The following is a 57,671-nucleotide window of genomic DNA, read 5'->3' on the forward strand; positions in this document are numbered from 1 at the left end:
AGCCCAGCATCGCCACCAGCGGAAACAGTAAGACCACCATCGCCAGGCCCACCGTCGATCCCACCAGCACGTTGCGGTAGCCAAACAGGTTAACGATACGGACTACGATGCGTTTCATGCCCATATTTCCCAGCACCATCGCAATCATCATCAAACCGGCATGAAACGGGCTGAAACCCATGCCGATCTGTAAAAAAAGCGGCGTCATAAACGGCAACATTCCGCTGCCGATGCGGCCCGCCAGGCTACCGAGTAAGCCAATAGAGAACACCCGATTATCAAACAGCTTCAGGCTAAACAGCGCATCGTCGTTATGGCGCGCATGTAACAGGTAAAACAGCAGTGACCCCATTCCTGTCAGAATCATCGCCGCCAGCAACAACGCAGAGCCGCCGCTGCTGCGCTGACCATCAAGGGCCAGCGTCAGGGTTGCCATACCGACTGCCAGCAGGATAAAACCCAGAAAATCGAAGCGTCGTGGCGGCATGGCGTAGTTGGGTAACAGCTTTAAGGTGGCGATGGCGCCGATCACACCAACCGGGATGTTAATCAGGAAAATCCAGTGCCAGCTGGCATATTCCACCAGCACTCCGCCAAGCGCCGGACCCAGTAGCGGACCCACCTGGCCGGGCAGGGTGACGAATGTCATTGCAGACATATATTGATCGCGCGGCACAATGCGCATCACCGTCAGGCGACCCACCGGCACCATCATGGCGCCGCCGATGCCCTGCAGTACCCGCGCGACGAGCAGCTGATCCAGCGTGTTCGATAACCCACACATCAGCGACCCCAGGCTAAACAGAACGATGGCGCTAAAGAAGATATTTCTGACGCCAAACCGATCGGCCAGCCAGCCGCTCAGCGGCAGCGTCACCGCCACCGTTAACACATACGCGACAATGACCGAATGCATATGCAGCGGGCTCACGCCCAGATCCTGAGCCATTGACGGGATCGCCGTGTTGACGATCGTGGTATCCAGCGCCTGCATAAAGAAGCCAAAGGCGACAATCCATAACTGCCAACGGACAGTTACGCTCTGCATGATAGTGACCCCTTAATGCTGAGTGGCATTGATCGTCTGGGTGCGCTTTTTACGACGCAGTTTATCCATCATTAAGTACACCACCGGCGTGGTATACAGGGTGAGCAACTGACTCATGATCAGGCCACCCGCAATGGTAATGCCTAACGGCTGGCGCAGTTCCGCGCCATCTCCGCTGGTCAGCACCAGCGGGAGTGCGCCAAACAACGCTGCCAGGGTGGTCATTAAAATAGGGCGAAAACGCAGCAGGCAGGCCTGAAAAATGGCATCGCGCGGACTCAGGTTACCGTTGCGCTCTGCCTCAAGAGCAAAGTCCACCATCATGATGGCGTTCTTTTTCACGATCCCGATTAATAACAGAATACCGATTAGGGCAATCAGGCTGAACGGCGTATCAAACAGCGCCAGCGCCAGCAGCGCACCGACGCCCGCCGAAGGCAGCGTGGAAAGAATGGTTAACGGGTGCACATAGCTTTCATAAAGAATGCCCAGCACAATGTAGACCGCCGCAATGGCGGCCAGCATCAGCCACAGCTGGCTGCTCTGTGACTGCTGGAAAGCCTGCGCGGTACCGGCGAAGCTGCCACGCACGCTGGAGGGTACGCCCAGCGCGGTCATGGTGCGCTCAATGGCCTCCGACGCCTGCGACAGCGAAACGCCTTCTGGCAGGTTAAAGGAAATGGTTGATGCGGCAGACAGCCCCTCGTGGTTGACTGACAAGGGTGCGTTAGCCGGTTGCCATTTGGCGAACCAGGCGAGCGGAATCGGTTTGCCCTCGCTGTTGATCACAAACATCTGATTCAGGGCGCTAATGTCCTGGGTGTAACGGGGATCCACTTCCATGACGACCTTGTACTGATTCAGCGGCTGATAAATAGTGGAAATCTGCCGCTGCCCAAAGGCATCATTTAACAGGGCGTTGGCTTCTGAAACGTTGATCCCCAGCCGGGCCATGCTGGTGCGGTCATAGGTCAGGGCCATTTCACTGCCCTTATCCTGTTGGTCGGAGTTGACGTCAGCCAGTTCCGGCAGGGCAGTAAAGGCCTGACGGATTTTAGGTTCCCAGGTGCGCAGCGCAGCAAGGTCGTCTGACAGCAGCGAGTACTGATAGCTGGCATTGGCTTCGCGACCGCCCACCCGGATATCCTGCACCGCATTAAGATACAGATTGGCACCGGGTTCGTTCGCCAGTTTGGCACGCAGGCGGGCAATCACCGCCTGCGCCGTGTCTTTCCGTTCAGACAGGGGTTTCAGAGAAATAAACATCAACCCCATGTTGGTGCGCATGCCGCCGGTAAAGCCTACCACGCTGGAAACGTCCGGATCGGCGCCAACAATTTTCATGAAATCTTCCAGCTTGCCGCGCATCGCCTGGAACGAAATACTTTGGTCAGCCGAAATAAAGCCAGACAGGCGGCCGGTGTCCTGCTCGGGCAGGAAGGTTTTGGGAATACTGATAAACAGCCATACCGTCAGAGCCACGGTGCCCACCAGCAGGAGCAGCACCCAGCGGGCATGATTGAGCACAACGGTCAGCGAGCGGGCATAACCGCGCTGAACCGCCAGCAGCAGCCGTCCAACGCCCCGTCGCTGAGGTTGACTGCGCGGCGCGTGGGGTTTGAGCAGATAAGCACACATCATTGGCGTGAGCGTGACCGAGACAAACAGGGAAATCAGAATGGCGACCGACAGGGTGATTGAGAATTCGGCAAAAAAGCGACCAATCAATCCGCCTGTCATAAGCAGCGGCAGGAAGACCGCGATTAAGGAGAGGCTCATCGACAGCACGGTAAAGCCGACTTCACGCACCCCTTTCAGTGCGGCCGCCATCGGTTTCATCCCGGCTTCCACATGGCGGGCGATGTTTTCCAGCACCACAATCGCATCATCCACCACAAAACCCGTGGCGATCGTCAGGGCCATCAGCGACAGGTTATTCAGGCTAAAGCCGCACAAATACATTGCGGCGAAGGTGCCGATCAGGGATACCGGCACGGCAACGGCGGGGATCAGCGTGGCGCGGCCGGAGCGTAAAAACACGAACACCACCAGAATGACCAACGCAACGGCAATCATCAGCGACTGCTCCACTTCCTCAAGAGAGGCGCGGATGGTAGGGGAGCGGTCCTGAGCCACCTCAAGGTTGATGGCAGCCGGAATGATCTCGTGCAGTTCGGGCAGTTCGGCACGAATGCGATCCACCGTTTCAATCACGTTCGCATCGGCGGTTTTTCGTATCACCAGTAACACTGCCGGTTTACCGCGCGACATCCCGGCGTTGCGCACGTCCTGGACTGAATCCTGCACCGTGGCAACATCCGACAGGCGCACCGCCGCGCCGTTGTTGTAGTGCACCACCAGCGGCTGATATTCACTGGCAGTTTGTAGCGCATCGTTAGTGCGCAGCTGCCAGCGCTGCTGGCCGTCTTCCACCGCGCCCTGTGGGCGGCGCTGGTTGGCGTTGGAAATCGTCTGCCGTACTGCATCCAGCGAAACGCCCTGGTTAAACAGCGCCTGCGGATTCAACGCCACGCGCACCGCGGGCAAAGAGCTGCCGCCCACGGTCACATCGCCCACGCCGTTAATCTGCGACAGCTTCTGCGCCAGCTGTGTGGACGCGTAATCGTAAAGCTGAGCCGGGCTGTACAGGTCTGAGGTCAGCGTCATGATCATGATCGGTGCATCAGACGGGTTCGCTTTGCGGTAGGTCGGGCGCGAAGGCATTCCCGTGGGAAGCAGACTCTGCGCGGCATTGATCGCCGCCTGCACATCCCGCGCCGCGCCATTGATGTCACGATCGAAATCGAAAACCATAATGATGCGGGTCGATCCCAGGGAGCTGGTGGAGGTCATCTCACTCACGCCCGCGATGCGGCCCAGCGAGCGCTCCAGCGGCGTGGCAACCGAGGAGGCCATGGTTTCCGGCGAGGCTCCGGGCAGAGAAGCCGACACCATTATGACCGGAAAATCCACCTGCGGCAGCGGCGCGACCGGCAGCAGGCGGAACCCCAGTATCCCCGCCAGCGCAATCGCCAGCGTGAGCAGCGTGGTGGCTACCGGCCGATGGATGAACAGCGCAAAGAACTTCACGACGGTTCCTCCGTGTGACCGATGCGGCGACGCAGATTGTGCGCCAGACGGTCAAACAGCAGATAAATCACTGGTGTGGTAAACAGGGTCAGAACCTGGCTCAGTATCAGGCCGCCGACCATGGCAATCCCCAGCGGTTGCCGTAATTCTGCGCCAACGCCGGTGCTGAGCATCAGCGGTAACGCCCCCAGCAGCGCCGCCAGGGTGGTCATCAGAATGGGGCGGAAGCGCAGCAAACAGGCCTGGTAAATGGCGTCATAGGGCTTCATGCCCTGTTCCCGCTCGGCGGCAAGGGCGAAGTCAATCATCATGATGGCGTTCTTTTTCACGATACCAATCAGCAAAATGATGCCGATGATCGCCACAATATCCAGCTCGTTACCGCTTATCATCAGGGCCAGCAGCGCACCTACGCCCGCAGTAGGTAGCGTTGAAAGAATGGTAATGGGATGGATAAAACTCTCATACAGGACGCCCAGGACGATGTACATCGCCACGACCGCCGCCACAATCAGCCACACCGTGCTGGTCAATGCGGCCTCAAAGGCCAGCGTGCTGCCCTGGAACTGGGTCATCACCTCTGACGGCATGCCAAGCTGTTCCTCGGCCTGGATGATGGCTTTTGTTGCGTCTTCCAGAGAGTAGCCTTTTGCCACATCAAACGAGAAAGTGGCAGACGGAAACTGGCTCAGGTGGTTGATCGTTAAGGGCGCATGGCGCTGCTCAATACTGGCGATAGCATTAAGGGGAACGCTGCCGCCATCGGTACTGGTCAGGCGAATGCCATCCAGACTTGGCAGGCCCTGGATCGCGCTGTTGTCCTGTTCCAGCACCACGCGGTACTGATTTGCCTGGGTATAAATGGTGGAGATCAGCCGCTGACCAAAGGCGTCGTAGAGCGCATTGTCCACATCTGCCATGCTGATGCCCAACCGGCTGGCGCTGTCGCGATCGACCTTGATATAGGCTTCCAGGCCCTGATCCTGCCAGTCGCTGCTGACATCACGCAGCGCGGGCAATTTCTGCAAGGCACTTACCAGGGCGGGCACCCAGGTGCTGAGTGAGTCCAGCGACCCGGACTGCAGCGTGAACTGATAGGGCGTTCGGCTGGCCTGGGTATCGATTGTCAAATCCTGAACCGCCTGCAGCCATAACGTCACGCCGGGGATCTTGCTGACTTGCTGTTGCAGGCGTTGCTGAATCTCAGGAATACGTTCGCTGCGCGCATCCAGCGGTTTAAGGTTTATCTGCAACCGGGCACTGTTAAGGGATGGATTGGTGCCGTCCACGCCCACAAACGAGGTGAGACTTTGCACCGGCGGATCTTTCATAATCACCGAGGCGACGTCGCGGGTGCGTTCCGCCATACTGGCATAGGACACCGACTGCGGGGCCTGCAGGGTGCCCTGAATAATGCCGTTGTCCTGCTGCGGGAAAAACCCTTTGGGAATGGCGATCCATAACAGCACGGTAAGCAGCAGGGTCCCCAGCGCCACGGACAGCGTCAGCCAGGGATGATTGAGCACCCGGCTCAGCCCCCGGCCGTAAACCGCGATGATACGATCAAACATCGCTTCGCTGGCGCGGGAAAAGCGGTTCTGCCTGCGCAGTGATTCGGCGCTGAGCATGCGTGCACACATCATCGGCGTCAGGGTGAGCGACACCACGGCCGAAATCAGAATCGCCACCGCCAGCGTGACCGCAAACTCCCGGAACAGACGACCAATCACATCGCCCATAAACAGTAACGGGATCAATACCGCAATCAGTGAAAAGGTCAGCGAGATAATGGTAAAGCCGATTTCGCCGGCGCCCTTCAGGGCGGCGGTCATGGGTTTTTCGCCTTTCTCGATATAGCGTGAGATGTTCTCGATCACGACGATGGCATCATCCACCACAAAGCCCGTGGCGATGGTGAGCGCCATCAGCGTCAGGTTGTTGATCGAAAACCCCAGGAAGTACATCGCGGCGAAGGTGCCGATCAGCGACAGCGGCACCGCCACGGCCGGAATAATGGTTGCAGGGACGTTGCGAAGAAACAGGTAGATAATCATCACCACCAGCCCCATCGCCAGCATCAGTTCATGCTGTGTGTCAGTGACCGACGCGCGAATATTAGTGGTGCGGTCTGTCACCAGCTTCACGTCTACGGATTTAGGCAGGCTGGCAATCAGCGACGGCAGCATGGCACGAATGTTATCGGCCGTGGCGATAATGTTGGCACCGGGTTGGCGCTGCACATTCAGCACGATAGCCGGTTCACGATTAGACCAGGCCCCCAGCCAGCTGTTTTCTGCGCCCTGATCGATGGTCGCCACGTCGGCCAGCCGCACCGGAGCGCCATTTTTATAACTGACGATCAGCTGGCGATAATCCTCCACGGATTTCATCTGATCATTGGCGGAAAGGGTGACCGAGCGGGTAGGGCCATCCAGGCTGCCTTTCGCGGAGTTAACGTTAGCATTCGTGATGGCCGTACGTACCGCTTCACTGGTCAGCCCCATAGCGGCCAGCGCCTGGGTGTTCATTTTCACGCGCACGGCGGGACGTTGACCGCCCGTCAGCGTGACCAGACCAACGCCCGTGACCTGGGATATTTTCTGTGCCACGCGCGTTTCCACCATATCCTGCACCTGGGTTAATGGCATGCTGGTGGTGGTGACGGCCAGGGTCATGATCGGCGGATCGGCCGGGTTCACTTTGCTGTAAACCGGCGGGTTAGGCAGATCGTTGGGCAGCAGGTTGCTGGCGGAGTTGATCGCCGCCTGCACTTCCTGCTCTGCCACGTCGAGCGGCAGGGTCAGCTGAAACTGCAGAGTAACGATGGAGGCGCCGCCAGAACTTTGTGATGCCATCTGCTTGAGTCCGGACATCTGGCCGAACTGACGTTCAAGGGGCGCGGTAATCGAAGAGGTCACCACATCCGGGCTGGCCCCGGGATAGAGGGTAACGACCTGAATGGTGGGATAGTCCACTTCCGGCAGGGCGGAGACCGGCAAAAAGCGGTAACCCAAAATCCCAGCCAGAAGAATGGCGATCATCAGTAAGGTCGTTGCGACCGGACGCAGGATAAACTGGCGTGACGGCCCTCCGCTGTGGTCAGGAGGCATAACCTGCATTACTCAGATTCCCCTTTTGACGGCAAGCTGGCACGGGTCTCTTTTGTGGCGCGACTCTGTGCGGCAACCACTTCGACTTTTGCCCCTTCCGTCAGGCGGTCCAGCCCGTCGGTAACGACGCGGTCGCCTGCGTTGAGTCCGGCGCTGATCACTACTTTTTGGCTGTCCTGCAGTCCGGCGGTTACGCTTTTCTTACTGACCTTGTCTTCATTGTTGATCACCCAGACAAAGTGGCCTTCATTGCCCATTTGCAGCGCGGCGGCAGGAATAACCACTGCATCCTGCAAGGTATTCACCTTCAGCCGGGCGTTGACGAACTGGTTCGGGAAGAGCAGGTCATCCTGATTATCAAAGCGCGCTTTGATTTTGATCGTACCGGTCGTGGCGTCGATCTGGTTATCCAGACTGAGCAGCTTACCGCGGGTGATTAAATGTTGATTGCTGCGATCCCAGGCTTCTACCAGCAAGGGTTCACCACTTTTCTGCGCCTGCATGATCTGACTAATATTATTCTCAGCGACGCTGAACACCACGTCCACCGGATGCGTTTGCGTAATCACCACTAAGCCATTGGTATCGCCGCTGGTAATGTAGTTGCCAATATCAACCTGCTTCAGGCCTACACGGCCATCAATCGGCGAGGTGATGCGGCTGTAAGTCAGATTCAGTTGGGCGCTGGCAACACTGCCTTCGTCGGCTTTAATGGTGCCCATGGTTTCACTGACCAGGGCGTTCTGTGTGTCCAGATCCTGCTGAGACACCAGCGACGTTTTCGCCAGTTTTTGATAACGGGCTAAATCGCGGCGTGCGTTAGCCAGAGTTGCCTGATCGCGTGCCAACTGGCCCTGCGCCTGCATGAGCGCAACCTGATAGGGGCGCGGGTCAATCTCCGCTAACAACTGCCCGGCTTTGACCTGCTGACCTTCCGTGAAGTGGATGGACATCAGGTTTCCATCAACCCTGCTGCGGACCGTCACGGTATTGGCGGCCGTCACGGTGCCTAACCCATTAAGGTATTGCGGCACACTTTCTGTCACCGCGCTGGCCGCCTGAACGGGAGCCAGCGGTTTGTGCGCGCCATTGCCTCTTTTGCCATGTGCTGACTGACCAGACAGGTCACCGTCGCTGCTGGGCTGTGCCGGATGTTTCCACCAGTAATAGCCGCCTGCGGCTACGGCAATGACCACCAGCACAATCAGACCTTTTTTCATAACAGGGTATCGGTTGTTCATTGTTGTTGTCGCTCTCCAGCCATGTCTTTCCAGGGCGCGGGCTTAAACGGTAGCCTGCAAACCACGAATTGTAGTCGTCCCTGACGGTAAAAATTTGAAGGAATTAAGGATATCTGTCAGCACAGCGTAATTATGTTCTTTTTCTGAACAGACGTGGCCGTTTAATTGCCGTCCGTCAACAGAATGCGTTTCATAAAGTTTGCCACAGGATAACGGGTGATGAGCCGCTGTTGTCAGGAAATAACATGTTGAAATTTGATGAAGGGCAACACGGGTAAACGTCAGAGAGGCAATGTTCGCCAGGCGATAGTGATGCGCGGGGGCATCCGCTGGCAGTTGCCCGCAGGGAGGCGGGCAAAAGGCATGGCTGGCACAGGACGGTTCCGCCTGTGCCGGTAGGTCAGGCAAACATAACCTCTGCCCAGCGCGCCAGGCCGGCGGTCACTGAGGCAAAGTCGTCTCCTCCCGCTATCGGTGTGTCTGGCAGGGCCTGCTGGAGCGCCGCGCGCAAAAGTGGGGAACGGGCACTGCCGCCGGTGAGATAAATCACCTCGGGTTTGATATGGCTGGTCGCCAGCGCCAGATGAACCTGCTCCAGAATCTTCTCCAGCGGCTGGCCGATCGCCTCCTGCAGGGTCGCGACGCTGATCTCGGCCTGTAAGCCGGAGGTAACAAAATCCAGTGACGCCGCAAACGCAGGGCGCTCAGACAGCGCGATCTTGCTCTCTTCCGCCGTACGGACCAGGCGATAACTCAGCTTCTGTTGCCAGACTTTAAGCAGGTGAGCCACGGCGGCAGGATTTTCTGCATCGCGCACTAAATCACGCAGCAGCTTGCCGCAGGCGGCGCTGTAGAAATCGCTTTGTGCCGGCACGTCGTTCACCGCCACCGCATTCCACCAGGGCAGGGCAGGCAGGGCGGTGCCTTTTTGGGTGTTGCCGCCCGCGCCGAGCAGGGGCATCAGGGCTTTAAACGCCAGCATAATATCTAAATCGTTACCGCCAACGCGGCAGCCGCTGTGACCCAGCAGGCTTTCACGCCGGTCTGACAGGTTGCGCCATTGCGGGCCCATCAGCAGCATTGAGCAGTCGGTGGTGCCCCCGCCAATATCGACAACCAGTACGCGGGTCTCTTTTTCCAGTGTCGCTTCAAAATCCAGGCCCGCCGCGACCGGCTCGAACTGAAATTCGACATCCCGAAAGCCGGCGCGTTTGGCCGCACGAAGCAGAATGCCCTGTGCCTGTTGATTCGCGTCTTCGCTGCCTAATCCCTGAAAGTTGACCGGGCGGCCGATGACCGCCTGGTCGATAGGCTGCTGGGTCTGCGCTTCACCCTGCTGGCGAATGTGCAGCATCATGGCGCACACCAGATCCTCAAAAAAGGCAATTTGCTGCGGTTTCAGGCCGGTTGCGCCCAGAAAGGATTTGGGGGATTTAACAAACCAGACATCTTCTGGATCGACCATGTAATGCTGAAGTGCGGTCAGGCCGAACTGCACGCTGTCAGGTAAGACATCAATATCTTCTTCACGATTGTAGCGCAGGGCCCGCTGCAGCAGCGCGGTGCTTTCTTGTTCCGGTGTTGCAACCTGATGATGGCGGTGAAGCCATTCCGTCACCGCTTCACGCGTTGGGGAGCAAATCATGGACGGCAGCAGGCGTTGGCCATTCTCCAGCGCTAACAAACGCGGCGCGCCTTTTTCACTGACTGCAATTGAGCAGTTAGCCGTACCGTAATCAAATCCAATGAACATTTTTCGCCCCCAGGCCGGAAAAAAGGGGGCGACTTTAGCGCAGCTGATCGGTCGTGGCAAGCGGTGAGCGGCAGAATTAGCGAATAGCGAAAAGGGGGGCTTCCGCAAGTCTGCTCATTGGTTGGCGTTCCGCAACGGCACTGCCCCAAACGCCGTCCACTTCAAGGCTGGTCAGCGTGGTGAGCACCGCGGGAACGGACACCGGGCCGGCAAGCAGGGTGATATCACGCTGGCTGGTCTGGCTCTGAATAATGGAGATTAGCATCTCATCCATCAAATTGTTGTGCAGGTTAGCCACCAGTTCCGGGGACAGGATCAGGCAGTCCACCACTTTACCGGTCAACTGGTTAAAGGCATCGAGATTGCGGCCGAAATGCTGCAACACGATGCGGCAGCCTGCCTGGCGCAGTTTCATCAATGCACCGATCAGGCCATCGCCGCTGGAAAGCACGCTGGAGGCGTTAAGCGCGATCCCGCTATGGCTGCGGGCAAGACCGGATTCGGCGAAGCGCAGGCAGAGATTGTCAACGAAAGCCGGATCGTACAGTGCGTGCACATCGAGAGGCAAAATCAGTGCGATACCTTTTTGGCTCATCGTTGCAATCTGCTGGCGGAAGAAGGCATTAACAATATTGTCTTCAAGCCGGCGTTTCAGCATATCGTCAGTCAGGTTATTACGTAGCAGATGCTCATCAATGAGTAACCCTTCTGGCGAAAATAGCTGAACCTCAACCAGCCAGACGCTGGCGGAATGCGGCTTGCCAGGCGGCGCAACGGCCCATACCTGCATGTCCACTTGTAAGGCATCCAGGGTCGCGAGATCCACGGAGTGATGGCTTCCCATGAGCGCCAGCGCATGCTGCTCATACACCTTATACCGACCCCGCCCACTCCGCTTGGCGTTGTAACAGGCAATATCTGCCTGAGACAGCACATCGCTACTCTGACAGTTCTGCGCGGTGATTTGGGTTATGCCTGCGCTGGCACCGACCTGATAGGCGCGCCCCAGCCATTCAAAACAGTAGTCACCGACCGCGCGAACGATGTCCTGCACCACGTCGCGAGCCTGATCCAACGAACATTCGGGCATCAACACGGCAAATTCATCCCCGCCCAGGCGGGCCAGGAAATCGCTCCCGCGCAGGCGATGGCGCATTAAATCCGACAGTTCGCTCAACAGGGCGTCCCCGGCTGCGTGGCCAGCGCTGTCGTTCACCGCCTTAAATTTATCCAGATCGATAAAGACCAGAACGTGCTGACTCTGATGCTCGACGGCGTCGGACAGTAACCGCTTAAGCTGCAGTTCAAAGCTGGCACGATTAGGTAACCGGGTCAGCGTATCGTGCAGTGCGCTGTAGCTCAGACGCTTCATCACTTTACGTGACTCACTGACGTCCTGAATCACCATCACCGCTCCACGCTCGGTACCTGATTCAGATTTCAGCGGCGTTATACTGTAATGAATATCAATATGCTCGCCATTGAGCGTGTGCAGCACCCACTCCTCAGAGAGATAGGGCGCGGTTTTTTCAGACGGCACATGGCACAGCAGCAGATTATCGACTTCAGGGCCATGACGACCGTGCGTGATATGCAGCAGTTCGTTTACCGGTTTGCCCGCCGCCGCCTCTTGTGACCAGCCTGTCATTTTTTCCGCGACCGGGTTCATAAAGGTCACGCACATGTCCTGATCGGTACTGATAACGGCCTCTCCGATCGAGTCGAGCGTGATCATCATGCGCTCTTTTTCCTGAAACAGCGCCTCATTCAGGTTTCGTAATGAGGTGATGTCCTGAGAGATCCCCAAAATGCGTTCGATACGGCCTTCTTTACTGAGCAGGCGGTTTGCCTGAGAACGGATCCAGTGCTGCCCGTCCTCCCGTACCACCCGGTACTCCATCTGGAAGGAACTGCTTTTCTCAATGGCACCCTGAATGGTGAGCACACAACGTTCGCGATCGTCGGGATGAACCAGCGTGACCCACAGATCGTAGCTGGGCAGTTCATGGGGCTTCATGCCAAACAGCGCATACATGCGTTTATCCCACAGAACTTCGCCGCTGGTCAGATTCCATTCCCATACGCCGATGCCGCCCGCCTCATTCGCAAGGGTAATGCGTTCCATCAGGCGTTTGTTCACCTGCTCACTCTGTTTCAGCTCAGAAATATCAATAATCTGCGCGATAAAATAGAGCGGTTGCTGCGCCTGATCGCGCACCAGGGAAACCGTTAGCCGTACCCAGACGATTTCGCCGTCTTTGCGGAAATAGCGTTTTTCCAGCGTATAAGAGTAAATCTCGCCCTGCAGCAGCTTTTCCAGTCGGCCCTGGACGTCGTAAAGATCATCCGGATGAGTGATTTGCTGGAACGTCAGTTGAGTCAGTTCATGTTCCGGATAGCCCAGCGTGTCACACAGGGATTTATTAACCTGAAGCCATCGGCCTTCAGCAGAAACCAGCGCCATGCCAATCGCGGAATACTCCATGGCATGACGGAAACGGGTTTCGCTCTCACTGATATGGCGCTTCTCATGCCGAAAGGCATCCATCACTAATGCCATGATATGACAAGGAATTAAGACCATCAAAAACGGAAGCCAGCTGCTTATCACCGCATAGGCGCTGGCGGCCGTTGGCGTGACGTTAATCCAGCCCAGTGACAGCAGCAGTGCCATAAAGCTGGCGTTAACAAAAAACAGCACAAAGGCTTCCACCTTCGGCAACCGCACGGCACACCAGAACAGCACTACTAAAATAAAAGTAAAAGGCCAGGGTAAAAACCGCAGCGACAGGTAGCTGGCGGTAAGCGTCAGGGCCAGCGTGATGAGCGTCTCCACCAGAGACGCGCGTTTCAGGCCATTCTGCGTTAGCGGCCAGGTCATCAACAGTAAAACCGGCCCGAGCGCTAACATGCCGATAATTTCCGAAATGACCCAGGTGTAAAAGAAGGCAAATGAGGCCTGCTCTCCAACCTGCAGTATCCACAGCGCGAGTACGCCGCCAACCAGGGGCGAAATCAGGCCGGTAGCGATAACAAAGCGGATCCAGTCATTGAGCGAAACCAGCGGCGCCTCACGGTCAAGCAACGCGCGCAATAACAGCCCGCCCAGTATGGCCTGCAGCAGATTAAGCAGGGCAAATTTCAAATTAGAGGGGGCGGGACCGATAATGAAGGCATTTGCCAGTGCCGTACCGATAAGGCAGGCGATGAGTAACAGGGGGAGCTGGCGAGACGTGCTGCGAAACACCACGATGGTCATCAGTGCCGTCGAGAACCAGAGCGGTGAAATTTTACCGCTAACCACAATCAGCTCAAGGCAAAATAGCGTCAGGACGAAGGAAGCCAGGCCAAGCCAGCAGGCGTTTAGCCACTTTTTAGGTGATTTATCTGACGAGGCCAGTGTCTCAACGATCATTAATCGATCCAGCAGAGGGCAAAATAGTGCAATGGCATGCGCTGCATCGCCATTGTCATTCGAAGAATGCTAGCACATTTGATAGAAAAAACAGGGGGGAAATCATTAAATTGCGTTATTCGTTGGATTGAATGGCTCGCGGAAGCACGAGCCACCATGTGCATTATTCCCGGAAAAGATCGGCCCGGGTATAAGGTTTTTCCATGCCAGCCAGACGGGCAGAAAACTGCGCCAGGAACTGTTGTGTGGTGGCAATCCGACCGTGACCCAGCAGCAGAACCGGCACCAGCAGCGCAGCGGCGATTTGCGGCAAGCTGAACCCTTTAAGTGCCGTCTCGCGCTGGGAAAGTAAAAACGCGGTACTCAGCGTAAAGCCCAGCAGCAGACCGGTAATGACCTCGCTGACGGAATGCGCATGGATAACCAGGCGCGAAACGCCAACCATTAAGGGAATCACATAGCCCACGCCAATCGCCAGGCCGCGCCACAGGCTTGAGCAGCGCCCTGAAATTAACCAAAGCATAACCGGCCACAGGGTTGCTGACATCGCGCTGTGGCCGCTAAATCCCGTGAAGTTAAAGCGTGCGCTGCCAATACCAAAGCCAAGAAACAGTATTTTTGACACGCTGACCACCAGCCCGGCCAGGCCAAAGGCCAGAAGCCAGTACCACAGGGCGCGACGGTTATCGCTTTTCCACGGTAAAATCAGGGCAATAATCACCGCCGTGGGAATCAATAACATGCTGTCACCAAAATAGGTGAGGGTCTTCCAGAGCATAATCTTCCTTTCTTCTTCTTGGGCAAAATGCCCTTATTCATCGGCCATACCGAGCCCGACAGGTGCTGTGCGGCGTTGTTCTGTGTGAAGCGGCTAGTTTATCGGTGAAACCATTCAGGTTAAAAGGGGAAAGTCTGAAAAGGGGGGCGGTGCCATTTCTCTGGCATCAAAAGGCCGAAATCCCTATACTGAGCGCCAACTCACCCTCTCCGTTCAGCCCCATTAACTGGGTGCGCAGTTTGCGTACAGTTTCTGGCTCCAGTATCAGGTTTTTAAAAGTATGACTGACAAGTCCCATCAGTGCGTGATCGTTGGCATTGCAGGTGCATCTGCATCCGGTAAAAGTTTAATCGCCAGTACGCTCTATCGTGAAATTCGCGACCAGGTCGGCGATGAGCACATCGGCGTTATCCCTGAAGATGCCTATTACAAAGATCAAAGTCACCTCACCATGGAAGAGAGGGTTAAAACCAATTATGACCATCCCAGCGCGATGGATCATGATTTGTTATTGCAGCACTTACGTGCGGTAAAGGCAGGGCAGGACATTGAGTTGCCCGTTTACAGCTATGTTGAGCACACGCGTACTCAGGAAACGCTGCAAATTAAGCCTAAAAAAGTCATTATTCTTGAAGGCATTCTCCTGTTAACCGATGCGCGTCTGCGCCAGGAACTGAACTTCTCCATCTTCGTGGACACGCCGCTCGACATTTGCCTGATGCGACGTATGAAACGTGATGTCAATGAACGGGGGCGTTCAATGGATTCCGTCATGAGTCAGTATCAGAAAACGGTCCGCCCCATGTTTTTGCAGTTCATTGAACCCTCTAAACAGTACGCAGATATCATTGTGCCGCGCGGTGGTAAAAACCGTATTGCTATTGATATTCTTAAAGCCAAAATTAACCAGTTCTTCGAGTAGTTTACGTCTCAAAGGACGTGACGCGAGCAGGTTAAAAGCACAGATGCCGCCTGTTCGCTACACTTACTTCATGGAGTTACCGTAATGAGATTATGCGACCGCGATATTGAAGCCTGGCTGGATAGCGGGAAACTGGCGATCACGCCACGGCCACCGGTGGAACGGATCAACGGTGCAACGGTCGACGTACGTTTAGGCAATCAGTTCCGGACATTCAGCGGACATACCGCCGCGTTTATTGATCTGAGCGGGCCGAAGCACGAAGTGAGCGCGGCCCTGGATCGCGTGATGAGTGATGAGATCGTTCTCCCCGAGGGCGAGGCATTCTTTCTGCATCCCGGCGAGCTGGCCCTGGCGGTAACGCTGGAATCTGTGACCATTCCCGACGATCTGGTTGGCTGGCTGGACGGGCGCTCCTCGCTTGCCCGCCTGGGCCTGATGGTCCACGTGACCGCGCATCGTATCGATCCGGGCTGGCAGGGCCGTATCGTGCTGGAGTTCTATAATTCTGGCAAACTGCCTCTGGCACTGCGCCCGGGAATGCTGATTGGTGCGCTAAGCTTTGAACCGCTTTCGGGACCTGCCGCGCGTCCTTATAATCGCCGTGAAAATGCTAAATATCGTGGCCAGCAGGGTGCTGATGCCAGTCGTATCGACAAAGATTAATTCATGAGGATGTGATGAGAAGAGTGATAACCACGCTGGCCATCTTACTGGTGGTGGTCGTAGCGGGATTAACAGCCCTGGTTATGCTGGTCAACCCCAACGACTTTCGCAGCTATATGGTGCAACAGGTCGAACAGCGCAGCGGTTATCAACTCACTATCAATGGCGATTTGCGTTGGCACGTCTGGCCTAAACTCAGCATTCTGGCCGGGCGCATGAGCCTGACCGCGCCCGGTGCAGCCCAGCCCGTGGTCTCTGCAGACAATATGCGGCTGGATGTGAATCTTCTGCCCTTGCTATCACATCAGCTGAGCGTGAGCCAGGTGATGCTGAAAAACGCGGTGGTGCAGGTCACGCCAGACAGTGCGGCGCAAGTACCGCAAAATGCCCCGCGCGGTCCGCACAACAGCGAGCCTGCGTCTTCAGACCGATGGTCTTTCGATATCGGCAAACTCCAGCTGTTGGACAGCCTGTTTATCTGGCAACAGCCCGGCGGCGATGCGTTCACCTTCCGTAATCTCAACCTGAATATGGAGCAGGATCAGTCGAGCCTGGCAACAATCAATCTCAGCACCAGCCTGACGCGCAACCAGCGCACGGCGATGATCAATCTGAAGGGGCAATTTGATAAATCGCAGTATCCTCATCAGCTCAGTGGTCAGCTCGAACAACTGGATTACGCGTTGTCCGGGGCCAGCCTGCCACCGCAGGGCATTAAAGGTACGCTGAGCTTCCAGGGAAACTGGAATGGCGACAGAAATACCGTTGCCCTGTCCGATCTTAAGCTTAACGCCAACGACAGTGTTCTCAGCGGCAGCGCGCAGGGCGATCTTACGGCTCCGCAAAAGCTGTCTCTGGATCTTCATGCGACCTCACTGGATATGGATAACCTGCTTTTTATCTCTTCGTTAACTCAGCAGGTAAGTGGACAAAGCAGCCAGATTGCCCCTGCGCCGGTGATTGCAGACCAGCGCGAACCCACCAATGCGGACTCGCCGCTCAACGATATCGATCTGGACATAAAACTGCAGGCGGACAGCGCGGTCTGGCGAGGTCTTACGCTCTCGAAACTGGCTGTGGATGCGGTTAACCAACAGGGACTGATGACATTTAATACCTTGTCAGGAACGGTGGGGCAGGGGCGTTTCTCCGTTCCCGGCAGCATTGATATTCGTCAGCCCGTTACGCACGTCAGTTTCAAACCCGTGTTGAGTCAGGTTGATCTTCAGCCATTACTGAAGGCATTGGCCCTGCCTCAGTCGCTGCAGGGAACCCTTGATCTTAACGGCGAGTTGGCCGGTGATAACCTCACCCTTGAGGACGCGAAACAGAGCTGGCAGGGCAAGGCGGATGTCCGTGTGAGCCATCTGAAACTGGCGCAAATTGACTTACAGCAGATGGTCCGTCGCGCGGTGGCGCGCGTGAGCGATCGCGTTAGCAGCGACGATCAGGTATTGGGACAGGGAATCGATCACATCAGCGGTCAGCTTGCGCTGAAGAACGGCCTCCTGTCCTTTAACCATCTCAGCGGCGAAAGCAAGCAGCTGACGTTACGTGGCGATGGGAGCGTCAACATGGTGCAGCAGCAATTAGACGTTACATTGGGCCTGACGCTGAGCGGCTGGCACGGGGATGAAAAACTGGTTGCGGCCTTATCCGATCAGGTGATCCCGTTTCGCCTTTACGGCAGTTGGGAGAATCCGCAATATACGCTGCCGGTTGACGATATGCTGCGCGAGAAGCTGCAGAATGAGGCGAAATCGCGCCTGAATCAGTGGCTTGATCGTCAGCAATTAAAAGGAAATAACGCCACGCAGCCAGACTCGGCGCGCCCTTAAGGCGCGGCATGCTGTTGCATGTCAGGCTGCGGCAGAATTTCAACCTTCTGAACCCGGTGCTGTTCAACCTGCAGAGTACGTAAGCGGTAATCCCCCAGGAGGATCTCTTCACCTTCCTGGGGAATATTTTGCAGGCGATCCATCACTAGTCCGGCCAGCGTATGATAATTACGCTTCTCATCCAGCGGTAACGTCACGTACATCGCCAGATCCTCCAGCGGCATTTGGCCATTGGCAATCCAGCCACCCGACCCGTTAGGCTGGATATCATAGCGGGCATCGGTTTCGCCTGCCTCATTCGGCAGATTTCCCGCAATGGTTTCCATTAAGTCGCTCAACGTGACCACGCCCTCTACCGAACCAAACTCATCGACCACAAATGCAAAATGTGTGTGACCCTGACGAAACAGCTCCAGCGCTTGTAACAAGGTGATGTGCTCGTGGAACACCAGGGGCTGACGAATCAGGCTGCGTAAATCAAGCGAGTGGTGATGCAGTGACTGATGGAGCAGATCGTTAACATGCACAATGCCGAGCGGCTCTTTGCTGTTGTCCGTAATAACGATGCGCGTATGCTGATTACGATCAAGGTTAGCCATGATCTCCGCCGGATCGTCGCTTAAATCAATGTGCTGAACATCGTGACGCGTCGTCATGATGGTGTTGACATGACGCTGCCCAAGCCCCATCACTCTGGCGATCATCACGCGCTCCTGGCGATTAAACAGCGCGACAGCCTCTCCATCGGCAATCATTGACGAGGTTTTTGCATCCAGTTCCGCCTGTTCGGCTTCGCCGCGTAACAGACGTAATACCGCTTCGGCAGTGCGCTGGCGTAACGGACGACCCGCCGACAGCACCTTGCGCCGGTTAAACTGTGCCAGCTGGTTCAGGGCTTCGATTAGCACGGAGAAACCGATCGCCGCATAGAGATAGCCTTTAGGAATAACAAAGCCAAAGCCTTCAGCCACCAGACTAAAGCCAATCATCAGTAAAAAGCTCAGGCACAGAATAACGATGGTCGGGTGACTGTTGACGAAACGGGTAAGGGGTTTACTGGCGAGCAGCATCAATAAAATCGCCACGGTAACCGCCACCATCATGACCGGCAGGTCGTTGACCATACCCACGGCAGTAATCACCGCATCCAGCGAAAAAATTGCGTCCAGCACCACGATCTGCGCCACGACAGGCCAGAATTTAGCGCCGCCTTTTTGTTGAGCGTTCTCCTCGTCCTGGCCTTCGAGCCGTTCGTTCAATTCGGTTGTCGCTTTGAACAGCAAAAACAGTCCGCCAAACAGCAGCAGCAGGTCGCGCGCGCTGAAGGCGTGATTAGCCAGCGTAATCAATGGCTGCGTCAGCGTGACCAACCAGGACAGGGAGGCTAACAGCAGCAGTCGGCACACCAGCGCCATCAGCAGGCCAATCACCCGCGCGCGGTCGCGTGCGGCTGCCGGCAGCTTCTCGACCAGAATAGCGATAAAGACCAGGTTATCGATACCCAGTACCAGTTCAAGAACGATTAGCGTTACTAATCCTGCCCATAGCGAGGGATCGGCCAATACCTCCAGCATGCTTTATTCACCTGAATGTCTAAAAATAAGCTTTGTCTGATGATAGTGGAGAGATGGCCTTGGGACAAATAGCGAGCTTACAGGGTCTTTACGATTTAATTGAATAGCCCATACATTAATTACAGGATAATTCTTCAGCAGATTGATTAATGCGGCGGTGAAGGTAGCGCATAAAGGTTGCAGATTAATGTCACCGTATTTCTCATTCAGAGGAATTTCTTATGCGATTATTCCTGGTGCGAACATGGAATAAATCTGATTTTTCCCTACCTGAAAGCTGAAAATGAGCGGCTTCAATACTTATTACTGGTAGTCTTTTTCCTAAAATAGTCCGGGGATGGCGGGGTCTACTTGTAAACATGCCAGTAATAACTAGTATAGCAACGAGTTAGACAACGCCTGCGCCCGAATCTGTAATTTGCGCAATCAACCGCCTCGGTACGTAGCAGAATGTCAACGCATTCTGCACAAGAACGCTTTGTGCGCAATCGCGCGCGGCGCAGGGAGAAACAGAGGTTATCAGGGCGGTATTGGCAGCGACAGCCAAGGGCGGTAGCGTGTCTGCGTAACCGCTTCGGTTTGATATTTAATCAGCACATTGCTGATAAAGTCAGAGTAATCTGTTGGTATTGTGCACGGTATTATTGGTTTCATAGTCAATGACAATGGCGTAAATGCCGCAGGAGCTCCCCTCAGAAACGCTCGGGCTTAAGAGACAATGCTGGTCACTTAAGCGTCTGGTGTGGTGGGTTAAGGAAATAAAATAAAGAGTTAAATATGCGCGATAATGAATTTACGTTTAAAAGTCTTATCACCAAATTATTATTGGCTTGTTCTGATTTAATATGTTTCAACGCGGCATTATTTATCGCGATGATGCTAATTAATATGACATCTCCTTCACTGTTATCGGATATGTCTGATCGGGAATTTAATTTAAAAGTTGCTACACACATCTGTCTGTCAGTAATTTGCGTGGGCTGGTTTTGGGTCAGACTGCGCCATTACACCTACCGCAAACCGTTTTGGTTCGAATTAAAAGAAATTTTTCGTACCATTCTCATTTTTTCCGTCATTGAACTGTCGATCACGGCCCTGTCTCAATGGCAGATGTCGCGCTTTGTCTGGCTGTTAACGTGGCTTATCGCCCTGGTGGCAATGCCGGTGTGCCGCGCACTGTCCAAACGCCTGCTGAATAAATACGGCCTGTGGAAGAAGCAGACCATCATTATTGGCAGCAATAAAAATGCCCAGGAAGCGTGGGAGGCTCTGCAAAGCGAAGAGGTTATGGGCTTTGAGGTTATTGCCTTCTATGACGTGGACGGATCCTGCCCACAAGAGCTGATTTCGGGTATTCCGGTGCTGCGCGACGAGCAGGCGCTGTGGAGGCTCACTAACAGTGAAACCCAGTTCATTGTGGCGGTTGAGTTTGAGCAAAGTCAGTATCGTGACATGTGGCTGAAATCGCTGGCGATGCATAACTGCCGCTCTGTTTCAGTGATTCCTACCTTACGTGGGGTGCCGCTGTACGGCACTGACATGGCTTATATCTTCAGCCATGAAGTCATGATCCTGCGTGTTCAGAATAACCTGGCCAAACGTACCTCACGCTTCCTGAAGCGCACGTTCGATATCTTCGGGGCACTCTCCATCATTTTGATGCTGTTACCGGCGCTGCTAGTGCTGGGATTCCTGGTGGGACGTGATGGCGGGCCGCCTATTTATGGTCACGAACGCGTCGGCCTGAACGGGCGTAAATTTAAATGCCTTAAGTTCCGTTCAATGGTGATCAACTCGAAAGAAGTGCTTGAGGAAGTCTTGCGAACCGATCCGGTTGCCCGTGCTGAATGGGATAAAGATTTTAAACTCAAAAACGATCCCCGTATTACTAAAGTCGGTCACTTTATTCGTAAAACCAGCCTTGATGAGCTGCCGCAGTTGTGGAACGTCGTACGCGGCGACATGAGCCTGGTCGGGCCGCGCCCGGTTATTGAAGACGAACTGGCGCGTTATGCGGGCGATGTCGATTACTACCTGATGGCAAAACCGGGTATGACCGGATTGTGGCAGGTGAGCGGCCGTAACGATGTGGATTATGAAACGCGCGTCTACTTCGACTCATGGTATGTAAAAAACTGGTCGCTGTGGAACGACATTGCAATTTTGTTCAAAACCGTGGGTGTGGTTTTGAAACGTGATGGTGCTTACTAGCCGCAAAAGAGCCTCTGTCAGCCGCGCGCCGAAGTGCCACTTCAGGTTCCGGCGGGCAGATTTCTCTAAAAAAAAGCGGTACGGCATTGATAAACCGAAATGTTCTGCTTTGCTTTATTCCGTTCCGGGTAAAGCGCGTGATGGGTACAAGACAGGAGCTAAGAATAATGAACGACATGTTCAGGGCCTGAGTCAGGATAGCCTACTTTTTTTTGAGCGCTTACACAGCGGCGTATTCGCCTCTATCAAACATTAACTGATAGCGAAGATCTAAATGATTACAATGAAAATGAAGATGATACCTGTTCTGGTATCTGCAACTTTTATGGCCGGGTGTACTGTCGTGCCGGGGCAAAATTTATCCACTTCGGGAAAAGATGTCATTGAGCAGCAGGACAGCAATTTTGACATCGACAAGTACGTTAACGTTTATCCGTTAACGCCAGGCCTGGTGGAGAAAATGCGTCCTAAGCCACTTGTGGCACAGGCTAATCCGTCGTTACAAACCGAAATTCAGAACTACGAATACCGCATCGGCATTGGTGATGTTCTCACCGTCACCGTGTGGGATCACCCCGAACTCACCACGCCTGCCGGTCAGTACCGTAGCGCCAGTGACACCGGTAACTGGGTCCATTCCGACGGCACGATTTTCTATCCTTACATCGGCCGCGTCCGTGTTGCCGGCCGTACCGTAGGTGACGTGCGTAATGAAGTGGCGCGTCGTCTGGCGCAGTACATCGAAAGCCCCCAGGTTGACGTCAGCATTGCCTCGTTTAAGTCACAGAAGACTTACGTGACCGGTGCCGTGACGACCTCAGGCCAGCAGCCTATCACCAACGTACCGCTGACCATCCTGGATGCGATTAACGCAGCGGGCGGCTTAGCGGCGGACGCAGACTGGCGCAACGTTATCCTGACCCACAACGGCCGTGAGCAGCGCGTGTCACTGCAGGCCCTGATGCAGAACGGCGATCTGAGCCAGAACCACCTGCTTTATCCGGGTGACATCCTGTATGTGCCGCGTAACGACGACCTGAAAGTGTTTGTCATGGGCGAAGTGAAACAGCAGGCCACCCTGAAAATGGACCGCAGCGGTATGACCCTGGCTGAAGCGCTGGGTAATGCGGCAGGCATGGATCAAACCACGTCCGACGCGACCGGGGTCTTTGTTATCCGACCGACGCGCGGCTCCGATCGCAGCAAAATCGCCAATATCTACCAGCTGAATACCAAAGATGCGGCATCCATGGTGATGGGTACCGAATTCCAACTTGAACCTTACGATATCGTCTACGTGACATCGACGCCGCTGACGCGTTGGAACCGCGTGATATCGCAGTTGATACCAACCATAGCCGGTGTTAACGATGCGACGCAGGCTGCACAGCGCATCCGCAACTGGTCGAACTAAGGTTTCGCCATGATTAAGTCCGTGTTAGTCGTCTGCGTAGGCAACATCTGCCGCTCTCCTACGGGAGAGCGCCTGTTCAAACGCGCGCTGCCGCACCTGCCTGTGGCCTCCGCCGGACTCGGCGCCCTGGTTGGGCACGCGGCGGATAAAACGGCGACGGAGGTGGCAGCCGAAAAAGGCTTATCGCTGGAAGGTCATGAGGCTCAGCAGCTAACGGCCAGCCTGTGCCGGGAGTATGACCTGATTCTGGTGATGGAAAAGCGCCACATTGAACAGGTAAACCGCATCGATCCGGCTGCACGTGGCAAAACGATGCTGCTTGGGCACTGGCTCAATCAGAAGGAAATTGCGGATCCGTACAGAAAAAGCCGTGAGGCCTTTGAAGAGGTTTACGGGTTACTGGAACACGCCACTCAGAAATGGGTCAGCGTACTAAGCCGATAGTTGGGATTATCCATGAATATAAAAAACAAAGTCATGACCGCGCCGCGCGAGGAATCGAATGGGTGGGATCTGGCGCATCTTGTGGGACAGCTTATTGATCACCGCTGGGTTATCGTCGCTGTCACCGCTTTTTTCATGCTGGTAGCAACGCTCTACACACTGTTTGCGACGCCTATTTACAGCGCCGATGCCATGGTTCAGGTGGAGCAGAAGAATACCAGCACCGTCCTGAATGAATTACAGACGCTGATGCCCACGACGCCAGCATCGGATACCGAAATCCAGATTCTTGAATCACGCATGGTGCTGGGAAAAACCGTTCAGGATCTTGGCCTGGATGCAGTGGTTTCACAGAACTATTTCCCGGTTATCGGCAAAGGTCTGTCGCGCCTGATGGGCAACAAGCCTGGCAATGTTGCGATCTCCCGTCTGGAGATTCCGCGTACGATCGAGAAGCGCAGTGTTGAGCTCGAGGTTACGGGTAAAGACAGCTATACCGTTTCTGCCGATGGCGATGAGCTGTTCAAAGGCAAAGTGGGGCAGTTCGAAAAACACGGCGATGTGAGCATGCTGGTCAGCGATATCAATGCGGAGCCGGGCACCACGTTTACCGTCACCAAACTCAACGATCTGCAGGCAATTAACAGCATCCTGTCTAACCTGACCGTTGCAGACAAAGGGAAAGACACCGGCGTACTGGGACTGCAGTATGTGGGTGAAGATCAGGAGCAGATCAGCAAAGTTCTGAACCAGATCGTGAATAACTACCTGTTGCAGAACGTGCAGCGTAAATCCGAACAGGCCGAGAAAAGCCTGGAGTTCCTGAAACAGCAACTGCCGGAAGTGCGTGGCAAACTGGATCAGGCGGAAGACAAACTTAACGCCTTCCGCCGTGAGAACGAGTCCGTTGACCTGTCGCTTGAAGCTAAGTCTGCGTTGGATTCATCCGTTAGCGTGCAGAGCCAGCTTAACGAGCTGACGTTCCGCGAAGCCGAAGTTTCGCAGCTGTTCACCAAAGATCACCCTACCTATCGGGCCCTGTTAGAAAAGCGTAAAACGCTGGAAGATGAGCAGGCGCAGCTGAACAAGAAAATTGCGCAGATGCCGAAAACTCAGCAGGAGATTCTGCGTCTGACCCGCGATGTGCAGTCAGGTCAGGAAATCTACATGCAGTTACTGAACCGCCAGCAAGAGCTGAGCATCAGTAAGGCCAGCACCGTGGGTGATGTTCGCATCATCGATCAGGCCGCCACGGCAAACTCGCCGGTTGCGCCGAAAAAGCTGCTGATCATCGCAGCCAGCCTGATTCTGGGGCTGATGGTGTCCGTCGGTGTGGTTCTGCTTAAAGCGCTGTTGCATCACGGAATCGAGAACCCGGAACAGCTGGAAGAGCTGGGCATGAACGTCTATGCCAGCGTACCGCTCTCTGAGTGGCAGCGTAAGAAGGATACCGAAGCACTGGCGCGTCGCGGTCACAAAGGCAAAACCGATCCGCATGAGACGCTGTTGGCACTGGGTAATCCAACCGACCTCTCTATTGAAGCGATTCGTAGCCTGCGTACCAGCCTGCACTTCGCCATGATGGAAGCGAAAAACAACATTCTGATGATCACCGGCGCCAGCCCGGGTATTGGTAAAACCTTTATCTGCGTTAACCTCGCTACCCTGGTGGCCAAGGCCGGTCAGAAGGTGTTGTTTATCGATGGTGACATGCGCCGCGGTTACACCCACGAACTGCTGGGGGCGGACAATAAATCCGGTCTGTCTAACGTCCTGTCTGGCAAAACCGAGTTTACGCCGACCATGATTCAGCAAGGGCCATACGGTTTTGATTTCCTGCCGCGCGGACAGGTTCCACCGAACCCGTCAGAGCTGTTGATGCACCGCCGCATGGGCGAGCTGCTGGAGTGGGCAAGCAAAAACTATGATTTAGTCCTGATTGATACACCACCGATTCTGGCCGTAACGGATGCGTCCATCATCGGTAAGTTGGCCGGTACCTCGCTGATGGTGGCGCGTTTTGAAACCAACACCACAAAAGAAGTGGATGTCAGCTTCAAACGCTTCGCGCAGAACGGTATCGAAATCAAAGGGGTTATCCTGAACGCCGTGGTACGTAAAGCGGCTAACTCGTACGGTTATGGTTATGACTACTACGACTACGAGTACGGTAAACCAACGAAAAGCTAAGAGCTGAAAGAAAAGGGGCGGGTTTGACCGCCCCTTTTGATCCCTGGCTCAAGATAACGACACGTAACGATTTGCACAGGTGATTCTGGATACAACGCACAATAAGCGACGATCTAACGTCAATCATCAGAATTCATCATCAACACGCTTTTGTCTGTCGCGATGTCGGCGCAGACCTGCTGAGAGATCAACCCGGAAGGTAATCAGCACTGGCCACTGTTGGCATGAGAACTTGTGGATTTAAGGAATCACACCATGGCTCCATATTGGTATATATCAGGGTTTTTGCTGCTGATTTCGCTGTTCGAAATCCTGGTGAAAAAAGACGAACGCACAAATTATATTTTGACCTGGCTGCTGTGCTTTGCGGCTATTATTCTGATCGTATTCGGGGGGATTCGTGGCCTCGGCACCGGCATGGATGACTTCCAGTACCGCAGTTTCTTTGAGGACTTTGTACGGCGCATTCAGATCAACGGTTTTTTCAATACCGTCGCGTTTTTCCGCTACGAACCGCTGATTTTTGCGATGGCGTGGATAACGAGTCTGTTTTCGCATAACGCCAGCGTGTTTCTGTTCGTCTTCTGTGCGATTGCGGTATCCATTAACGCCTTCTTTTTCAGAAAGATGTCGCCTTATCCGGTACTGGCGCTGGCGCTGTATTCGGCGCACATCTTTATTAACAAAGACATCAATCAGATACGTTTTGGCTTAAGCTCCGCCCTGTTCCTCGGCGTGCTGTGGACGATCTACCTGAAGCGTTACTGGTGGGCCTTTACCTTTTTTATCCTGTCGTTCATGAGTCACAACACCGCCGTTATGGTGATAACGCTGGTGCCTTTCCTGTTTATTCGTGACTGGCGCTGGTGGCCGGTGGTGATCATCGTTGTCAGCCTGCCGCTCTCGGTCGTCGGGGGTTCAAGCTTCATCGCCCTGATTGCCGGACACCTCGGATCGCTGGGGGAAAGGGCATCGGGCTATAACAACGATCCCTCCTATGCAATGGATGGCAGCATCCTGTCAGTCTCGAACCTGAAGAACATCATGCTGGTGTTTATTTTCTTCTATTTCATGCTGACTGAAGAACTGAAGCGCGAAAACTATGCCCAGTATCGTCTGAACTACTTGCTGATTTTAAGTTTTGCTATCGGCGGGGCGATCCGCATCTTCCTGTATAACTTCCCGTCAGGTTCGCGTCTTTCCAACTATTTGCAACAGGTTGAACCCATCATTCTGACCTCGCTTATCTATCAGGCCAGACGCGTCTGGAAGCCGGCGCTGTTTGGCATGCTGTTTTTCTTCCTGCTCTATTACCTCTACTACAACACCATCTCAACCAAGCAGGCGGTTGTAGGGTACGAAGTGGCCCAGGAGTTCTGGCTGATTCGGTAACGGACCCGGCGGCGCGCCCCCAGTGAACGGCTTCACTTCGCGGGGCGGTCGCCTGTAACAACACAGGTTTTTCTTCGGCGTTTGTCGATTGAATTGTTTATTTTTGAATACTTTAATGAGGTGCTGGCAATGAAGGACATTCGTTTCTCCATCGTAATTCCGGCTTATAACGCGTCAGAATCGATTGTCACGACGCTGGATTGCGTTAAAGCACAAACGTATCGCCATTTCGAAGTCATCATCGTGGATGACAAATCTGCCGATGCCGCCGCGCTGGCGGAAGTGGTGCGCAGTGAGCGCTATCAGGACCTGGACATCAATCTTGTCTTGTCTGAGGTTAAACTCAACGGTGCCGGCGCGCGTAACAAAGGCATTGAGCTGGCAACGGGCGACTATGTCAGTTTTCTGGATGCCGATGACGAGTGGCATGCCGACAAGCTTCTGCAGGTCAGTGAAAAGATTGCGGAGCTAGAGGCGCAGGGTCAGCACAATACCATTATCTTCAGCCAGGTAAATATCTATCAGGACGGTGCGTTCCTGAAGGTTATGCCGATGCAGCCTCCGGCAAAAAACGAAACTGTCGCAGAGTATCTGTTTGGCTGTTATGGCTTTATTCAAACCAGCACCATCGTGCTGAAGCGTGAAGATGCCGCTAAAATTCAGTTCGATGCGCGTTTTATCCGCCATCAGGACTATGACTTCTGCATCCGTGCCGACCGCATGGGTTACCGGTTTGAAATGATCGCCGCCCCGCTGGCCAACTACCACCTGGTGACGAAGTTTGGCTCCAAACACAAAGGTGAATCGGTCAAGTACTCCCTGTTCTGGCTGGATACGATGAAACCGCACCTTACCCCACGAGATATTCACACCTACAAAGCATTCAAGCTGCCCCTGCGCTACAAAATGGACGGTAACTCGCTGATGGCGAGCGTCAGCTTCGCGCGCTACTTCCTGCTCACCAATAAAGATAATCGCACCTACTTCCTGAACCGCGTGAAAGACAAACTGAAAGCGCGGTTGGGTGGCGAAAAGGCACTCTCCTGATTCTATTGAATGTCGTGACGTTTTAACGCTACCGGAAGGTTATCTGGTGGCCCCGTCTATTTTATTTATTCAGGTATGAAAATGAATAATCACTCTGGTACCGTCGGCATTGTCATGCCTATGTATAATGCCCGCGAGACGGTATTGCGCGCTGTACAGTCCGTCATCAATCAAACCTATCAGGACTGGCACCTGTATCTGATCAACGATAAATCCACCGATGATTCACTCGCGTGGGTGCGCGAGCAGTGCCAGGACCCGCGTATTACGATTCTCGACAATGCGGTCAATATGGGCGCGGCCGAAACCCGCAATGTGGGATTACGTGCTTCGCAAGAAGAGGTGATCGCTTTTCTTGACAGCGATGACGAATGGCACAGTGATAAGCTTCGCCAGCAGATGCAGGCTATCGCCGATGGGGACAATCTGGTCATCACGGAATACCATTACAAAACCCGCAAAGCTGACCACGATATTCGCTATACAAAGCCTTACCTTAAGCAGGACAGCTATGTCAAAAAGCAGTATCGGGTGTGCTTCTCATCCGTCTGTTTCCGCCGTCCGCCAGGCGGGATTTTATTTGAGCGAAAAGGTCACGAAGACTTCCTTTTCCTCTACGAACTCTTTAATCGCTACAAACAGGCCCGCGTAATTCAGAGTATTCTGGTGAATTATTACGAGTTAGGAAATTCCCTGTCGCGTAATAAAAACAAAGCCGCCAAATGGCACCTCGAACTATTAAGAATTATCTATAAAAACAATCCGTTAAAAATCTATTACTATTACGCCTGGTATATGGTGAATGGTGTGCTGTTTAGCCTGAAACACCGTTAAGCCGATCGGCAGGATTGTGTATAAATTTGAGGTGGATAACGTTTCATGAAAAAAATCGTCCTGGTGATCAAAGACGCTTACTCGTATGCGGGCACCGAAAATATCTGTAACTTTATGTCGGAATGTCTTGGTGATGCGCATGAGGTCACCATCTACTCACTGGAGGGGCACGGCGAACCCTTTTACCCTTTCGACAAGGTCAAGCAGATCGTCAGCTTCGAAGGTGAAAGTAACCCCATCAAACGTGCCGTGGCGCGTATTCAGCAGGAAGGCTTCGACACCGTGTTTTTAATCAGCATGGGCCGTCTGAGCGTGATGTTTGCTTTCTGGAACCTGATGACGCTGAAAAAGAAGCGCTTCAAGGCCTATGCCTGTGAGCACGTTGCCATCAACTCCTTCAGTAAACCCATTAAGTTTCTCAAGTTCCTGCTACTGCGCTTCTACGACCGCGTCATTGTCCTGACGGATAAAGATCATCAGGTCTTTCAACGCTGGCACATCCCCAGTCAGGCCATTCCTAATCCGGTGGTGTACAAATCCTGGCACCGTACCACGCGCCATCGTCAGGCGCTGGCGGTGGGACGTCTGGACAATCAGAAAGGGTTCGACCTGTTACTGGATATCTGGCGTGACTTTTCCAGAGCACATCCTGACTGGACGCTGGTGATTGCCGGCGACGGTGAACTGCGCCAGCAATTACAGGATCAGGCAGCCGTGCTGGGCATTACCTCCAGCGTGAAGTTCGTCGGTAAGGTCAGCAATATCAACGATTACTACCGCGACAGCGATATGGCGCTGATGACCTCCCGTTACGAAGGTTTGCCGCTGGTGCTGCTGGAAGCCAAATCCTGGTCACTGCCGGTGGTGGCCTATGACTGTCCGACAGGTCCACAGGAGATTATTAATCACGGCGAAGACGGTTTCCTGGTGCCGATGAACAAGAAAAGCGAATTTCTGGCGCGGATGGAACAACTGGCCAGCGACGATGCACTGTTCTATGCCATGAGCGAAAAAACCCAGCAAACCGCGCTGAAGTTTGACGGTAAACAGATTAAACAAAGCTGGCTGGCGTTGGTGTAAGGGCTGAAGACGCTCACTTTTGATGTGCCTCATGGGACACCTTTTATGGCTGAGTTTACGGCCTTCATGACGACGGGATTAATTGCATGAAAAGAAGAGAAGTCTTGCAAACCGCAGCCTCCGCCCTTGTCGGCGCGCTCTCCGTGAGCACCTTTTCCAGCTACGCGGCCAAAAACACTGGCCTGGCGCTCAAGTCGGTTGATGCAAGCGCGGTACCCAAAGGCGATGTTCCGATTCTGACGCCTGAAAATGTCTACGCGATGCCGCCGCAGTTCTGGCAAAACTTCCAGGGAAAACTGTGGATCGGTAAGTCGGGAAGCGATGCCAGCCAGGCGGGTAACCAGATCCCCGTGTTCCTGCGCGATGCCAGCGGCAAGCTGGCACAAATCACCCAGCCGATTACCCTGAATAAGGGAAATTTTGACCAGTTTGTAAAGGATAATGCGGCGCTGATCGCGAATCCGTCTCACTCTATGGCGCTGGAAGACAGCAACGGGCAGATGGTCTTTAACATCCCGGATGTCAGCCAGCCGGGCCAGGCTGCCTTTAGTCAGCGTCTGGCACAGCCTGCGGGTTATCAGCTAATCGGTGAGATCCCCTCGGTGGACGATCTGCGCAAGACGCGCCCGCTGTTTGAAGGCGCGAAGATCAAGCTCAAAAGCTGGCACCCCGGCCTGGAAGTGGGGGGCGGCGAATTCGTCGGCAGTTTCCAGTCGGCGCAGGACGATCAGGGGGTGATTTTCAGCGGCGACGGTTTTCACTGGCGTCGCGTAGTCGATGACTATAACCGACTTTCGCTGTTTGACTTTGGCGCTATCGCCGACGGTAAAACCGACAGTGCGCCCGCGATTAAAGCGATGTACCAGTGGTCGCAGCAGAGCGATCAGCCTATCTGCGTACAGTTCCCTGCGGGCACGTTCTTCGTTTCCGCCTGTAACTTCGGTGAGGAGCAGCGCCGTTTCTTCCGCATCTCCGGTGCGATGGTCAACTTTGGGTATTTCCCGGCGACCAGCATCGTCTCCGACGGCAAATCGCCGTTTGTTTTCGAGGTCAGCGCCCGCTGGGTGGAAATCTCTAACCTGATTTTTAATGGCAATACGGATACGCATCCCAATAAGCAGGGATTGTTCCGTAATACCTGCCCGGGCGGACAGTTTTTCCGTGGGGCCTGCCTGCGCTTCAACCAGGTTGGCGGCACCGCGCTCAGCCTGCTGGATACGCTGGATTGTAAGATTGATCAGTGGTACGCCTCAGCCTGTACGGGCGACGTGATTCAGGCCGGCTGGTCTGGTCAGAAAAAGGGGAACTGGGACCACAGTACCGCGATTGAGCTGTCAAACTTTAACGCCCAGCACTGTAAAGGCGGCAAAGTTCTCAACCTGCCGCGCTGCAGCCAGTCGCTGATTCACAACGGCTGGATTGAGCACTGTGATAATCCCGGCGATATCTCAAACGGTCAATGGATTATCGATGCCTTAAGCCTTGAGGACTGCAAGAACCCGCTGATTGCCTGGCACTCTCGCCTGAATACGCGTCAGACCAACCTGCAATCCGGCAGCTGGATTGACAACTCAGAGCAGGGCGATCGTTGGCTAAGCGCCTGGGAAATGGGATCGACCCGCGTTGAGTCCTACGGCGTCGCGATCGATGGCAGCCTGAAATACAACTATCTGACCTCACGCTGGCTGTTGGAAAACAACACCAATCAGGCCGTGTGGTTTGAACTGGGCAATCTTTATTCCCCCACCGTTGGCGACTCGTGGGAAATCGAAATTTTTGGACAGTCGCAGTTCAATAACGGCACGGACGGTGAGCCGCTGATGAACCTCATCAGTGGGAAAAACACCGGTGGCCGGGCGGTTATTCACGTTCAACGCAAGAAAGACCATGCTGAAGCCAGTTGGTCGGCGGAAGGCAGCAGCCCGGTAGTGGATGTGCGCTACGTCGCTAAAACCGATACCGACACGCAGGTTTTCATCAGGCTGGCAGGCTGGACGCCTTCGGCAGCGGTGATGATCAAGAGCACGGCTAAAGATCGCTTTGTCACCGGCCGCTGTGCGCGGGTCGATGCCAAAATGGCGAAGGCTGCGCCGGACAGCGGCAGCCATGCCGCGCCGCAGCGCTTTAGCCTGCATAACGGTAAAGCGGGCGTGGGCGCGAATGAGCAGGGGGATTTATTGCTGGCCTCCCGCGCGTTGTCTGATGACAAGGTGGATACCAGCAAACCTGAAGGATTCGTGTCTGTCGTTATTAACGGTAAGCAGGTCGCCTTACCGTATTTTGCGATTAAATCGTAGTCAGAGAGGGCTGCCCTGATACGGCAGCCAACACCAACAGCATCTGGGATGTTGGTGCAGGATTTTTATTTGCTGTTTTTCTCCCTATTCATTTTGCCCGTTTCGGAACTGGGCGGTTGGTAGAATTAGAAAAAATTATTCGGAGTTTTTATGAAGATTTTATTGGTGGGTAACCATACCTGTGGGAATCGTGGGGATGGCGCGATTCTGCGTGGACTGATTGATTCAATTCAGGCCGCGCGCAACGATGTGGATATTGATGTGATAAGCCGTTATCCAACCAGCTCCGGTTATCTGCTTCAGCAACATATTCAGCAGGATAAGCTATTCCTGCACAATAACTCCTCGGGTAAGGGCCTGATTGGCTCTGTTAAACGCAAAGTCGCTAACCGACTGATGCCGAATATCATGATGGCGCATCTGGGCAAGGGTGGACCCTACAAATCCTTCTCCGTGCCGCCACACCTCAAAGCCTTCACGGAAAGTCTGGCGCAGTACGATGCGGTCATTCAGGTGGGCGGTTCATTCTTTGTCGATCTGTATGGCGTGACCCAGTTTGACCATGCGCTCTGCGCGCTACTGGCTAAGAAGCCGCTTTACCTGATTGGCCACTCCGTTGGACCTTTCCAGAACGCCCGCACTAATCAACTGGCCAACTTCGTGTTTGACCGGGTTGACCGCCTTATCTTGCGTGAGTCCGTTAGCCTTGACCTGATGAAGCGCGATGGCGTGACCAGCTCAAAGGTGATGCCCGGTGTGGATACGGCCTTCCTGGTACGTGCCCGTCACGTTGAAAACCCCAGCCACAGTCTGCAGCACTGGCAGAGCGTGATTCGCATCCGCAAAACCATCGCGATTACGGTCCGTGAACTGGCGCCGTTTGATAAGCGTCTGGGCGTCACGCAGCAGGAATACGAAGCCGCCTTTGGTCGCGTGATCAACGCCATGATCGCCAGCGGTTATCAGGTCGTCGCCTTATCTACCTGTACGGGCATCGACAGCTACGCCAAAGATGACCGTATGGTGGCGCTCACTTTGCGCGATCGCGTTGAGCAGCCAGAGCACTACCACGTTGTAATGGATGAATTTAATGACCTCGAATTAGGTGTCCTCCTCAGCGAGTGTCACCTGACCATCGGAACCCGTCTGCACTCTGCCATCATCTCAATGAACTTTGGTACGCCAGCGGTCGCCATCAACTATGAACACAAATCCATGGGCGTCATGAATCAGCTAGGTCTGCCGCAAATGGCTACCGATGTTCAGAGCCTGATGGACGGTTCGCTGATTGATAAAGTTCAGGCTATCCTGGCCGACTACGACACGATCAAGCAAAACGTCGAAACCGCCGTGGCGCATGAAAGGGAAGTAGGTAACAGAATCACTGAAGAGATTCTAAACGTAATAGGATGATGTGATGAAACTGACTTTTTTCACGATGCGTTTCCCGGTTGCCTCTGAAACTTTTGTTCTCAACCAGGTCACTCATTTTATTGATGCCGGTTACGACGTTGAGATTATCTCGGTATTTCCGGGAGACCTGGTCAACCGCCACGGCGCATTTGACGAATATGGTCTGGCGGCAAAGACGCATTACCTGTTACCCGAAGAAAAAATTTCCCTGACGGACAAGCTGGGACAGCGGCTGAAACTGGTTCTGCCCAAAATCACCAAAGTGTCGTTACTCCGTTCCCTTAACGTGCGCCGCTATGGCGCACAGTCCAGTAAGCTGCTGCTGCCGGCGATCGTTGCCAATGCGCGTCAGACCTATGTCGCGGATGTTTTCCTGGTGCATTTCGGCTATGCCGGGGCGCTGGCGAATAAACTGCGTGAACTGGGTATCCTGAAGGGCAAACAGGCAACGGTGTTTCACGGGGCGGATATCTCTCGTCGTCACATCCTCGACGAGCATAAGCAGGATTACCGTAATCTGTTTCAGCAGAGTGAGCTGATGTTGCCCATCAGCCATCTTTGGCAGAACAAGCTGATTGAAATGGGCTGCCCGCCTGAAAAAATTCACGTTACCCGCATGGGAATTGAACCTGAAAAATTCAATTTCCAGCCGCGTGATGCCTTCCATACACCGTTGCGCATTGTTTCCGTTGCCCGTTTGACCGAAAAGAAAGGACTGGATGTGGCGGTGAAAGCCAGCGCCATTCTGAAACAGCGCGGTGGCCAGTTCCAGTACACCATCATCGGCAATGGCGATCAGGATCAGATGATGCGTGACTTTATTGCGCGCGAAGAGATGGACGACTGCGTGACGATGCCGGGTTTCAAACCTCAGGAAGAGATCCGTCAGGCCCTCAACGAAGCCGATATCTTTCTGCTGCCCTCTAAAACGGCCGCAGATGGCGATATGGAAGGCATTCCGGTTGCGCTGATGGAGGCGATGGCGGTAGGGCTGCCAGTGGTATCCACCTTCCACAGCGGCATTCCGGAACTGATCGAAAATAACGTTTCTGGCTGGTTAGTGAAGGAAGATGACGCCGAGGCGCTGGCCGAGACGCTGCTGAAATTGTCAGAAGGCGCGGTGGACGTGGCACCGGTTGTTGCCGCAGCCAGACATAAAGTTGAAACCGAGTTTAATCAGCACATCGCGTATCGCGAGCTGGCACAGATTCTGGAGCAAATGGTTTGAGTGGAATAAAGTCACAGGCGATTTGGTTGTTTGGCAGTACCTGTTTCTCTGCGGTATTACAGGTTGCTCAACTGAGTATTCTCGCCCGTAAACTCGAAACCCATGAGCTGGGGCTGTTGGCGATCATCAACGCTATTTTAGCGGTGGCGGGCGTGCTGCAGGACATGGGCATGAGCAGTTATCTGGTCCATCGCCAGAATATTACCCGACGCGAACAGAGCACCATCTATTGGGTCAACGTCTCGCTCAGCTTATGTACCGGCGTTGTCATGCTGCTGATTGCCTGGCCTGTTGCCTGGTTCTATCATCTGCCGGAACTGGTAGGGTTGATTATGCTGACCAGCCTGAACTTTCTGGTGCTGGGGCATCTTTCGCAATATCAGGCCCACTACATTAAAACCAAACGCATGGTGTCGCTGGCGAAGATCGAAATGGGCACCAAACTGTTTGCCTTCCTGTGCGTAGTGGCGATGCTGGAGTTTACCTCGCTGACGGTGGCCGCCGCGATTCTGGGGCTGTTTATTAACGCCTTTACCCGCATCCTGTGCATGATCGCGCTGGGTGAGAAGTCATGGCGTCCCACATGGGAGTTCGATAAACAGACTTTCTTTAGTGCGATTCGTTACGGTATCTATCAACTGGGTTCGCAGACCATTAACCAGCTTCGTACTCAGGCCGATGCGCTGGTGGTAGGTAAAGTGATGGGGGCAGAAATGCTCGGCGTCTATTCTCTGGCGAAAGAGCTGGTACTGCAGCCCCTGAAGTTGGTTTCGCCGGTGATTAACCGTCTGGCGCTACCGCGCTTCGCGGAAAAACAGCAGGATCCCGAGCAGTTGAAGAAGCTGTTCCTGAAAGGCACGCTGGTGATTATGCTCTTCAGCAGTGCCATGTACCTTGCTATCGGTATCTTGTCTCCTGTCATCGTACGCATTCTGTATGGTGCGTCTCACGAGCAGGTTTATCATCTTATCCCGCTGATGCTGCTGTTTGGCATGCTGCGTCCGATGGGTGGACTAACTGGCGCCATTTCACAGGCAAATGGCCGAACCAACGTGGAGTTCTACTGGAACATCGTGGCCAGCCTGGTCGTCATGGCTGTGCTTGCGACCACCTTTATCTGGCCAAACGTGCTTTACGTCGCGCTGACGTTGTCGATCTCACAGGTGCTGATTTCAGCGCTGGCGCATCCGTTCTTTATCAAGCCGGTTATTGGTATTCGCTTCATCCCTTATGCCCGACAGTGGGTATCTGTATCGGTCCTGTTTGTGGGGCTGATGCTGCTGGTAAATCACTTTGACCTTTTCGTGATGCCAGAATGGTTTGAACAGTGGCTGTGATGCCAATAACAACGGGCGACTTAGGTCGCCCGTTTCTTTTTATGGCTGGCACCAAAAACGGCGACGTCAATTTCTCTGCCGCTCATGTGGCCGGTCTTTACTGTTTGTGTTAACTCAGTTTATGGGGATGTTTACTCTAGGTAAAATCCCGAATTTGTAAGATTTCACAGCGAGTTAGTGTCGGCTTTTCAGATAAAGATTATACTTCCTTTTCCGGTCCATCCGGCATAATTGACGCATGTCTTCACTTCATTAGATGGAATAACTATGACCAAGCTTAAAGCAGTAATCCCGGTTGCGGGTCTCGGTATGCATATGCTTCCGGCGACTAAAGCCATTCCGAAAGAGATGCTGCCTGTCGTGGACAAGCCAATGATTCAATACATCATTGATGAGTGTGTTGCAGCAGGGATCAAAGAGATTGTGCTGGTCACCCATGCGTCCAAGAATGCGGTAGAAAACCACTTCGATACCACCTATGAACTCGAAGCCCTGCTGGAAGCACGCGTTAAACGCCAGCTGCTGAGTGAAGTCCAGTCAATCTGCCCGCCGGGCGTGACCATCATGAACGTGCGTCAGGCGCAGCCACTGGGCCTGGGGCATTCTATTCTCTGCGCGCGTCCAATGATCGGCGACAATCCTTTTGTGGTTGTCCTGCCTGACGTGCTGTTGGACGATTCCACCGCTGACCATTTACGATATAATCTGGCGGCGATGGTTGCGCGTTTTGAAGAGACTGGTCACAGCCAGGTGCTGGCAAAACACCTCACCGACTACGATCTGTCTGAATACTCAGTGATCACGACTGAGCAGCCGCTGGAAAACCCAGGTGATGTCAGCACGATTACTGACTTCGTTGAGAAACCTGAGCATCCGGCCGAGTTAAACTCAGACCTGGCAGCGGTGGGACGCTACGTGCTTTCAGCCGATATCTGGGCTGAGCTGGAGCGTACCGAACCGGGCGCATGGGGCCGTATTCAGTTAACGGATGCTATCGCCAGCCTGAGTAAGAAGAAAACGGTCGATGTCTCACTCATGACGGGTCACAGTTTCGACTGCGGACGTAAAATGGGTTACATGCAGGCATTTGTCTCCTACGGTCTGCGCAATAACGCTCAGGGCCGCGACTTCCGCGAAGCGATCGAGAAAATTCTGGCGAAGTAATCAACTATCATTCGCCGCGGCTAACGCGGCAGAAAGGGAGAAGAGATGGCTATTTTGGTAACGGGCGGGGCAGGTTATATCGGCTCCCACACAGTGCTGGCACTGCTTGAGCGCGGTGATGATGTGGTGGTACTGGATAATCTGTGCAATGCCTCGCGTGAGGCCATCAATCGGGTTGAGAAACTCGCCGGCAAGAAAGCAACGTTTATCGAAGGCGACGTTCTTGACCGCGCCTGCCTGCGTGACCTGTTTGCCTCCCACAGCATTTCTGCCGTGATTCACTTCGCCGCACTTAAAGCGGTGGGTGAATCCACGCGTATGCCTCTGGAATACTACGAAAATAACGTATCCGGTACGGTCGTACTGCTTGAAGAGATGCGCAACGCGGGCGTATGGAACTTCATTTTTAGTTCTTCCGCTACTGTTTATGGTGCCAATGCCCCGGTGCCTTACGTGGAAACCACACCGATTGGCGGCACAACCAGCCCATATGGCACCTCTAAGCTCATGGTCGAATTTATCATTCGGGATTTCGCCAAAGCTGAGCCGAAGTTCAAAACCATTGCACTGCGTTACTTTAACCCGGTCGGTGCGCATGAGTCGGGCGAGATTGGCGAAGACCCAACCGGTATCCCTAACAACCTGCTGCCTTACATTGCACAGGTTGCCATCGGTCGTCTGGATAAACTCGGCGTGTTTGGTGGTGACTACGATACGCCAGACGGCACCTGTCTGCGTGACTACATCCATGTCGTTGACCTTGCTGAAGGCCACCTGAAAGCGCTGGACCACCTCGATAAAATTGAAGGCTATAAAGCCTATAATCTGGGTGGTGGGAAAGGCTTCTCGGTGCTGGAAATGATCAAGGCGTTTGAGCAAGCCTCAGGCAAGCCCATTCCGTTTGAAATCAAGCCGCGTCGTGACGGTGATCTTCCGGCATTCTGGGCCGATGCGTCACTGGCCAACCAGGAACTGGACTGGCGGGTTTCGCGTGGTATCGATGCGATGATGCGTGATACGTGGAACTGGCAGTCGAAGAATCCGGAAGGGTTTAATTAAATACCCAAAAAACCCGCATACTTGCGGGTTTTTTTTAGGTTTTAAATTTGAATTTTTGATTTTTCGGGAAATTTAGATTAGATTTAAATGCTTATATTATTTATTTTATTTAAAATATTATATTTAATAAATCCTTTTTACTTTTTATTTATAAACTTACATTACAAATTATTAAGAGTAAATAAAGTTGGTTAAAATAAATAAGTAAAAGAGGGTTTTTACATTGCTGATAACATATGTGTAATTTAGTTAAAGTATTTGTTTTTTAAGGCTCTCATCCTCATACGTCCGAACTTTAAAAGATACTTTATTGGTCTTTTCTTGATACGAGCCTGAACTATAGGATGATAACGATCTATAATATCGAGAATCATTAGGTCAGTTACTGTAGTAATAGTTCCTGCATCAGATCTTACAATTTCGTAAGGCCAGTCATCAGTGTATTTAACCTTAAGCCCTCCACATGCAACTAAATGAAAATATAGAAGTGTTTCTGGTGTCAACGGAACTTTCTGAGTTATATAATCTTTTAAGTTCGGCAAAAAAGATTCAATAAGTTCTGATGAGTTTCTGGAAAATACTAGTAACTGATCATTGAAACCTACGTTTGTAGGAATCATTTTTCCAGTAGAGCGATTTCTGTATGCAAGAACTTTCGCCAATCCATGATTTCTGTTCCCAGTATGCTGGCAAAAGTCTACTCCTGAAGGGATATATACAAAACCTTCTCGAATATTTTTAAGATTAAATTTAGAGTAAAATGATAGATCAGGGCGAGTAATTATGACTTTATCATATTTAAAATCGTTCTGAGATTCAAACTCTTTCATGAGCTTGAAGACTCCGTGAATATTGTAGAACATACTAAAAAATCTTGCAGGATTTAAACTAAAAAGCCATTGGTTTTTATCAATGAATGATGCCTCATTATTGAAATGATCAAAATTCCTGTCGTGAAGTTTATAAGAAGTTAAGTGACGACCGTAATTTTTTTCTAATCTTGTTGCAACTCCTCCAGCAACCTCATGAGCATCATTTTTAGGATTAATTTTAAGGAAACCAGATTTATCCAAGATACCTTGATGTATTTTTAAGGGGCTGTCAGATGAGTCAGGACCGAAATAGAAAATGTCAGCATTATTAGGGATTACTATATTGTTTAGTAATGATCCTGCAGTTATTTCAGCAGTCCGTAAGAAGCCATATAATAATACTGCAACCTTTTGCTCTTTATCCATTTTATTTCCTGTCTATAAAGTTATATATAATCTTTTCTCGGGGCTTAAGTTTTTAAGTACCTTGTCTAATACGGTTCTGTAACTTAATAATAGGGTGTTTAAATTCTTCCATCATAAAAATTTTCTTTAAACTTATTTATTTTATATCTAACTTTCAAAAGACGTGTGAAATAGCTAGATGCAGTGCCTTTTCAATTATCTCCTGTGCAAGCGTGATAGTATTTATATGACAACTAAATTCAATAAGTGTAAGATAAGCGAATTATATACGTGGTTATGCATGTTAATAGGGCGTTTCAAAACTAAAGTTTATAGGCAAAACGTATGAATGAAACATCAAAAATAAGTGTAGTGATTGCTGGTACGCAATATAGCGAGTTTGATATTAAATATACAGTCAGCATGCTGAGAGATTGTTTTGACAATCCAGAAATCATTTTATCCACAAACGATACCTCATTTGCAGAATCTTGCAATAAAACTAACTACTTTAACAAGGTTATTTTATGCAAAAATGAGGGTGAGTTACCATCATTAAAATTTCCTCAAACATTAATTTCACCTATTGTTAATAATAATATTAATAAGCAAATTGCTTGCTCTTATTCTGGAGTCAAAGCTGCATCCAACTCATTAGTAATGAAATTACGCACTGATCAAATTATTGTCAATAACAACGTACTAACACTTTGGTCTTTAATAAATGAAATCCCTCAACTCTCTGGAGTTGAGAATAAAAGAATTATAACTTCGAGTGTGTTTTCAATAAACCCAAGGTTTAGCGAAAGGATGCCTTTTCATATTGGTGATATGTTTCAGTTCGGATATAAACAAGATATTTTAGATTACTATTCCGCTCCAGAATATCCATTCTCGTACTCCATTTGGTATGAAAATCATTTTCATAGTGTAGGAAGTAATAAAAATGAAAAGGCTTTTAGGTCAAAATATGCTGTTGAGCAATGGTTAGCCTTGCACTATATCTATAAGAAAGAAAAAAAATTCCCCATAAAATATCATAATGACTGTTCTGAAAAAATTATTGCAGAATTCGAGAGTGTTTTTCCAGAGCATTTTATTATTGCACACCCGGATGATATCGGTCTTCGTGTATCTAAATTTGAGAGCGCAAGAAGTTACTTTAACACGCAATGCTACTCAACATATGAGTCGATAGAGTTACTAAAGAAAATGCATTCTAACATTACAATACACAATTTTTACAAACCTAAAGGGATAAGTAAAAATAAATTTATTTACCTCATGGCTTTATTAAATAATAATATTGTACAAGTTTTAATTAAAAAAATGCCATTGGAGCTTAAAGAATGGTTAAAAAAAATGATTTCCTAGCGTAGTATTTTGTAAATAATTTTAGATAAAGCGATTGGCATTATCCTGATTGCGAAATGCGCAAAACTATATGTGACATTTCGCAATAAGTTATTTTGGCTGTGCCTTATATAATTAATCCGGCACAGCATTTCCGAATATGCCTTCTTTATCCCCGTTCTGCGGTGCAGTGTAGCGTTGTTGAGTCTGTAGAATAAGACAATGTCAGGTATATTGTGAAATATGTAACCTGAAAGAGCAAGGTCAAGCCAAAATGCTAAATCTTCCGAAAGATGTGTCTTAACCGGATAGCGTTTACCTTTAACAAAAACTCTTTTTCTAAAAACAACTGTAGGGTGAATAAAGGGAGTAAGCTTTATAATATTATGCTTTATTTTAAAATCGGAACCAGATTTTATTATGGTTTTATAAAAAATACCGAATTCTTTGCAACTCCCACCTAAAACATCAATATTCTCATTCTTAATAAGAAAAGATCTTTGTAAGTCAATTCTTTTTAATGCGCTAATGTCATCAGCGTCCATCCTAAAGAAAAATTCTATATTAGGATGGTTGTATAGTAAGTGATCAATTGATTCATTGAGAGAAGTTGCCAGCCCTCTGTTAATATCAGAATTAATAACTCTGATGAAACTAAAATTTTCTAAAAAGAAATTTACAACTACTTTCAATGCATTTGAAATGTTACCGTCTATAAAAATCAGAACAACAAATCCGTCAGCGGTTTGATTTACTAAGCTCCAGAGGCTGCAATAAAGCTGAAAAGGTTTATCTTTATAATATACTGACATTATTACAGCAGCATCTGCTTCATCAAAATTGCGATGTATCATCAGGTTTTGTTTATCTTAGTTAACTTGTTACGCGTGAGTGTGCATAAAAATCGTAAGCATCATCAACTGAACCGTTAAAAACAATTTTTCCAGCATCTAAGACAACCCCTTTTGTACAGAATGATTTAACATCAGCTTCAGAGTGCGAAGAGAACACTAAAATACCGACGGATTCAATCAAATTCAAGATGCGTTTACGTGCTTTATCCATGAAATTAGCATCACCCGCTCCGATGACTTCGTCTAATAATAAGATATCAGGTTTCACAGCAGTCGATATAGCAAATGCAAGACGTACTGACATACCCGATGAATAAGTTCTTACTGGGAGATCAATAAAATCTGCCAAATCTGTGAAATCAATAATCTCATCTATTGTTTCATTTATTTGGCGTTTGGACATACCTAAAAGCATACCACGAGAATAAATATTTTCACGGCCGGACGATTCGGGATTAACCCCCAAATTAATATCGAGTAAGCTTGCAATGCTCCCTTTGCTTTCTATTTCACCCTGTGTAGGCTCGTAAATTCCTGCCATTGTTTTAAGTAGAGTCGATTTTCCTGCACCATTATGGCCGATCAAGGCTAATCTATCACCATGTTCTAATTTCAAATTGATGTTTTTTAATGCATCAACCGTGACTTGTCTGGAGTTTGATGATATGACGCCTCCAGTAGTTAATCTCACAAAGTTTGCTTTAAGAGAACGTGATTTAACGTCAAAGATTGGATAGCTGACGGCAACATTGTCAAGTTTCAAATAAGAGGACATGATTAAACCCAATAAGATATTTTCTTGCGAGAACAGCTGAAAGTGTAAAAGCTGACAATCACATTAATAATTGTAAAAACCAATATATATTTAATGCTAGGATGCATAACTGCCGGAGGGAAGTCTGCGGGTAGCAACGAGTACCTTATAAAATCAATAAAATGATAAATAGGGTTCCATTCTAAAAGATATGCTTTGGTTCGCATTGACTCAGTCGGTATCCACATAACAGGAGTAACTAAAAAACCTATTTGCAGAATAGATGCAACTATCTGGCGCAGGTCCATGAATCGTGTACATACGCATGCGAGTGTTAGAGACATAAAGAAAATATTAAACGTTAGAATACATAATCCAAACAACGCCTTACCAATGGTGTAGAAAGTCAATGTACTGTCGAAAAAAATTAAACATATGACCAATATAATGGCATTATGCAAGAAAAAGTAAAAGTTCCTTGCAACAGATTGGTAAATAAAAACGCTTCTTTCAATTTTTATTTGTTTTATAAATCCTGCGCAGGCAATGAAAGAATCGGCGGATTCAATAATGGTTTGGTTGATGTAATTCCAAACGAGGATACCAAGTGACATATATAGCAAATAATGCTTTATATCTTGATTGAATAGTGTTGAAAATACTGTTGATATTGAAATAACATATATAGCTGTGCTTGCAGTGATCCAAAATGGTCCCAAAATACTTCTGCGATAGCGAATGACAATCTCCTGCCATGCCATATAGCTCCAAAACTGATACTTCTTGAATCCATCAAATATATCTTTCAACGCCAGTTTAAACATTATCAGTGCCCAAAAAATCAGTATATTCCGTAGGTGTGCCCATAAAGATATGTTTCTCAATAGACGTCAATTTATAGTGAACGCTCATTTTCTTATCAATGATAAAGTTAAACATTGGAGCTATATAGAGTTCACCCATACTTTCACGTTGCATTTCGATATACGCATTAATATAAATCTCTTTACTTTTAAAACCGTATACTCCGTTTGAGCACAGATCTGAAATGCGTACTTTTTCCGTCGTTTTCAGTACTTTTGATGTGTTGCCGTCGGGGAGGGCAAAAGACCAGTGTTCACCTTCACCTTTAAAGACTTCCAAATAAGCATCATTTTGAGTCTCAAAAAATTTAAATTCTTTTTCGTAGGTATCGATGTTAAAAACTACAAAAGGTAGATCATTCGGCACTTTGTCTAAACTTAAAAAAACCGTTTCAGCCTGGCCGCGAGTTTCAGAGCTCAAAACTACGATTTCAAAATCTTTGATACCAATTTTATTTATTTCAGAAGCCACGAAGGAGGGCGTGTCGTAGACATCGCGACAAATAAATATAAATTTTTCGGAGTCATAGTAATCTTCAAATGTTTTGACTGACCATTCAAATAGAGTTTTTCCATGAGCTTCAAGTTTGTACTTAGGTTGAGTATAGCCTGCTTTGAAGAAACGGCTGCTGAGGCCAGCCATAGGAATAATGATCATTGTTTTACTTCCTTATAAAGATTTATAGCTGTTGCTACAAATGCTGCCTGCCGATCCGGCCTGTCATAATGTAAAGGTAACATTGATAAGAACAATGTTGTCGTAATCGCGAGAATTTCTTTATAAGAAAAAGCTGATTTTTCGAATTGTTTTTTTACTAAATCGCTAAGATCAGCGCTGCTATCAGGGATAGTTAATTCAAGTGTTACACCATCATCATTAACAATAAACCTGTCAGAAATTATGTAATCGTATTTACCAATTGCTGAGTGTAATATTTTAGCAAGATCATAACGAATGTCACCATAGATACTTATTATCCCATTAAAGTCGATTCCTCTGGGATCAATAACTTTAATGTCGTTTTTCTTGAAATCGTACAAAATATTACTGAAACAAAAATCACCATGGATGAAAGTACTTTTTGATTCTTTACTAATTAGATCATGCATCTCATAAAGCATTTTTTTAAGCTCAAACTTATTTCCTTCAGAGTCTTGAATGATCTTTTTGTAGCGAGGATTGTCTTTAGTAAATTCGTCAAGGCGGTCTTCATTCTTAGATACTAATGATGTGTAGAAATCTTCATTAACAGAACTCGCAGGAATTTCATAACATTTTTCTATAAAGTTAAAGCAAGACGTTATGATGTGAGCCCAGATAGCCTTGGGATGGTTACCATAAACAAATAATTCGGTGAGAGTAGGAGAATAAAGGTATTCAAGCTTATATTTATAAACTTCGTTTTCATCACCATGACTTATCAGCATCGGAGCGTAATAAGCCATTTCTTCTGGGATTTTACTAAACCAATTAGCTTCCGCCTGAAGCTTTCCTTTCTTAGCCGAGCGTTTTTCTACGTAATACTTGTTTATAGTCAGTTCATTGAACGCTCTTGCTGTAGAAACAATTGTCTTGGAGTCATAAAAAGTATTTAGATGACCGAAATCGAGCCAGTCTTCGCGATATTGTTGGCTAAAAGGTGTTGTTTCGTGATATTTTACCAAACTTTCTGCGAGTTCAAATTTAGAGCTTATTAAGTTGCGGATTAACAGTTGTGGTTTAGATATAGCCAAAATGCCGCAAAATACGGATTCATTACTTTCAAACGCATTATTCATGACCATCCATGAATAATTGAAGTCTGAGTGTGCAGTAAATATAACATCTTTATTTTTTTCATCAATATTTAAAGGTGAACGTAATAAGGTATCACCGTAATAAATAACAACGTGCTCATCTTCGGCACTACAACTCGAAGCCAAGCTAAAAGCAATGCTTTGACCAAGAGAAAAATTTTCATCAATACGAATTATTTCCACAGATAATTCGGATAAAACCTTTTCATCCCATGAAGACATATTATAACTCTTGGGTAGCGTTAAAAATATCTTCTCATCTTTACTTTCTTCACGGATGTGTTTTATTTGATAAGTGTATAGTCTTTTATTTCCTACGGGAAGAAAAGCTGGGGGGAGTTGTCCAAACTCGGCACGTAGATCCTGATCAACATACTGAGCTGATAATATGATAATCATTTTTCTTTCCTTAGCAGCTCAATTATCTCATCATAAGACATATTAATAAATTCACTCGGGCGAACAGCCTTATCATCTATATAGAATCCTTCATGACCGCACCATGGTTTTCCGACATAGATTTCGTCGTAAGGTATCTCATTTTCTTCTAACCACTTAATGATAACCGGTAATGTATTCTTGTTAATAAGCCCTACATTGTTATTAAACGAATTCATATTTCTACTTGTGTTTAAGACTATAGTAAAACCCAGGGCCTTGTATTCTCTGATTTTTTCTAGCAAGTCCCTGTTGACAATGGCATCTTCATATCCATTTTCACCTTTACCTTTTGTCAGGGTCATATCAATGTCAACAATCAGTTTTTTCATGGTATATGTTTCTTTAAGTTGTCGATTATGCAGAATTTAACGATAGTCCTGAGTACAATCATTGGAATACCGACATAGCATTTTATTTTTCTATATAAGTATACTTGTTGCTTGATTATTTCAAAGATGCTGAGCGTATTTAAATAGGCTCTTTTTTTCTCGTTTAATTTGTAAAAAGGTGATTTTATAAATTTAATTTTAAAACCTGATTCCATTAAGTTATATATCATTAATTGGTCGCTAACATAACCATACTTTTCTTTGAAATATATCTTATGGATAGTCTTTTTAGAGAATATTATTTTTTGTAAGGGCGCAAGGAGCGGTCTGCCTTTAATAAAGTTTGTTTTTATAATCTGCTCTGCGGATTTAATATTTAATTCTTTTTCAGAAGTATTTTCTTTTAATTTCATCCAACTATTTATGAAATAGTCATTTATATATAAATCACTGTCCATTTCTAGAGAAGGAAAGTTCTCAAGTAATAAATCATCTCCACAAAAGTAGAACGAAAATGTCTTAAAGTTAAAGTTTCTTGTTGCGTTATCGACTAAAAACTTCCAGTGAGCGGTTCTGTCAAGTTGAGAATCTGGATGAATAATGAGCACGTTTTCATTTTTGTCGAAAAACGATCTACAAAAATCAGCACTTTTTTTGTTAGGTAGGCTGATAAGAAAGCTCAATCTTCTTGACTTTTCGCAATATAGATCACTCACTTTATTTATCAATTCAATATCTACGTCTTTCATTGGAATAAGAAAGAGATGATCATACGTATCAAGCATTAGGGTGACCGTTTGATTTGGTATCGTTGTAGCCTACTGATTTTATTGGTTTCTTGAAGGCACGCTACCGCCCCAGGCTTTACAGCTACCAGTGCACTAGGTTGAAGTCTTCAAATTTTTTTTTCAAAAGCTTTGCTACAACAAAAGCTTATGCTGCAGTTTTTGGGCTATTTTTAAAAGTTGGCGCATGCCATTCGCATTTTAATTCCCTTAAAAAACAGCAAGTTGAGGTGATTGTCAAGCAATCATAAAATAATTTATACGCATAAATTTAAATGAAAACTAGTAAGAACTTTCTGTAATGCAGTTGGCATTCTCATGTTTGTCTAGGTTTCACCTTTTATGCTAAATCTCCATAACTATACGCTTTTCCGCATAAATTCACCAACTCCACCAATACTGTTTGGTTTTTTTATATACTATTTATATGGTTATTTTTACATACTCTTACGCTTGTGCAACTCTCACTGCCTAAGTGATAGCTAATCTTACCTTTGATCGAACTTACAAGGGCTTAACTAACTCTTAAGTCTATAAATCTATGGGGTTTTAATAACCTTTTGTGTTTTCTAAATCGCATCAATCACTACCTCTTTTGAACCAGAGTGAGTTAACATGTCCCTCACTTTTGTTCATACACAGTTGTGTGTGATGTGACCCTTCAGACAGGAGTAAAAAATGTCCAAGCAACAAATCGGTGTTGTCGGTATGGCAGTCATGGGCCGCAACCTGGCTCTTAACATTGAGAGCCGCGGTTACACCGTTTCTGTCTTCAACCGCTCGCGGGAGAAGACCGATGAAGTGATTGCTGAGAATCCAGGTAAGAAGCTTGCGCCGTTCTACACCGTTGAAGAGTTTGTTGATTCACTGGAAAAACCACGCCGCATTCTGCTTATGGTGCAAGCAGGTGAAGCGACTGACAAGACTATCGCCTCACTCACCCCGCATCTTGATAAAGGCGATATCCTGATTGATGGTGGTAATACCTTCTACAAAGATACCATTCGTCGCAATAAAGAGCTTTCTGATCAGGGTTTCAACTTCATCGGCACTGGTGTTTCCGGTGGTGAGGAGGGTGCCTTGAAAGGCCCATCTATCATGCCTGGTGGCCAGAAAGAAGCGTATGAGCTGGTTGCGCCAATCCTCGATAAGATCGCTGCACGTGCTGAAGACGGCGATGCTTGCGTTTCCTATATCGGTCCGGATGGTGCGGGTCACTACGTTAAGATGGTCCACAACGGTATCGAATATGGCGACATGCAGCTGATTGCTGAGGCTTATGCTCTGCTGAAAGGTGCGCTCGGTCTGAATAACGAAGAACTGGCAGAAACCTTTACCGAGTGGAACAACGGTGAACTGAGTAGTTATCTGATCGATATCACCAAGGACATCTTCACTAAGAAAGATGAAGAGGGTCACTACCTGGTGGATGTCATTCTTGATGAAGCGGCCAATAAAGGTACAGGGAAATGGACCAGCCAGAGTTCTCTGGATCTCGGTGAGCCGCTGTCGTTGATTACCGAATCGGTGTTTGCACGCTATCTCTCTTCTCTGAAGACTCAGCGTGTTGCTGCCTCAAAAGTTCTGAGCGGTCCTCAGGCTAAAGCCTTTACTGGTGATAAAGCTGAATTTATTGAAAAGGTCCGTCGTGCTTTGTACCTGGGTAAAATCGTTTCTTATGCACAGGGCTTCTCACAGCTGCGTGCCGCATCAGACGAGAACAACTGGGAGCTGCAGTATGGTGAAATCGCGAAGATTTTCCGTGCGGGCTGTATTATCCGTGCGCAATTCCTGCAGAAAATTACGGATGCGTATGCAGAGAATGCAGGTATTGCTAACCTGTTGCTGGCGCCTTACTTCAAAGATATTGCTGACCAGTACCAACAGGCGCTGCGCGATGTTGTGGCTTATGCCGTACAGAACGGGATTCCAACGCCAACCTTCTCAGCTGCGATTGCTTACTATGACAGCTATCGCTCAGAGGTTCTGCCCGCTAATCTGATCCAGGCACAACGTGACTATTTTGGTGCCCACACCTATAAGCGTATTGATAAAGACGGTGTGTTCCACACTGAGTGGTTAGATTGATCATCTGACATCAAAGCGCTATAAGGCTTCCCTCGGGAAGCCTTTTTTTACCCCACCAACAAATCCCCACTCCGCACCGACTTCTCTCCCGCCAGCCTCAACACCAACATTCCTGCCGTGGCAAATCTGGCCCAGTGCCGGGCATAAAGTATCCCGCCAGACTCCGCCACCAGTGGCGTGATATGGTCCGTTACCGGATCGACAATCTCCGCGACCACTTCACCCGGCCTGATAAGGGCGCCCAGCGGTTTGCGATGCAGGATCAGTCCCGAGACGGGCGAGTGAACGTATTCGCAACCGGCAAGCGGGGTGGGCGGATTTTTCAGCGCAGGTGATGAGGCGGATGTACCCTCGGTGTGACGCTGCTTAATAATCCTGCTTTCATCGGCAACCTGAGCAAGACCCGGAGCGCCGAGCCCGGTACCGCTCTCATCAACGCCGACTAAATCTTCGCCTCCGCTGGCGACGGATACCAGCTCATCGCCGCCAATCACCGGTGCCGCGACCTCGACAGAAACGGCCGCCTCATCGGCGGTAATGTAGCCCGATTCCTGTAGCGCGCTGATAATCGCATCGGCATCCTGTTCCGCCTGCTCTGGCGACACGTCACGTACGCCACGGAGTTCAAGGGTTACGGGTAATAAACCCTGCGGCATGGGGAACTGTTCGGCAAAACGTTCTGCCAGCGTCAGCCAGGGCTCACAACAGGCTTCATCAAATGGCTCCCCGCCGGAAACTTGTGCCAGCAGCTGAACTTCACTACCTAACCAGCGTGCCAGCGGTTCGACCGCAGGCCATGCGTGCGGTGTGGTATAGAGGTGCGGCAGGGCTTCCCAGTCGCAGTGTAGATCGATCATTAAATCCGCCTGGCTCGCCATGCGCATGAGCGTGAACCGCTGCGCTTCCAGCTCCGTTTTCGGTACGGTATCGCGGTAGTAGCGATCGATTGCATCACGAATCAGTCGCTTGTTTTGGGTTTCGTTTGGCGTCAGTACGCCAGCCAGATCGTTAGCCAGCGTGGTGCCGAGTGATGGAAACTTACGGTTAAAGTCTTGTCCAGTCTGCGTATGGAAGCGTCCCAAATGGGTGCCATGCCAGTGCTGGCCTAACGCAAGAGGATTTGAAACCGGGATCAGGGTGAAAGAGGCTTTTAACCGTCCGGCTGACTCCAGCGTTTGCAGACGTTGTTTCAGGTACCACGCAACCGCCATGCCAGGTATTTCATCGCCATGTAAGGCAGCCTGGATATAAACCTGTCGCGTAGCGTCATCGCCAAAATGAAAACTGATAATTTCACGCTGGGTGCCGAGAGAGGCGCTTAACAAGGGGTGATGTTGTTGGTACATACCGTGTTAATGTCCTTTTGTCGGTTCAGGGCGACAAGGGCCGCCCATAAAGTCATTGAGTATAGCCCTGCACAGGCAGGAGAGCGAAAAAGCCCACCGTGACGTTACTTCTGAATCGAAATATCGGTTGAGAAATAGCGCTTCTGAATTTTATCAAAGGTGCCATTTTTCTTAATTTCATCAAAGGCTGTATCCAGCGCGGTCTTCAGCTCGGCATCCCCTTTACGCAGACCAATCGCCGTGCCCGGTCCAATAATCGGATCCTGAACAATCGGGCCTGCCAGCGCAAAATCTTTGCCCTGCGGCTGTTTCAGAAAACCATTGGCGGCCTGCGCCGCGTCGGTAAAGACCGCGTCAAGGCGTCCGGCCACTAAATCGCTTTCCACCTGAGCCTGATCGCCGTAAGGCACCACAGTCACGCCATGCGGCTGCCATTTTGCGCGGGCATAACGTTCCTGCACCGTGCCCTGTTCAACGCCCACCGTTTTCCCTTTCAGCGACTCTGGCGTCGGTAACAGGCCAGACCCTTTGCGTGCGATAAGCTGAGCGTGGGTATCGTAAAGCGGCTGGGTAAAGTCTATTTGCTTCAAACGCTCTTCTGTAATGCCCATGTCAGACAGGATGGCATCGAATTTACGGGCTTTAAGTGCCGGGATCATGCCGTCGAACTGACTTTCCACCCACACGCACTTCGCCTGCATTTGCGCACACAGGGCGTTGCCTAAGTCGATATCGAACCCTACCAGTTTGCCCTGCGGGGTTTTTGATTCGAAAGGCGGATAGGTGGGATCGACGGCGAAGCGGACCTGTTCGATTTTTGCCTGTGCGCCGAATGCGCAACCAGCAAGCACGGCCAGTGCAAGCGCAGCGCGCAGGCGAATTTTGAGGGTTTTCATTGCCATAGTTCAGATCTTCTGTTGTCGTAATGTTGTATCACGCAGAGTACCTTTCGACCGGGGTGATGGCAATTAGAGGATGATTTTCACAGTGTTAGCCCCACAAAGTGCACGGTAATCCTGGATGTTCAGGATCACTGAGTGGTCCAGCACGCCCGCATTAAACGCAATCTCATCGTAACGTTCAAACAGCAGCGGATCGACTATCGGCAGCAAATCAGGATGAAAACTGAACGGGGGAATCGCACCAAATACACAGCCCGTCAGCGCATCGACCCCCGCAGGTGAGGCAAGGGATGCCCGACGTCCTCCCACCGCTAAGGCCACTTTACTGAGATCGGCCTGCTGGTCGGCGGGCAGTACCGCCAGAACATGCTGTTTGATCCCATTGCCTTTCACATGGCACACCAACGCCTTTGCACCCTGACCGATTTCCGTGCCACGAATCGTTGCCACCGCTTCACATTTGCCGGTCGCTTCGTGCTGCATCAGGCGATAACGTGCGCGATTTTGGTCGAGTAGGGCAATTAATTTTTCATGAGTAGTCACGGTTCTCTCCCTGAGCAGTGAGTTGCAGCATCAGTGTCTGCAGCATATGTGGTTGACGCGGTAGCACGCCAGTTTTCAGACCCAGCGGTCTTAAGGCCCGGTTGAGCGTACTCAGGGTCGTATTTTCTCTGTCCTGCTCGATATCTGATAGTGTCCGGCGGCTAATCCCTGCCAGCGCTGCATAGCGTTCCTGTGAAAATCCCAGCACGTTTTTGCGAAGCTGCATCAGGAGTTCACCCTGTGACAATTTTTCTTCAAGAAACTGCTGAAGAAGGTTTAGCAGCATTGCCTCGCGTTCAAACGGTGACAGCGTTTTCTTCATAGTTGCCAGCCTTCAATACGCTGATCCAGATAATCAAAGCCAAGAGCCGGCATAGTCAGAATCGATGCTGGTATACCTCGCTGAAGCAGACGCTCTTTGAGTCCGATAAGCTGTCGGGCCAGTACGGCCAGCTCAGCCAGTAATCTGTCCGATGGCACCAGGTCATCCAATGCGGCAGCAATCTGTTGCCATTGATATTGTCCCCCCTCCTCAAAAGGCGCCCCCCATTGCGTCGTGCGTACCACGCCTTCAGGATCCGCTTTCATCGGCGCAAAATCATAGATGGGTGCAAGCCACATGCCGGTGTCCTTTTTCAGAATCGCGCTGTTACGACCATGATTATCAGAATTGCCAAACGCAATATTCAGCATGTCACGTTTTACCCACTCAATGACGAACGCCTCTTGCGCGCGTCTGTCAGGATTAAGGTGTGTAATCAGCGTGCTAATTACCTCAAAATGATTGAGATAGCTGCCTGGCGGTTTTCGCATTATTGAATAGACAGATTCCAGACCATACATCACTTTTTCGCCCGCGATGTAAGATACATCAAAGCGGGGTAACCATAAGGAAGGATAACGGCTACCTTCACACAACTTCATTTTTTCACAGGGAATGGTGTCGAAACCCATCGACGCTAATTCATGATAGTAGTGGTATTCGGCGCGAAGTATGTCGCAATCGATCGCGCTGCGCGCACCGCGCGGATACTTCACCAGATAATGCGCATCCTGATTGTGTACATCGTCCTGCCAAGTATCTATCCATACCTCATCCTGTGGCGTATAGCGCAATAAGAGTTTTGGCGCTTCACCGCCAGCCCCGGTCGCTCCACCGCTGGCTGCACCCATTTGCTGAGCGTACGCCAGAAAATCACTGTCACGTTCGATGGCCCATTCAGACGGAAAACGTCGGTCACGTAGCTGACTTTGCGCGGGTAACGCGGGTATCGACTCTTTGATGCGCTGGTTTCCCACTGGTGCAATTGTGCCAGATTTCAGCAACCAGAAATCCTGCTCAGCGGCAGACTTTCCCTGTAACCCAAGCTGCTGAATCCAGTAACGTCTACTGGCACCTGCAGGCATAATGTCATCCAGAAAGGTAAACCACGGACGAGCCGCATAGCTGCCAATAAGCATGACCGGGTAATTCAGACTGCAGCTGGCATAATCATTCCGATCAAGATATTCAACAGCGTAGTCAAAGTTATAGGCGAGTAAAGCGGGACTTTCACGTCCCTGGTGGGGATGTTGGATATTGAGCTGGGCAGCATCATGCCAGCGGCCCTTAATAAACAGCTGGAGTGTGAGCATGACAACTCCTGTTGAGCAACATTATGCTCAATAATAGCGTTTAATTAATTTTTTGAGAAGGATACTGCTCAGAATCCGCATAAAAGTGGAATTCTGAGCAGTATATTGCACCGTTATTTATGACGGGCGCGCAGATTACTGATGATCTTGCTGAGATCTAAATCCTGGTCCTGCAGCAGAACCAGCAGATGATAGATCAGATCCGAGGCTTCGTTAGTCAGCTCTTCGCGATCGTTCACCGTCGCCGCCAGTGCGGTCTCCACGCCTTCTTCACCGACTTTCTGCGCGATGCGCTTGGTGCCGCTGGCATAGAGTTTCGCGGTGTAAGAGCTGTCCGGATCGGCACTTTTGCGCGAGGCCAGCAGTTGTTCCAGCTGATACAGGAACGTCCAGTCCGGTGCAGCAGGCGAGAAGCAGCTGGAGGTGCCTAAGTGGCAGGTTGGGCCAATCGGGTTTGCCAGCACCAGCAACGTATCGTTGTCGCAGTCCGGCGTGATGCTGACGACCTGCAAAAAGTGGCCTGAGGTTTCACCCTTGGTCCACAAGCGGTTTTTGGTGCGTGAGAAAAACGTCACGTTACCGTCCTGCAGGGTTTTATTCAGCGCATCCTGATTCATATAACCGTGCATCAGAACTTCACCCGACACGTTGTGCTGGACGATAACCGGCATCATGCTTTGGGTCTTTTCCCAGTCTAACCGGGACAGCTGTTGTTCAGTTAACACGCGCGAATCTCCACACCGTTGTCGATCAGAAAGCGTTTCAGCTCGCCGATATTAATAATCTGTTTGTGAAACACCGAGGCCGCAAGGGCACCGTCAACGTTGGCCTGCTCAAAGGCCTCAAGGAAGTGGGCCATGGTACCGGCTCCGCCAGAAGCAATCAGCGGCACCTTGCACACGTCACGGACTTTCTTGAGCTGCATTAGGTCATAGCCGTTGCGTACGCCGTCCTGATTCATCATATTCAGGACAATCTCGCCTGCGCCCAGCTTTTGCACTTCCTGTACCCAGTCCAGCGTTTCCCATTGGGTGACGCGCGTCCGGGATTCATCGCCCGTATACTGGTTAACGTGATATTTACCGCTGGCATCATCGAACCAGGTATCAATGCCCACCACAATGCACTGCACGCCAAAGCGGTCAGCCAGGCGGGTAATCAACGAAGGATCGGCCAGAGCAGGGGAGTTAATGGAGATTTTATCCGCGCCAAACTCCAGAATCCGGGCCGCATCTTCCGGGGTTTTAATGCCGCCGGCTACACAGAAAGGAATGTCGATAACCTCCGCCACGCGTGAAACCCAGCTTTTGTCTACGACGCGGTCGTCCGAAGAGGCGGTGATATCATAAAACACCAGTTCATCGGCACCTTCTTCCGCATAGCGCTGCGCCAGCGGCACGATGTCGCCAATAATTTCATGGTTGCGAAACTGAACGCCCTTAACCACCTGACCGTCGCGTACATCAAGACAGGGAATTATCCGTTTTGCCAGCATGCTATTGCCTCCGAAACTGTAAATTTACCTTCCAGCAGCGCACGTCCGACAATCACGCCCTGAACGCCGCTACCGCGTAAGGCGGCAATATCACTGAGTTCACCAATACCGCCCGAAGACTGAAACGCGATCTGCGGAAAACGTGCGGTCACTTCTTTATACAGGTCGACGTTAGAACCGCTGAGCGTACCGTCACGGGAAATATCTGTGCACAGAACATGCTTCAGGCCAACGGGCTGAAACTGTTCGATGACCTCTTCCAGCGTGATACCGGACGCTTCCTGCCAGCCGCTGATGGCGACCTCTTTGCGGTTCGCCGCATCAATGCGGACGTCCAGCGCCAGCACGATGGCGTCCGGGCCAAATTCGTTAAACCAGGCTTTGACTTCCTCAGGCTGTTTGACGGCGGTCGAACCGACCACCACCCGGCTGGCACCGGCATCCAGCAACGCTTTTACGTCATCCCGGTTACGGATACCGCCGCCAACCTGCACGACCGCCTCAACGCCGTTGAGCAACTTCTTCAGTAAGGCAATCTGGCGTTTAGCCGGATCTTTGGCACCGGTCAGATCAACAAGGTGCAATACCGTTGCCCCCTGGCCGGCGTAGTCCTGCAACCGGGGCAGCGGATCGCTGCCGTAATCACGCTGTTGCGCATAATCACCCTGATGGAGGCGCACGACCTTGCCATCGATTAAATCTAAAGCGGGGATAATCATCACATCTCCAGGAAGTTTTTCAGCAACTGTGCGCCCACTTTGCCAGAGCGTTCCGGGTGGAACTGCACGCCAAAGAAGTTATCTTTCTGCACTGCGGCGGTAAAGGCCTGGCCATAGTGGCACTGGGCAATCGTGCTGGCATTCACCGGCATGGCATAGCTGTGGACGAAATAGAAATAGCTGCCTTCGTCAATGCCGCGAAACAGATGATTGCCCGCCTGAGCGGTAATCTGGTTCCAGCCCATGTGGGGAAGCGGTAATCCCTGTGTATCCATCAGCGAGACAGGATGGTCGATAATGCCCAGCGTCGGCACGCCACCGTTCTCTTCACTGTGGCTGCCCAGCAGTTGCATACCCAGACAAATACCCAATACCGGTTGCGTACAGGCCTTGACCAGCTCAATCAGCTCGCGCTCCAGCAGCTGGTTCATCGCGGCCTGCGCGGTTCCCACGCCCGGCAAAAACAGCTTATCGGCGCGCAGCACCACGTCAGGATGACGGCTGACTTCCGGCGCGTAGCCCAGACGCTCAACAGCCCATTTTACCGACGACAGGTTGGCACAGCCCGTATCCAGGATCACCACGTTCATCAGAGCACTCCTTTCGAGCTCGGCAGGGTATTTCCCTCAACGCGAATGGCCTGGCGCAGCGTGCGGCCAAAGGCTTTAAACAAGCTCTCTACGCGGTGATGGTCGTTTTTACCTTTCGTCTTGAGATGCAGGGTACTCATCATGGCGTAGGACAGCGAACTGAAGAAATGTTCCACCATCTCCGTGCTGAGATCGCCCACGCGCTGGTAGCTGAATTCGGCTTTGAATTCGATATGTGGACGACCAGAGATATCCAGCGCGCAGCGCGCCAGGCACTCGTCCATTGGCAGCACAAAACCAAAACGGCCAATGCCGCGCTTGTCGCCAAGGGCTTTCAGCAATGCCTCGCCCAGCGCCAGACCGGTATCTTCAACCGTGTGGTGGTCGTCGATATACAGATCGCCTTTCACTTCGATATTCATACGAAAGCCGCCGTGCACCGCAATCTGATCCAGCATGTGGTCAAAGAAGCCCACACCGGTGTTAATCTTGCTGCCGCCTTCGCGATCCAGCCACAGTTCAACGCGAACCTGGGTTTCTTTGGTGTTGCGCTGCACCAGTGCGTAACGATCGCGTTGCGTCAGCTGCTGCTGAATGGCCTTCCAGTCCTGACCTTCTGCACCATAGCGAATACCCTGAATGCCCATATTCTCGGCCAGCTGAATATCGGTCTGACGGTCGCCAATCACATAGCTCTGAGCCGTGTCGAGAGCGCCCTCTGCCAGCCAGGCTTCCACCATTTTGGTTTTTGGCTTGCGGCAGTCGCAGTCATCTTCTGGCTTATGGGGACAGATCAAAATATCGCTAAAGCGAATGCCCTGGGAAGCCAGAATCTGCATCATCAGATTATGCGGGCCATCAAAATCGGCCTGAGGAAAACTGTCCGTGCCCAGGCCGTCCTGATTGGTGATCATGACCAGCTGATAGCCCGCGTCCTGTAATGCCAGTAAGGCGGGGACAACATCAGGTTCGAACGCCAGCTTATCCATCCGATCTACCTGAAAATCCTGCGGAGGTTCAGAGATAATCGTGCCGTCGCGGTCAATAAAAAGGGTCTTCTGACTCATGCTTACTCCAGAGATAAGGCTTGCAGCGCGGCGATCAGGCGCTCGCACTCTGTTCGGGTTCCTACAGAGATACGCAGACAGCCTGCAAGGCCGGGGTTCTTGTTTTGGTCACGCAAAATAATGCCCTGATCCCACAAGGTTTTAAATACCCTGGGCGAGTCAGTAAAGCGCACCAAAATATAGTTGGTTTCGCTGGGAAATACCTGCTCGACCGCGCGAATCCGCGGTAACTGCTCAAACAGCCAGCTGCGATTGGCATTCAGCTCGGCTACGTGCTGACGCATCAGGGCAATGCCTTCTTCGCTCAGTGCCTGGCCTGCCACGTCGGCGACCGGGGTGGCAAGCGGA

The 57,671-nt window shown here is 50.9% G+C and carries 46 protein-coding genes (2 of these 46 cut by a window edge); 19 read left to right on the forward strand and 27 right to left on the reverse strand.

All coding sequences use genetic code 11. The features are described from left to right. From AAIE03_RS04580 to AAIE03_RS04610, 7 genes are all read right to left on the reverse strand, one after another. A protein-coding gene (locus AAIE03_RS04580; RefSeq protein WP_498562822.1) for an MFS transporter crosses the window boundary here: on the reverse strand, positions 1-1,048 show its 5' portion. The gene continues 353 nt to the left of window position 1, outside the view; only the first 1,048 of its 1,401 coding nucleotides appear in the window; it begins with the start codon at positions 1,046-1,048; its stop codon lies off the left edge, out of view. A 12-nt stretch (positions 1,049-1,060) separates the two neighbouring features. Next, complete coding sequence (gene mdtC / locus AAIE03_RS04585) at positions 1,061-4,138, reverse strand: multidrug efflux RND transporter permease subunit MdtC (RefSeq protein WP_498562823.1); 3,078 nt, start codon at positions 4,136-4,138, stop codon at positions 1,061-1,063. Then, on the reverse strand, positions 4,135-7,257 hold the full coding sequence (locus AAIE03_RS04590; protein WP_498562824.1) for an MdtB/MuxB family multidrug efflux RND transporter permease subunit: 3,123 nt from the start codon (positions 7,255-7,257) through the stop codon (positions 4,135-4,137). The genes mdtC and AAIE03_RS04590 overlap by 4 nt, the downstream gene beginning before the upstream one ends. Then, positions 7,257-8,489: an MdtA/MuxA family multidrug efflux RND transporter periplasmic adaptor subunit gene (locus AAIE03_RS04595; protein ID WP_498562825.1), complete on the reverse strand. Its 1,233-nt coding sequence runs from the start codon at positions 8,487-8,489 to the stop codon at positions 7,257-7,259. Before AAIE03_RS04595 ends, AAIE03_RS04590 begins: the two co-directional genes overlap by 1 nt. A 400-nt stretch (positions 8,490-8,889) precedes the next feature. Then, positions 8,890-10,242, reverse strand: coding sequence for a molecular chaperone (gene yegD, locus AAIE03_RS04600; protein ID WP_014605443.1), 1,353 nt, complete (start codon positions 10,240-10,242; stop codon positions 8,890-8,892). Positions 10,243-10,318: 76 nt separating this feature from the next. Then, positions 10,319-13,657 (reverse strand): diguanylate cyclase, encoded by a 3,339-nt coding sequence (locus AAIE03_RS04605; protein WP_498562826.1) that lies wholly within the window; start codon positions 13,655-13,657, stop codon positions 10,319-10,321. 163 nt (positions 13,658-13,820) lie between these two features. Then, complete coding sequence (locus AAIE03_RS04610) at positions 13,821-14,435, reverse strand: phosphatase PAP2 family protein (RefSeq protein ID WP_013026390.1); 615 nt, start codon at positions 14,433-14,435, stop codon at positions 13,821-13,823. A 280-nt stretch (positions 14,436-14,715) separates the two neighbouring features. Between AAIE03_RS04610 and udk the strand changes: the two genes are divergently transcribed. From udk to asmA, 3 genes are all read left to right on the forward strand, one after another. Then, the gene (gene udk, locus AAIE03_RS04615; protein WP_013026389.1) at positions 14,716-15,357 is read left to right on the forward strand and encodes a uridine kinase; all 642 of its coding nucleotides are present in this window, start codon (positions 14,716-14,718) and stop codon (positions 15,355-15,357) included. A gap of 84 nt (positions 15,358-15,441) precedes the next feature. Continuing rightward, on the forward strand, positions 15,442-16,023 hold the full coding sequence (dcd, locus tag AAIE03_RS04620; protein ID WP_013026388.1) for a dCTP deaminase: 582 nt from the start codon (positions 15,442-15,444) through the stop codon (positions 16,021-16,023). A 14-nt stretch (positions 16,024-16,037) separates the two neighbouring features. Further along, positions 16,038-17,861 (forward strand): outer membrane assembly protein AsmA, encoded by a 1,824-nt coding sequence (gene asmA / locus AAIE03_RS04625; RefSeq protein ID WP_022623399.1) that lies wholly within the window; start codon positions 16,038-16,040, stop codon positions 17,859-17,861. Here asmA and AAIE03_RS04630 read toward each other — a convergent pair. Further along, a complete protein-coding gene (locus AAIE03_RS04630) occupies positions 17,858-19,435 on the reverse strand; it encodes a TerC family protein (protein WP_014605448.1) in 1,578 nt (525 codons plus the stop codon). The two genes, asmA and AAIE03_RS04630, sit on opposite strands and share 4 nt — an antisense overlap. Positions 19,436-20,212: 777 nt before the next feature. Between AAIE03_RS04630 and wbaP the strand changes: the two genes are divergently transcribed. From wbaP to galE, 14 genes are all read left to right on the forward strand, one after another. Next, complete coding sequence (gene wbaP, locus AAIE03_RS04635) at positions 20,213-21,646, forward strand: undecaprenyl-phosphate galactose phosphotransferase WbaP (protein ID WP_013026385.1); 1,434 nt, start codon at positions 20,213-20,215, stop codon at positions 21,644-21,646. A gap of 274 nt (positions 21,647-21,920) precedes the next feature. After that, positions 21,921-23,060, forward strand: a complete 1,140-nt coding sequence (locus AAIE03_RS04640; protein WP_013026384.1) for a polysaccharide export protein — start codon at positions 21,921-21,923, stop codon at positions 23,058-23,060. A gap of 9 nt (positions 23,061-23,069) precedes the next feature. Next, on the forward strand, positions 23,070-23,504 hold the full coding sequence (locus tag AAIE03_RS04645) for an arsenate reductase/protein-tyrosine-phosphatase family protein (protein ID WP_013026383.1): 435 nt from the start codon (positions 23,070-23,072) through the stop codon (positions 23,502-23,504). 12 nt (positions 23,505-23,516) lie between these two features. Beyond that, positions 23,517-25,694, forward strand: coding sequence for a tyrosine-protein kinase Wzc (gene wzc / locus AAIE03_RS04650; protein ID WP_014594083.1), 2,178 nt, complete (start codon positions 23,517-23,519; stop codon positions 25,692-25,694). 255 nt (positions 25,695-25,949) lie between these two features. After that, positions 25,950-27,086 carry an EpsG family protein gene (locus AAIE03_RS04655; protein WP_014594082.1) on the forward strand — a complete coding sequence of 379 codons (1,137 nt, stop codon included), beginning with the start codon at positions 25,950-25,952 and terminating at the stop codon, positions 27,084-27,086. Between the two features lie 129 nt (positions 27,087-27,215). Continuing rightward, positions 27,216-28,133, forward strand: a complete 918-nt coding sequence (locus AAIE03_RS04660; RefSeq protein WP_210456155.1) for a glycosyltransferase family 2 protein — start codon at positions 27,216-27,218, stop codon at positions 28,131-28,133. Positions 28,134-28,214: 81 nt separating this feature from the next. Then, entirely contained in the window at positions 28,215-28,967 is a 753-nt protein-coding gene (locus AAIE03_RS04665) for a glycosyltransferase family 2 protein (protein WP_014605450.1), read from the forward strand. A 45-nt stretch (positions 28,968-29,012) separates the two neighbouring features. Continuing rightward, a complete protein-coding gene (locus AAIE03_RS04670) occupies positions 29,013-30,047 on the forward strand; it encodes a glycosyltransferase family 4 protein (RefSeq protein WP_014605451.1) in 1,035 nt (344 codons plus the stop codon). Between the two features lie 86 nt (positions 30,048-30,133). After that, entirely contained in the window at positions 30,134-32,344 is a 2,211-nt protein-coding gene (locus AAIE03_RS04675; RefSeq protein WP_210487116.1) for a phage tailspike protein, read from the forward strand. Positions 32,345-32,494: 150 nt separating this feature from the next. Further along, entirely contained in the window at positions 32,495-33,757 is a 1,263-nt protein-coding gene (gene wcaK / locus AAIE03_RS04680) for a colanic acid biosynthesis pyruvyl transferase WcaK (RefSeq protein ID WP_200286869.1), read from the forward strand. A 4-nt stretch (positions 33,758-33,761) separates the two neighbouring features. Then, on the forward strand, positions 33,762-34,985 hold the full coding sequence (locus AAIE03_RS04685) for a glycosyltransferase (protein ID WP_014594078.1): 1,224 nt from the start codon (positions 33,762-33,764) through the stop codon (positions 34,983-34,985). Next, the gene (locus AAIE03_RS04690; RefSeq protein ID WP_013026374.1) at positions 34,982-36,322 is read left to right on the forward strand and encodes a lipopolysaccharide biosynthesis protein; all 1,341 of its coding nucleotides are present in this window, start codon (positions 34,982-34,984) and stop codon (positions 36,320-36,322) included. Before AAIE03_RS04685 ends, AAIE03_RS04690 begins: the two co-directional genes overlap by 4 nt. Before the next feature lie 267 nt (positions 36,323-36,589). Beyond that, positions 36,590-37,486 carry a UTP--glucose-1-phosphate uridylyltransferase GalF gene (gene galF, locus AAIE03_RS04695; RefSeq protein ID WP_014594076.1) on the forward strand — a complete coding sequence of 299 codons (897 nt, stop codon included), beginning with the start codon at positions 36,590-36,592 and terminating at the stop codon, positions 37,484-37,486. A 45-nt stretch (positions 37,487-37,531) separates the two neighbouring features. Then, positions 37,532-38,545, forward strand: coding sequence for a UDP-glucose 4-epimerase GalE (galE, locus tag AAIE03_RS04700; RefSeq protein WP_014594075.1), 1,014 nt, complete (start codon positions 37,532-37,534; stop codon positions 38,543-38,545). Between the two features lie 245 nt (positions 38,546-38,790). Here the strand turns inward: galE and AAIE03_RS04705 are convergent, their stop codons facing one another. Continuing rightward, positions 38,791-39,783 (reverse strand): hypothetical protein, encoded by a 993-nt coding sequence (locus tag AAIE03_RS04705; RefSeq protein ID WP_014594074.1) that lies wholly within the window; start codon positions 39,781-39,783, stop codon positions 38,791-38,793. Between the two features lie 324 nt (positions 39,784-40,107). On the opposite strand from AAIE03_RS04705, the gene AAIE03_RS04710 reads away from it, so the two are divergent. Then, entirely contained in the window at positions 40,108-41,136 is a 1,029-nt protein-coding gene (locus tag AAIE03_RS04710) for a WavE lipopolysaccharide synthesis family protein (RefSeq protein ID WP_014594073.1), read from the forward strand. Here AAIE03_RS04710 and AAIE03_RS04715 read toward each other — a convergent pair. The 7 genes from AAIE03_RS04715 to AAIE03_RS04745 are packed head-to-tail and all read right to left on the reverse strand — an operon-like array spanning position 41,133 to position 46,938. Continuing rightward, positions 41,133-41,969 (reverse strand): glycosyltransferase, encoded by an 837-nt coding sequence (locus AAIE03_RS04715; RefSeq protein WP_014594072.1) that lies wholly within the window; start codon positions 41,967-41,969, stop codon positions 41,133-41,135. The two genes, AAIE03_RS04710 and AAIE03_RS04715, sit on opposite strands and share 4 nt — an antisense overlap. Positions 41,970-41,988: 19 nt before the next feature. After that, the gene (locus AAIE03_RS04720) at positions 41,989-42,744 is read right to left on the reverse strand and encodes an ABC transporter ATP-binding protein (protein WP_014594071.1); all 756 of its coding nucleotides are present in this window, start codon (positions 42,742-42,744) and stop codon (positions 41,989-41,991) included. A 2-nt stretch (positions 42,745-42,746) separates the two neighbouring features. After that, a complete protein-coding gene (locus AAIE03_RS04725) occupies positions 42,747-43,547 on the reverse strand; it encodes an ABC transporter permease (RefSeq protein ID WP_014594070.1) in 801 nt (266 codons plus the stop codon). After that, positions 43,540-44,244, reverse strand: a complete 705-nt coding sequence (locus AAIE03_RS04730) for a glycosyltransferase family 2 protein (protein WP_014594069.1) — start codon at positions 44,242-44,244, stop codon at positions 43,540-43,542. Before AAIE03_RS04730 ends, AAIE03_RS04725 begins: the two co-directional genes overlap by 8 nt. Beyond that, a complete protein-coding gene (locus AAIE03_RS04735) occupies positions 44,241-45,782 on the reverse strand; it encodes a protein kinase family protein (protein ID WP_014594068.1) in 1,542 nt (513 codons plus the stop codon). The genes AAIE03_RS04730 and AAIE03_RS04735 overlap by 4 nt, the downstream gene beginning before the upstream one ends. Further along, positions 45,779-46,153, reverse strand: a complete 375-nt coding sequence (locus AAIE03_RS04740; protein WP_024471924.1) for an HAD family hydrolase — start codon at positions 46,151-46,153, stop codon at positions 45,779-45,781. The genes AAIE03_RS04735 and AAIE03_RS04740 overlap by 4 nt, the downstream gene beginning before the upstream one ends. After that, positions 46,150-46,938 (reverse strand): hypothetical protein, encoded by a 789-nt coding sequence (locus tag AAIE03_RS04745; protein ID WP_014594067.1) that lies wholly within the window; start codon positions 46,936-46,938, stop codon positions 46,150-46,152. The genes AAIE03_RS04740 and AAIE03_RS04745 overlap by 4 nt, the downstream gene beginning before the upstream one ends. A 678-nt stretch (positions 46,939-47,616) precedes the next feature. Between AAIE03_RS04745 and gnd the strand changes: the two genes are divergently transcribed. After that, on the forward strand, positions 47,617-49,026 hold the full coding sequence (gnd, locus tag AAIE03_RS04750) for an NADP-dependent phosphogluconate dehydrogenase (RefSeq protein ID WP_014594066.1): 1,410 nt from the start codon (positions 47,617-47,619) through the stop codon (positions 49,024-49,026). Positions 49,027-49,073: 47 nt separating this feature from the next. On the opposite strand, the gene AAIE03_RS04755 is transcribed toward gnd, so the two are convergent. From AAIE03_RS04755 to hisC, 11 genes are all read right to left on the reverse strand, one after another. Further along, positions 49,074-50,372, reverse strand: a complete 1,299-nt coding sequence (locus AAIE03_RS04755) for a succinylglutamate desuccinylase/aspartoacylase family protein (protein ID WP_014594065.1) — start codon at positions 50,370-50,372, stop codon at positions 49,074-49,076. A gap of 104 nt (positions 50,373-50,476) precedes the next feature. Next, positions 50,477-51,274 (reverse strand): ABC transporter substrate-binding protein, encoded by a 798-nt coding sequence (locus tag AAIE03_RS04760; RefSeq protein WP_028715320.1) that lies wholly within the window; start codon positions 51,272-51,274, stop codon positions 50,477-50,479. A 66-nt stretch (positions 51,275-51,340) separates the two neighbouring features. Beyond that, on the reverse strand, positions 51,341-51,817 hold the full coding sequence (locus tag AAIE03_RS04765; RefSeq protein WP_498562827.1) for a YbaK/prolyl-tRNA synthetase associated domain-containing protein: 477 nt from the start codon (positions 51,815-51,817) through the stop codon (positions 51,341-51,343). Beyond that, entirely contained in the window at positions 51,804-52,139 is a 336-nt protein-coding gene (locus AAIE03_RS04770; RefSeq protein WP_013026356.1) for a helix-turn-helix domain-containing protein, read from the reverse strand. Before AAIE03_RS04770 ends, AAIE03_RS04765 begins: the two co-directional genes overlap by 14 nt. Then, positions 52,136-53,452 carry a type II toxin-antitoxin system HipA family toxin gene (locus AAIE03_RS04775; RefSeq protein WP_014594062.1) on the reverse strand — a complete coding sequence of 439 codons (1,317 nt, stop codon included), beginning with the start codon at positions 53,450-53,452 and terminating at the stop codon, positions 52,136-52,138. Before AAIE03_RS04775 ends, AAIE03_RS04770 begins: the two co-directional genes overlap by 4 nt. Before the next feature lie 113 nt (positions 53,453-53,565). After that, a complete protein-coding gene (gene hisIE / locus AAIE03_RS04780) occupies positions 53,566-54,177 on the reverse strand; it encodes a bifunctional phosphoribosyl-AMP cyclohydrolase/phosphoribosyl-ATP diphosphatase HisIE (RefSeq protein WP_145032510.1) in 612 nt (203 codons plus the stop codon). Then, positions 54,171-54,947 carry an imidazole glycerol phosphate synthase subunit HisF gene (hisF, locus tag AAIE03_RS04785; protein ID WP_145032513.1) on the reverse strand — a complete coding sequence of 259 codons (777 nt, stop codon included), beginning with the start codon at positions 54,945-54,947 and terminating at the stop codon, positions 54,171-54,173. The genes hisIE and hisF overlap by 7 nt, the downstream gene beginning before the upstream one ends. Next, entirely contained in the window at positions 54,929-55,666 is a 738-nt protein-coding gene (gene hisA, locus AAIE03_RS04790) for a 1-(5-phosphoribosyl)-5-[(5-phosphoribosylamino)methylideneamino]imidazole-4-carboxamide isomerase (RefSeq protein ID WP_014594060.1), read from the reverse strand. Before hisA ends, hisF begins: the two co-directional genes overlap by 19 nt. After that, complete coding sequence (gene hisH / locus AAIE03_RS04795) at positions 55,666-56,256, reverse strand: imidazole glycerol phosphate synthase subunit HisH (protein ID WP_013026351.1); 591 nt, start codon at positions 56,254-56,256, stop codon at positions 55,666-55,668. Before hisH ends, hisA begins: the two co-directional genes overlap by 1 nt. Then, positions 56,256-57,323: a bifunctional histidinol-phosphatase/imidazoleglycerol-phosphate dehydratase HisB gene (gene hisB / locus AAIE03_RS04800; RefSeq protein ID WP_014594058.1), complete on the reverse strand. Its 1,068-nt coding sequence runs from the start codon at positions 57,321-57,323 to the stop codon at positions 56,256-56,258. The genes hisH and hisB overlap by 1 nt, the downstream gene beginning before the upstream one ends. A gap of 2 nt (positions 57,324-57,325) precedes the next feature. After that, positions 57,326-57,671, reverse strand: the end of a protein-coding gene (hisC, locus tag AAIE03_RS04805) for a histidinol-phosphate transaminase (protein ID WP_013026348.1). It continues 725 nt past the right edge of the window; 346 of the gene's 1,071 nt are visible here — the last part of the coding sequence; the start codon falls outside the window, past its right edge — the gene reads right to left on this strand; its stop codon occupies positions 57,326-57,328.

The sequence above is a fragment of the Pantoea sp. Ae19-2 genome (assembly GCF_059801205.1).

What these genes read in the sequence shown, in the direction of transcription:
- AAIE03_RS04755 (WP_014594065.1), bottom strand. Translation starts at nt 50,372, where the DNA reads ATGTACCAACAACATCACCCCTTGTTAAGCGCCTCTCTCGGCACCCAG.
- dcd (WP_013026388.1), top strand. Translation starts at nt 15,442, where the DNA reads ATGAGATTATGCGACCGCGATATTGAAGCCTGGCTGGATAGCGGGAAA.
- wbaP (WP_013026385.1), top strand. Translation starts at nt 20,213, where the DNA reads ATGCGCGATAATGAATTTACGTTTAAAAGTCTTATCACCAAATTATTA.
- asmA (WP_022623399.1), top strand. Translation starts at nt 16,038, where the DNA reads ATGAGAAGAGTGATAACCACGCTGGCCATCTTACTGGTGGTGGTCGTA.
- AAIE03_RS04710 (WP_014594073.1), top strand. Translation starts at nt 40,108, where the DNA reads ATGAATGAAACATCAAAAATAAGTGTAGTGATTGCTGGTACGCAATAT.
- AAIE03_RS04725 (WP_014594070.1), bottom strand. Translation starts at nt 43,547, where the DNA reads ATGTTTAAACTGGCGTTGAAAGATATATTTGATGGATTCAAGAAGTAT.
- galE (WP_014594075.1), top strand. Translation starts at nt 37,532, where the DNA reads ATGGCTATTTTGGTAACGGGCGGGGCAGGTTATATCGGCTCCCACACA.
- AAIE03_RS04705 (WP_014594074.1), bottom strand. Translation starts at nt 39,783, where the DNA reads ATGGATAAAGAGCAAAAGGTTGCAGTATTATTATATGGCTTCTTACGG.
- AAIE03_RS04655 (WP_014594082.1), top strand. Translation starts at nt 25,950, where the DNA reads ATGGCTCCATATTGGTATATATCAGGGTTTTTGCTGCTGATTTCGCTG.
- AAIE03_RS04640 (WP_013026384.1), top strand. Translation starts at nt 21,921, where the DNA reads ATGATTACAATGAAAATGAAGATGATACCTGTTCTGGTATCTGCAACT.
- AAIE03_RS04605 (WP_498562826.1), bottom strand. Translation starts at nt 13,657, where the DNA reads ATGATCGTTGAGACACTGGCCTCGTCAGATAAATCACCTAAAAAGTGG.
- AAIE03_RS04775 (WP_014594062.1), bottom strand. Translation starts at nt 53,452, where the DNA reads ATGCTCACACTCCAGCTGTTTATTAAGGGCCGCTGGCATGATGCTGCC.
- hisA (WP_014594060.1), bottom strand. Translation starts at nt 55,666, where the DNA reads ATGATTATCCCCGCTTTAGATTTAATCGATGGCAAGGTCGTGCGCCTC.
- AAIE03_RS04610 (WP_013026390.1), bottom strand. Translation starts at nt 14,435, where the DNA reads ATGCTCTGGAAGACCCTCACCTATTTTGGTGACAGCATGTTATTGATT.
- AAIE03_RS04720 (WP_014594071.1), bottom strand. Translation starts at nt 42,744, where the DNA reads ATGTCCTCTTATTTGAAACTTGACAATGTTGCCGTCAGCTATCCAATC.
- AAIE03_RS04645 (WP_013026383.1), top strand. Translation starts at nt 23,070, where the DNA reads ATGATTAAGTCCGTGTTAGTCGTCTGCGTAGGCAACATCTGCCGCTCT.
- gnd (WP_014594066.1), top strand. Translation starts at nt 47,617, where the DNA reads ATGTCCAAGCAACAAATCGGTGTTGTCGGTATGGCAGTCATGGGCCGC.
- AAIE03_RS04770 (WP_013026356.1), bottom strand. Translation starts at nt 52,139, where the DNA reads ATGAAGAAAACGCTGTCACCGTTTGAACGCGAGGCAATGCTGCTAAAC.
- AAIE03_RS04670 (WP_014605451.1), top strand. Translation starts at nt 29,013, where the DNA reads ATGAAAAAAATCGTCCTGGTGATCAAAGACGCTTACTCGTATGCGGGC.
- yegD (WP_014605443.1), bottom strand. Translation starts at nt 10,242, where the DNA reads ATGTTCATTGGATTTGATTACGGTACGGCTAACTGCTCAATTGCAGTC.
- wcaK (WP_200286869.1), top strand. Translation starts at nt 32,495, where the DNA reads ATGAAGATTTTATTGGTGGGTAACCATACCTGTGGGAATCGTGGGGAT.
- AAIE03_RS04660 (WP_210456155.1), top strand. Translation starts at nt 27,216, where the DNA reads ATGAAGGACATTCGTTTCTCCATCGTAATTCCGGCTTATAACGCGTCA.
- AAIE03_RS04735 (WP_014594068.1), bottom strand. Translation starts at nt 45,782, where the DNA reads ATGATTATCATATTATCAGCTCAGTATGTTGATCAGGATCTACGTGCC.
- hisF (WP_145032513.1), bottom strand. Translation starts at nt 54,947, where the DNA reads ATGCTGGCAAAACGGATAATTCCCTGTCTTGATGTACGCGACGGTCAG.
- hisB (WP_014594058.1), bottom strand. Translation starts at nt 57,323, where the DNA reads ATGAGTCAGAAGACCCTTTTTATTGACCGCGACGGCACGATTATCTCT.
- AAIE03_RS04590 (WP_498562824.1), bottom strand. Translation starts at nt 7,257, where the DNA reads ATGCAGGTTATGCCTCCTGACCACAGCGGAGGGCCGTCACGCCAGTTT.
- AAIE03_RS04715 (WP_014594072.1), bottom strand. Translation starts at nt 41,969, where the DNA reads ATGATACATCGCAATTTTGATGAAGCAGATGCTGCTGTAATAATGTCA.
- AAIE03_RS04760 (WP_028715320.1), bottom strand. Translation starts at nt 51,274, where the DNA reads ATGGCAATGAAAACCCTCAAAATTCGCCTGCGCGCTGCGCTTGCACTG.
- AAIE03_RS04675 (WP_210487116.1), top strand. Translation starts at nt 30,134, where the DNA reads ATGAAAAGAAGAGAAGTCTTGCAAACCGCAGCCTCCGCCCTTGTCGGC.
- AAIE03_RS04740 (WP_024471924.1), bottom strand. Translation starts at nt 46,153, where the DNA reads ATGAAAAAACTGATTGTTGACATTGATATGACCCTGACAAAAGGTAAA.
- udk (WP_013026389.1), top strand. Translation starts at nt 14,716, where the DNA reads ATGACTGACAAGTCCCATCAGTGCGTGATCGTTGGCATTGCAGGTGCA.
- AAIE03_RS04685 (WP_014594078.1), top strand. Translation starts at nt 33,762, where the DNA reads ATGAAACTGACTTTTTTCACGATGCGTTTCCCGGTTGCCTCTGAAACT.
- AAIE03_RS04745 (WP_014594067.1), bottom strand. Translation starts at nt 46,938, where the DNA reads ATGCTTGATACGTATGATCATCTCTTTCTTATTCCAATGAAAGACGTA.
- AAIE03_RS04665 (WP_014605450.1), top strand. Translation starts at nt 28,215, where the DNA reads ATGAATAATCACTCTGGTACCGTCGGCATTGTCATGCCTATGTATAAT.
- AAIE03_RS04630 (WP_014605448.1), bottom strand. Translation starts at nt 19,435, where the DNA reads ATGCTGGAGGTATTGGCCGATCCCTCGCTATGGGCAGGATTAGTAACG.
- AAIE03_RS04730 (WP_014594069.1), bottom strand. Translation starts at nt 44,244, where the DNA reads ATGATCATTATTCCTATGGCTGGCCTCAGCAGCCGTTTCTTCAAAGCA.
- AAIE03_RS04595 (WP_498562825.1), bottom strand. Translation starts at nt 8,489, where the DNA reads ATGAACAACCGATACCCTGTTATGAAAAAAGGTCTGATTGTGCTGGTG.
- hisH (WP_013026351.1), bottom strand. Translation starts at nt 56,256, where the DNA reads ATGAACGTGGTGATCCTGGATACGGGCTGTGCCAACCTGTCGTCGGTA.
- galF (WP_014594076.1), top strand. Translation starts at nt 36,590, where the DNA reads ATGACCAAGCTTAAAGCAGTAATCCCGGTTGCGGGTCTCGGTATGCAT.
- wzc (WP_014594083.1), top strand. Translation starts at nt 23,517, where the DNA reads ATGAATATAAAAAACAAAGTCATGACCGCGCCGCGCGAGGAATCGAAT.